Annotated in this window: 59 protein-coding genes (2 of these 59 cut by a window edge); 38 read left to right on the top strand and 21 right to left on the bottom strand. The window is 69.9% G+C overall.

Features of this window, described 5'->3' with window-relative positions:
• On the top strand, positions 1-45 hold the 3' end of the coding sequence (locus LOZ83_RS17340) for an SDR family NAD(P)-dependent oxidoreductase (protein ID WP_236791806.1). 873 nt of this gene lie to the left of the window's left edge; 45 of the gene's 918 nt are visible here — the last part of the coding sequence; its start codon lies beyond the left edge, outside the window; the stop codon is at positions 43-45.
• Positions 46-101: 56 nt separating this feature from the next.
• On the opposite strand, the gene LOZ83_RS17335 is transcribed toward LOZ83_RS17340, so the two are convergent.
• On the bottom strand, positions 102-1136 hold the full coding sequence (locus LOZ83_RS17335) for an alpha/beta hydrolase (RefSeq protein WP_236791805.1): 1035 nt from the start codon (positions 1134-1136) through the stop codon (positions 102-104).
• Positions 1137-1280: 144 nt separating this feature from the next.
• Here LOZ83_RS17335 and LOZ83_RS17330 point away from each other — a divergent pair, with 144 nt between their 5' ends.
• Both LOZ83_RS17330 and LOZ83_RS17325 read left to right on the top strand, forming a co-directional pair.
• Complete coding sequence (locus LOZ83_RS17330) at positions 1281-2150, top strand: PaaX family transcriptional regulator C-terminal domain-containing protein (RefSeq protein WP_236791804.1); 870 nt, start codon at positions 1281-1283, stop codon at positions 2148-2150.
• Between the two features lie 174 nt (positions 2151-2324).
• Positions 2325-3887, top strand: coding sequence for an MFS transporter (locus LOZ83_RS17325; protein ID WP_236791803.1), 1563 nt, complete (start codon positions 2325-2327; stop codon positions 3885-3887).
• Here the strand turns inward: LOZ83_RS17325 and LOZ83_RS17320 are convergent.
• Complete coding sequence (locus LOZ83_RS17320; protein WP_236791802.1) at positions 3877-4329, bottom strand: HPP family protein; 453 nt, start codon at positions 4327-4329, stop codon at positions 3877-3879. The two genes, LOZ83_RS17325 and LOZ83_RS17320, sit on opposite strands and share 11 nt — an antisense overlap.
• 16 nt (positions 4330-4345) lie before the next feature.
• Positions 4346-6517 (bottom strand): molybdopterin-dependent oxidoreductase, encoded by a 2172-nt coding sequence (locus LOZ83_RS17315; protein ID WP_236791801.1) that lies wholly within the window; start codon positions 6515-6517, stop codon positions 4346-4348.
• A gap of 257 nt (positions 6518-6774) precedes the next feature.
• Between LOZ83_RS17315 and LOZ83_RS17310 the strand changes: the two genes are divergently transcribed.
• The 4 genes from LOZ83_RS17310 to LOZ83_RS17295 all read left to right on the top strand — a co-directional run bounded on the left by LOZ83_RS17310 (position 6775) and on the right by LOZ83_RS17295 (position 11504).
• Entirely contained in the window at positions 6775-8085 is a 1311-nt protein-coding gene (locus LOZ83_RS17310) for an MFS transporter (protein ID WP_236791800.1), read from the top strand.
• Positions 8082-10271, top strand: coding sequence for a molybdopterin-dependent oxidoreductase (locus LOZ83_RS17305; protein WP_236791799.1), 2190 nt, complete (start codon positions 8082-8084; stop codon positions 10269-10271). The genes LOZ83_RS17310 and LOZ83_RS17305 overlap by 4 nt, the downstream gene beginning before the upstream one ends.
• Before the next feature lie 196 nt (positions 10272-10467).
• On the top strand, positions 10468-11058 hold the full coding sequence (locus LOZ83_RS17300) for a TetR/AcrR family transcriptional regulator (protein WP_236791798.1): 591 nt from the start codon (positions 10468-10470) through the stop codon (positions 11056-11058).
• Positions 11055-11504, top strand: coding sequence for a nuclear transport factor 2 family protein (locus tag LOZ83_RS17295; RefSeq protein WP_236791797.1), 450 nt, complete (start codon positions 11055-11057; stop codon positions 11502-11504). The genes LOZ83_RS17300 and LOZ83_RS17295 overlap by 4 nt, the downstream gene beginning before the upstream one ends.
• On the opposite strand, the gene tcuA is transcribed toward LOZ83_RS17295, so the two are convergent.
• Entirely contained in the window at positions 11501-12868 is a 1368-nt protein-coding gene (tcuA, locus tag LOZ83_RS17290) for an FAD-dependent tricarballylate dehydrogenase TcuA (protein WP_236791796.1), read from the bottom strand. The genes LOZ83_RS17295 and tcuA overlap by 4 nt on opposite strands.
• A gap of 14 nt (positions 12869-12882) precedes the next feature.
• Entirely contained in the window at positions 12883-14388 is a 1506-nt protein-coding gene (locus tag LOZ83_RS17285; protein WP_236791795.1) for an aldehyde dehydrogenase, read from the bottom strand.
• Positions 14389-14486: 98 nt separating this feature from the next.
• On the opposite strand from LOZ83_RS17285, the gene LOZ83_RS17280 reads away from it, so the two are divergent.
• The 13 genes from LOZ83_RS17280 (at position 14487) to LOZ83_RS17220 (ending at position 24742) form a co-directional block, all read left to right on the top strand.
• Positions 14487-15131, top strand: coding sequence for a GntR family transcriptional regulator (locus tag LOZ83_RS17280; protein WP_236791794.1), 645 nt, complete (start codon positions 14487-14489; stop codon positions 15129-15131).
• 105 nt (positions 15132-15236) lie between these two features.
• The gene (locus LOZ83_RS17275) at positions 15237-16094 is read left to right on the top strand and encodes an FAD:protein FMN transferase (protein WP_236791793.1); all 858 of its coding nucleotides are present in this window, start codon (positions 15237-15239) and stop codon (positions 16092-16094) included.
• 2 nt (positions 16095-16096) lie between these two features.
• On the top strand, positions 16097-16594 hold the full coding sequence (locus LOZ83_RS17270) for a flavin reductase family protein (RefSeq protein ID WP_236791792.1): 498 nt from the start codon (positions 16097-16099) through the stop codon (positions 16592-16594).
• 18 nt (positions 16595-16612) lie between these two features.
• Positions 16613-17662 (top strand): ABC transporter substrate-binding protein, encoded by a 1050-nt coding sequence (locus LOZ83_RS17265; RefSeq protein WP_236791791.1) that lies wholly within the window; start codon positions 16613-16615, stop codon positions 17660-17662.
• Between the two features lie 32 nt (positions 17663-17694).
• Positions 17695-18534, top strand: a complete 840-nt coding sequence (locus tag LOZ83_RS17260; protein ID WP_236791790.1) for an ABC transporter ATP-binding protein — start codon at positions 17695-17697, stop codon at positions 18532-18534.
• Complete coding sequence (locus tag LOZ83_RS17255) at positions 18534-19382, top strand: ABC transporter permease (protein WP_236791789.1); 849 nt, start codon at positions 18534-18536, stop codon at positions 19380-19382. The genes LOZ83_RS17260 and LOZ83_RS17255 overlap by 1 nt, the downstream gene beginning before the upstream one ends.
• Before the next feature lie 13 nt (positions 19383-19395).
• On the top strand, positions 19396-20235 hold the full coding sequence (locus LOZ83_RS17250) for an alpha/beta fold hydrolase (RefSeq protein WP_236791788.1): 840 nt from the start codon (positions 19396-19398) through the stop codon (positions 20233-20235).
• Between the two features lie 2 nt (positions 20236-20237).
• The gene (locus LOZ83_RS17245) at positions 20238-20801 is read left to right on the top strand and encodes a carboxymuconolactone decarboxylase family protein (RefSeq protein WP_236791787.1); all 564 of its coding nucleotides are present in this window, start codon (positions 20238-20240) and stop codon (positions 20799-20801) included.
• Positions 20798-21652, top strand: a complete 855-nt coding sequence (locus LOZ83_RS17240) for an SDR family NAD(P)-dependent oxidoreductase (protein ID WP_236791786.1) — start codon at positions 20798-20800, stop codon at positions 21650-21652. Before LOZ83_RS17245 ends, LOZ83_RS17240 begins: the two co-directional genes overlap by 4 nt.
• A gap of 21 nt (positions 21653-21673) precedes the next feature.
• Complete coding sequence (locus tag LOZ83_RS17235; protein WP_236791785.1) at positions 21674-22465, top strand: alpha/beta fold hydrolase; 792 nt, start codon at positions 21674-21676, stop codon at positions 22463-22465.
• Positions 22462-23673, top strand: a complete 1212-nt coding sequence (locus LOZ83_RS17230; protein ID WP_236791784.1) for an LLM class flavin-dependent oxidoreductase — start codon at positions 22462-22464, stop codon at positions 23671-23673. The genes LOZ83_RS17235 and LOZ83_RS17230 overlap by 4 nt, the downstream gene beginning before the upstream one ends.
• A 27-nt stretch (positions 23674-23700) precedes the next feature.
• Positions 23701-23901, top strand: coding sequence for a tautomerase family protein (locus LOZ83_RS17225; RefSeq protein WP_236791783.1), 201 nt, complete (start codon positions 23701-23703; stop codon positions 23899-23901).
• A gap of 25 nt (positions 23902-23926) precedes the next feature.
• Complete coding sequence (locus tag LOZ83_RS17220) at positions 23927-24742, top strand: SDR family NAD(P)-dependent oxidoreductase (protein ID WP_236791782.1); 816 nt, start codon at positions 23927-23929, stop codon at positions 24740-24742.
• Between the two features lie 10 nt (positions 24743-24752).
• On the opposite strand, the gene LOZ83_RS17215 is transcribed toward LOZ83_RS17220, so the two are convergent.
• Together LOZ83_RS17215 and LOZ83_RS17210 are read right to left on the bottom strand one after the other, a co-directional pair.
• Entirely contained in the window at positions 24753-25514 is a 762-nt protein-coding gene (locus LOZ83_RS17215) for a FadR/GntR family transcriptional regulator (RefSeq protein ID WP_236791781.1), read from the bottom strand.
• Positions 25515-25609: 95 nt separating this feature from the next.
• Positions 25610-26773: an acyl-CoA dehydrogenase family protein gene (locus LOZ83_RS17210; RefSeq protein WP_236791780.1), complete on the bottom strand. Its 1164-nt coding sequence runs from the start codon at positions 26771-26773 to the stop codon at positions 25610-25612.
• Between the two features lie 45 nt (positions 26774-26818).
• Between LOZ83_RS17210 and LOZ83_RS17205 the strand changes: the two genes are divergently transcribed.
• On the top strand, positions 26819-27832 hold the full coding sequence (locus LOZ83_RS17205) for an asparaginase (protein WP_236791779.1): 1014 nt from the start codon (positions 26819-26821) through the stop codon (positions 27830-27832).
• Here the strand turns inward: LOZ83_RS17205 and LOZ83_RS17200 are convergent.
• From LOZ83_RS17200 to LOZ83_RS17185, 4 genes are all read right to left on the bottom strand, one after another.
• On the bottom strand, positions 27802-28953 hold the full coding sequence (locus LOZ83_RS17200; protein WP_236791778.1) for a sulfotransferase: 1152 nt from the start codon (positions 28951-28953) through the stop codon (positions 27802-27804). The genes LOZ83_RS17205 and LOZ83_RS17200 overlap by 31 nt on opposite strands.
• Positions 28950-29726: an SDR family oxidoreductase gene (locus LOZ83_RS17195; RefSeq protein ID WP_236791777.1), complete on the bottom strand. Its 777-nt coding sequence runs from the start codon at positions 29724-29726 to the stop codon at positions 28950-28952. The genes LOZ83_RS17200 and LOZ83_RS17195 overlap by 4 nt, the downstream gene beginning before the upstream one ends.
• Complete coding sequence (locus LOZ83_RS17190) at positions 29726-30889, bottom strand: hypothetical protein (protein ID WP_236791776.1); 1164 nt, start codon at positions 30887-30889, stop codon at positions 29726-29728. Before LOZ83_RS17190 ends, LOZ83_RS17195 begins: the two co-directional genes overlap by 1 nt.
• Positions 30890-31093: 204 nt before the next feature.
• Positions 31094-31573 (bottom strand): nuclear transport factor 2 family protein, encoded by a 480-nt coding sequence (locus LOZ83_RS17185; RefSeq protein ID WP_236791775.1) that lies wholly within the window; start codon positions 31571-31573, stop codon positions 31094-31096.
• 58 nt (positions 31574-31631) lie between these two features.
• Here LOZ83_RS17185 and cysD point away from each other — a divergent pair, with 58 nt between their 5' ends.
• From cysD to LOZ83_RS17170, 3 genes are read left to right on the top strand one after another with little or no spacing between them, the layout of a single operon-like run.
• Entirely contained in the window at positions 31632-32543 is a 912-nt protein-coding gene (cysD, locus tag LOZ83_RS17180; RefSeq protein WP_236791774.1) for a sulfate adenylyltransferase subunit CysD, read from the top strand.
• 1 nt (position 32544) lies between these two features.
• Positions 32545-34374 (top strand): adenylyl-sulfate kinase, encoded by a 1830-nt coding sequence (gene cysC / locus LOZ83_RS17175; RefSeq protein WP_236791773.1) that lies wholly within the window; start codon positions 32545-32547, stop codon positions 34372-34374.
• Positions 34375-34376: 2 nt separating this feature from the next.
• Positions 34377-34877 (top strand): pyridoxamine 5'-phosphate oxidase family protein, encoded by a 501-nt coding sequence (locus tag LOZ83_RS17170; protein ID WP_236792113.1) that lies wholly within the window; start codon positions 34377-34379, stop codon positions 34875-34877.
• 3 nt (positions 34878-34880) lie between these two features.
• On the opposite strand, the gene LOZ83_RS17165 is transcribed toward LOZ83_RS17170, so the two are convergent.
• Both LOZ83_RS17165 and LOZ83_RS17160 read right to left on the bottom strand, forming a co-directional pair.
• Positions 34881-36359 (bottom strand): multicopper oxidase family protein, encoded by a 1479-nt coding sequence (locus LOZ83_RS17165; RefSeq protein ID WP_236791772.1) that lies wholly within the window; start codon positions 36357-36359, stop codon positions 34881-34883.
• Complete coding sequence (locus LOZ83_RS17160) at positions 36356-36736, bottom strand: hypothetical protein (protein ID WP_236791771.1); 381 nt, start codon at positions 36734-36736, stop codon at positions 36356-36358. The genes LOZ83_RS17165 and LOZ83_RS17160 overlap by 4 nt, the downstream gene beginning before the upstream one ends.
• Before the next feature lie 64 nt (positions 36737-36800).
• Between LOZ83_RS17160 and LOZ83_RS17155 the strand changes: the two genes are divergently transcribed.
• Positions 36801-37232, top strand: coding sequence for a MarR family winged helix-turn-helix transcriptional regulator (locus LOZ83_RS17155; RefSeq protein ID WP_236791770.1), 432 nt, complete (start codon positions 36801-36803; stop codon positions 37230-37232).
• A 134-nt stretch (positions 37233-37366) separates the two neighbouring features.
• Here LOZ83_RS17155 and LOZ83_RS17150 read toward each other — a convergent pair whose 3' ends face one another.
• A complete protein-coding gene (locus LOZ83_RS17150) occupies positions 37367-38131 on the bottom strand; it encodes a tyrosine-protein phosphatase (protein WP_236791769.1) in 765 nt (254 codons plus the stop codon).
• Between the two features lie 11 nt (positions 38132-38142).
• Positions 38143-38883: a rhomboid-like protein gene (locus LOZ83_RS17145; RefSeq protein WP_236791768.1), complete on the bottom strand. Its 741-nt coding sequence runs from the start codon at positions 38881-38883 to the stop codon at positions 38143-38145.
• An 82-nt stretch (positions 38884-38965) separates the two neighbouring features.
• Between LOZ83_RS17145 and LOZ83_RS17140 the strand changes: the two genes are divergently transcribed.
• From LOZ83_RS17140 to LOZ83_RS17130, 3 genes are read left to right on the top strand one after another with little or no spacing between them, the layout of a single operon-like run.
• A complete protein-coding gene (locus tag LOZ83_RS17140; protein WP_236791767.1) occupies positions 38966-39982 on the top strand; it encodes an aminotransferase class V-fold PLP-dependent enzyme in 1017 nt (338 codons plus the stop codon).
• A 49-nt stretch (positions 39983-40031) separates the two neighbouring features.
• On the top strand, positions 40032-40655 hold the full coding sequence (locus tag LOZ83_RS17135) for a hypothetical protein (RefSeq protein WP_236791766.1): 624 nt from the start codon (positions 40032-40034) through the stop codon (positions 40653-40655).
• A gap of 48 nt (positions 40656-40703) precedes the next feature.
• Positions 40704-40970: a GlsB/YeaQ/YmgE family stress response membrane protein gene (locus LOZ83_RS17130; protein WP_236791765.1), complete on the top strand. Its 267-nt coding sequence runs from the start codon at positions 40704-40706 to the stop codon at positions 40968-40970.
• A gap of 34 nt (positions 40971-41004) precedes the next feature.
• Here LOZ83_RS17130 and LOZ83_RS17125 read toward each other — a convergent pair whose 3' ends face one another.
• Positions 41005-41841, bottom strand: a complete 837-nt coding sequence (locus LOZ83_RS17125; protein ID WP_236791764.1) for a hypothetical protein — start codon at positions 41839-41841, stop codon at positions 41005-41007.
• 213 nt (positions 41842-42054) lie between these two features.
• Here LOZ83_RS17125 and LOZ83_RS17120 point away from each other — a divergent pair, with 213 nt between their 5' ends.
• Complete coding sequence (locus LOZ83_RS17120; RefSeq protein ID WP_236791763.1) at positions 42055-42354, top strand: hypothetical protein; 300 nt, start codon at positions 42055-42057, stop codon at positions 42352-42354.
• Here LOZ83_RS17120 and LOZ83_RS17115 read toward each other — a convergent pair.
• Positions 42351-43277 (bottom strand): ferritin-like domain-containing protein, encoded by a 927-nt coding sequence (locus tag LOZ83_RS17115; RefSeq protein ID WP_236791762.1) that lies wholly within the window; start codon positions 43275-43277, stop codon positions 42351-42353. The two genes, LOZ83_RS17120 and LOZ83_RS17115, sit on opposite strands and share 4 nt — an antisense overlap.
• 119 nt (positions 43278-43396) lie before the next feature.
• Here LOZ83_RS17115 and rimP point away from each other — a divergent pair, with 119 nt between their 5' ends.
• The 6 genes from rimP to rbfA all read left to right on the top strand — a co-directional run bounded on the left by rimP (position 43397) and on the right by rbfA (position 49280).
• The gene (gene rimP / locus LOZ83_RS17110; protein ID WP_236791761.1) at positions 43397-43933 is read left to right on the top strand and encodes a ribosome maturation factor RimP; all 537 of its coding nucleotides are present in this window, start codon (positions 43397-43399) and stop codon (positions 43931-43933) included.
• Positions 43930-44952: a transcription termination factor NusA gene (gene nusA / locus LOZ83_RS17105; RefSeq protein ID WP_236791760.1), complete on the top strand. Its 1023-nt coding sequence runs from the start codon at positions 43930-43932 to the stop codon at positions 44950-44952. Before rimP ends, nusA begins: the two co-directional genes overlap by 4 nt.
• Before the next feature lie 23 nt (positions 44953-44975).
• Positions 44976-45275 carry a YlxR family protein gene (locus LOZ83_RS17100; RefSeq protein WP_308190230.1) on the top strand — a complete coding sequence of 100 codons (300 nt, stop codon included), beginning with the start codon at positions 44976-44978 and terminating at the stop codon, positions 45273-45275.
• A gap of 154 nt (positions 45276-45429) precedes the next feature.
• The gene (gene infB, locus LOZ83_RS17095) at positions 45430-48441 is read left to right on the top strand and encodes a translation initiation factor IF-2 (protein ID WP_236791758.1); all 3012 of its coding nucleotides are present in this window, start codon (positions 45430-45432) and stop codon (positions 48439-48441) included.
• Positions 48442-48505: 64 nt separating this feature from the next.
• Positions 48506-48802 (top strand): DUF503 domain-containing protein, encoded by a 297-nt coding sequence (locus LOZ83_RS17090; protein ID WP_236791757.1) that lies wholly within the window; start codon positions 48506-48508, stop codon positions 48800-48802.
• Positions 48803-48824: 22 nt separating this feature from the next.
• Positions 48825-49280, top strand: coding sequence for a 30S ribosome-binding factor RbfA (gene rbfA, locus LOZ83_RS17085; RefSeq protein ID WP_236791756.1), 456 nt, complete (start codon positions 48825-48827; stop codon positions 49278-49280).
• Positions 49281-49299: 19 nt separating this feature from the next.
• Here the strand turns inward: rbfA and LOZ83_RS17080 are convergent, their stop codons facing one another.
• A complete protein-coding gene (locus tag LOZ83_RS17080; protein WP_236791755.1) occupies positions 49300-49884 on the bottom strand; it encodes a TetR/AcrR family transcriptional regulator in 585 nt (194 codons plus the stop codon).
• An 84-nt stretch (positions 49885-49968) separates the two neighbouring features.
• Here LOZ83_RS17080 and LOZ83_RS17075 point away from each other — a divergent pair, with 84 nt between their 5' ends.
• Complete coding sequence (locus tag LOZ83_RS17075; RefSeq protein ID WP_236791754.1) at positions 49969-50673, top strand: SDR family oxidoreductase; 705 nt, start codon at positions 49969-49971, stop codon at positions 50671-50673.
• A 26-nt stretch (positions 50674-50699) separates the two neighbouring features.
• Positions 50700-51392 (top strand): SDR family oxidoreductase, encoded by a 693-nt coding sequence (locus LOZ83_RS17070; protein WP_236791753.1) that lies wholly within the window; start codon positions 50700-50702, stop codon positions 51390-51392.
• Here LOZ83_RS17070 and LOZ83_RS17065 read toward each other — a convergent pair.
• The 3 genes from LOZ83_RS17065 to LOZ83_RS17055 form a co-directional block, all read right to left on the bottom strand.
• A complete protein-coding gene (locus tag LOZ83_RS17065; RefSeq protein ID WP_236791752.1) occupies positions 51377-52309 on the bottom strand; it encodes a sigma-70 family RNA polymerase sigma factor in 933 nt (310 codons plus the stop codon). The two genes, LOZ83_RS17070 and LOZ83_RS17065, sit on opposite strands and share 16 nt — an antisense overlap.
• The gene (locus tag LOZ83_RS17060) at positions 52306-53706 is read right to left on the bottom strand and encodes an MFS transporter (protein ID WP_236791751.1); all 1401 of its coding nucleotides are present in this window, start codon (positions 53704-53706) and stop codon (positions 52306-52308) included. Before LOZ83_RS17060 ends, LOZ83_RS17065 begins: the two co-directional genes overlap by 4 nt.
• Before the next feature lie 70 nt (positions 53707-53776).
• Positions 53777-54799, bottom strand: a complete 1023-nt coding sequence (locus LOZ83_RS17055) for a TRM11 family methyltransferase (RefSeq protein ID WP_236791750.1) — start codon at positions 54797-54799, stop codon at positions 53777-53779.
• A 24-nt stretch (positions 54800-54823) separates the two neighbouring features.
• Here LOZ83_RS17055 and LOZ83_RS17050 point away from each other — a divergent pair, with 24 nt between their 5' ends.
• Positions 54824-55485: the 5' portion of a bifunctional oligoribonuclease/PAP phosphatase NrnA gene (locus LOZ83_RS17050; RefSeq protein ID WP_236791749.1), read on the top strand. Its footprint extends 316 nt past the window's final position; the window shows 662 of its 978 coding nt (coding positions 1-662); it begins with the start codon at positions 54824-54826; its stop codon lies off the right edge, out of view.

Genomic DNA, 55485 nt, shown 5'->3' with positions numbered 1-55485 from the left:
ATCGTCGGCGAGGTCATCGGGACCGACGGGGGCGCGTCGCTGTAGTCCTGCCGTAACGAGCTGCGGGCCCGCCGTGTGGCGGGCCCGCAGCTCGTTACGGACTAGAGCAGGTTCGCGCGGAGGAACTCGTCGGTGAGGCGTTCGGTCTCCGGACCGACCTCGGGCAGCGCCGCGCCGTGGGCCTGGGGGAAGCGGCGCATCGTCACTGTGACCCCCTCGTCGATCAGGCGGCGGGCGTACGCGATGCCCTCGTCCCGCAGGGGGTCGTAGTCGCCGAGCAGGACCAGGGCGGGGGGCAGCCCGCTGAGGTCGGACGCGTGGACGGGCGAGGCGTACGGCTCGTACGCGTCGGCCTGCGAGGCCAGGTACATCTCCCACATCTCGAGGGCGTTCCGGCGGGTCATGACGTAGCCCTCGGCGAACAGGCGCATCGATTCCGTGCTGCAGCCGCTGTCGACGGCCGGGATGTTGAGCACCTGCCCGGCGATCGCCGGTCCACCGCGGTCCCGGCTCATCAGTGCGACGGCCGCCACCAGGGCGGCACCGGCGCTGCCGCCGCCGATGGCGATCTTGCTCGGGTCGACACCGAGCTCCCCGGCGTTCGACACCGCCCAGGACACCGCCGCGTAGCAGTCCTCGACCGGGAGCGGGAACTTGTGCTCCGGCGCCATCCGGTAGTCCACATCGATGACCACGACGCCGAGTTCCCGGGCCCGGGTGGCGTGCGGCGCGCCGGCGGCCCGCAGCACATCGCCGCCGCCGATCCAGAACCCGCCGCCGTGGAAGTGCAAGTAGACCGGCACGTCCACGGCGCCGGCCGGCCGGTACACGATCGCGTTGATCGACCCGGCCGTGCAGTCGGGGCACCCGGCCCAGCCGCAGGTTCCCGCCACCGGGATGCGGACCTCGGTCACGTCGACCCCGTCGACGGCCGGCGCCCCGGCGGTCGCGGCCCGGATCCGCTCCACCGTCCGGGCCTGCTGCGTCGCACGGCGCTGCGACACCTCGGCGAACCACGCGTCCCGCTCCAGCGGATCGGTGGGTGGCCGCCGGACGGTGGGCGCCTCGTTGCCCTCCAGCAAGGGAGTGATCTGCTCGATGATGTCGCGAAGTTGCGCCTCCGCCACCAGTTTCATGGCGACCGACGATAGTCCACTGTGTAGTGGGTGTCTATATCAGATATCGTATTCCATTCGATAACCGGTTGAAGTGTCTTGGTCGGCGCCCGTCCCGCCGGCGCGCTGCTAATGTGCTCGGCACACCTCTGTGGGGACGAGCGAATGACCACCCAGCACACCCCCGAGCCCGGCGCACGATGGGCCGTCGCTCACCCGAACAGCCTGTTCGCCGAGTTCCTCGCGCTGATCGTGCGGCCGGCGGGCGGCTGGGCGCCGGTGTCGGCGATCGTCGAGCTGATGGCCGAGCTGGGCTTCGACGAGGCGCTCGTCCGCGCGATGGTGTCCCGGCAGAAGCGACGGGGATGGCTGGAACCCGAGAAGCGCGGCCGGATGCGCGGATACCGGCTGAGCGAACTGGCTCTCACCAACATCGCCGAGAGCGACAAGATCGTCTGGCATCCGCGGGAAGAGGCCCGGATCGAGGACGGCTGGGTGCTCGTCACGTTCTCCGTGCCGGAGTCCGCCCGGACCCGGCGCCATCTCCTCCGGTCCCGGCTGGGCAGCCTCGGTTTCGGCGCGATCGGCCCTGGGACCCTCCTCGCGCCGGCCCGGATGGAGGGGCCGATGAACGCGGTCCTGCGCCAGTACGACCTGGGGCGGTTCGTCGACGTGTTCCACGCCAGCCTGCCCTCGGCAGCCGACCCGGCGGAGGTCATCGGGCGCGGCTGGGACCTCGCCGAGCTCAACGACGCCTACCTCGACTTCGTCGAGGTCTATCGGCCGGTGGCGGAGCTCTGGGCCGCGCGCGGTACCGCTGACGGCGGGCGCGACGCCGAGGCGTTCCGGGACTACGTGCTCGCCTTCAATCGGTGGCGACGGCTACCGCTGCGGGATCCGGGGCTGCCGTCGCACCTTCTCGGGGCCGAGTGGGCGGGCCAGGACGCGGGCCGGTTGTTCGAGGACCTCGTGGACATGCTCCGCGACCGTGCGATCGGCTTCGCACGCGGCCGCTGGGCCGCCGACATCCCCTGAGCCCGGCTCAGCTGTAGCGCTTCCTGATCGTCATCGATCCCCAGACCAGTGCCGGTTTCGTGATACGCTAGATATCATATATCGAAACGGGTCCATGCGACTTCGGATCCCCTCTGGGGTGCGCCGCTCGGTCGGCCACAAAGGAGCCGGCTGAGTGAGGAGCGCGGAGTAGCGATGGTGGCCGGATCCGGTTCCACCGAGCTGACGATGGACACCACACCTCAGCGCATGTCCCCACGGCGCCTGAGGGTGGCCTTGACGGGGCTGATGCTCGCACTGTTCGTCTCGATGTTGTCGAGCACGATCGTGTCCAACGCGCTCCCGCGCATCATCGGCGACCTCGGCGGGAACCAGACGGGCTACTCATGGGTCGTCGTCGCCACCCTCCTCGCCCTGACGGCGACGACGCCGATCTGGGGGAAGCTCGCCGATCTGTTCGACAAGCTGCTCCTGATCCAGGCGGCGATGCTGCTGTACGTCGCCGGGTCGCTGGTGGGCGCGTTCTCACACTCCATGACCGTCCTGCTGGTGGCCCGAGCCATCCAGGGCATCGGGGCGGGTGGCCTGTCGTCGCTCAGCCTGGTGATCGTGGGGTGGGTCGGGACGCCGAGAGAACGCGCGAGGTTCTCCGGCTACGTCGGGGCCGTGTACGCGGTCGCCACCCTCGCGGGCCCGCTCATCGGTGGGGTGATCGTGGATTCGCCCCTCGGCTGGCGTGGCTGCTTCTTCGCCAGCCTGCCGATCGCGGTCGTCGCGATGGTCCTGCTGCACCTGACCCTTCGCCTGCCGCGGGGCCGTAGCCCGGTCCGCATCGACCTCACCGGGTCGGCACTGGTCGTCACCTCGGTCGGCCTCCTCCTCGTCTGGACGAGCCTGGTCGGCCAGCAGTTCCCCTGGGTCTCGGTGAGTACGGCCTGGATGCTCGGGGGCGGCCTCCTGATCGGTGTCGTCGCGGTGGTCTTCGAGCTCCGGCACCCGGAACCGGTCCTGCCCCTGCGTCTCTTCCGCAACCGCAACGTCCTCCTGGCCACGCTCGCGTCGGGCCTGCTGGCGACCGCCGCGTTCGCCTCGACGCTCTATCCGGCCCAGTACTTCCAGCTCGCCCGCGGGATGAGCCCGCAGGCCGCGGGGCTGATGACGATGACGACCATCGGCGCGTTGGCTCTGGCGAGCGTTGTGTCGGGACGGAAGATCGGGGGGCGGCACTGGCGGGTATGGCTGGTGTCGGGCACGGCAGCCGTCGCACTGGGGCTGGCGCTCCTCGGGACGGTGGACGTCCACACCCACCTGGTGGTGGTGGGGGGCTACCTCGGCGTGCTGGGCCTCGGCCTCGGTCTGACGACGCAGAATCTGGTTGTCGCGGTTCAGAACAACGTCGAGTTGCGCGACCTGGGCGCGGGCAGTGCCATGGCGGGCTTCGCACGGTCGTTCGGTGGAGCGGTCGGCGTGTGCGTGATGGGCGCCGTCCTGTCCGCGAGGACCGCGACGAAGGTCGCCGACGGGTTGCCCGGGTTGGGCCGGACCTCCGGCCCGTTGCCCGAGCAAGGCCGGATCCCGATCCTCGACACGCTGAGTCCGCCGGTGCGCGAGCTGTACAGCAGTGCCTACGGGACGGCCTTCGGCGACGCGTTCCTGGTGATCACCCCGCTTGCCGCGCTCTCCATCGTGTGCGTTTTCCTGTTGCGGCCGGCGATCCGCTCAGAAGGGCCGCCGATGCCCCCCGAGATCACCGCCTAGGTGTCGAAGGGAACCGGTCTTGAGGCAGGGGAGCGGGAACCGTCCCGCCTCTCTCCTGCGCCCGGGCCCGCACGCCGTCGTCGTCGCAATAGCCGCGACGACTGCGCTTGAGGCACACGAGCCCCAGCAGACGGCCGTGGTCGTCGACGACGGCGAGCCGGCGACGGGTGCTGCCGAGGAGGCGGGCGATCGCGGTCACTGGGGTCGTCGCGGAGACCGTGCGGCCCTCCAGCCGGCCGCACGCGGACGCGAAGGACGAGTCGTCCAGTCCGGGGGTCAGGTCGGCGCGTTCGATGGCGGTGACGAGTCGTCCGTCGCGGTCGACGACGAGGACCAGGTGCACGTGGTCGTTTTCGAACTCGGCCCGCACGTGGGCGATGCGCGCGTCCGCCCCCAGTCTCTTGGGGACGGTCACCATGATGTGCCGCGCCTGCAGCGTCATCGGGCGGGCCCGGCGCTCACCCGGCCCCGCCGAGCGCCGTCACGCGGATCGGGATGTTGCTCATCCGGGGCTGACCCGAGTACGGATCGAATGCCACGTCGTCGGCGATCAGCCGCCCGATGCTGGTTCCGTGGCGCCACACGTCGTCGTCCTCGCCGGGCAGGTCACCGAAGGAATGGGTCATCGACACCGTACCCGGTCGCATCGTCGGATCCGAGTCGGCGACCGCGACGACGGCGGCCCGCGGCGAGCGGATCTCGACGAGGGTGCCCGCCGCGATGCCCAGCGCCGCGAGATCGCCGGGATGGAAGTTCGCCCGGTTGTGGGCCGGTTTGCCGGGTGGCGCCGCCAACGTGGGGGAGTTCATGACATACGGCAGCCGGCGCGAGAGCAGGCGAAGCGGAAAGGCTTCATCCTCCGGATCCCGCGCGCTCGTCAATGTCGCAGCGAGGTCGCCCATCATCGTCTCGTTCCCGACGTCCAGCCGTCCCGTCCAGCCGGCTTCCTTGGGTGCCACGAAGACGGCCGGCTCGGGGAAGAGCGCCCCTTGCGGATGCTTCCGAACCTCTTCGAGGGGGATCCGCGAGCCGGCGTGCACGATCTCCATCAGCGCGCCGGCGTCACCCGCGCCGTCCATGTCGAGGGGGGTCGGTTCGGACCCGTCGGGGACCAGGCCGTCGAAGGTGAGCTCGAGACCGAGGCGCTGGGCGAGGAGGTAGAAGAACCGCCACTGCTCGATCACGTCGGCTCCGGGCGGTGGCTCGACCACCGCGTCGGTGTACTGGCCGAACGGCTCGGGCAGCCCGGCGCCGACCGTGTACTCCGCCATCCGTTGCATGAAACCGTTCGTGCCGGGCATCTCGTACGGGAGCCGGGCGGCGATGACGTAGTCCGCGAGCCTGGCCGTCGGCGACATCTGGACATCGACCTGGACCAGCAGTTCCAGGGACCGGAGAGCGTCGACCACCTTGAGCTGATCCGGGATGCACTTGGCGGGATTGGCGCCGGTGCTGATCATCGCCCGGACCTGGCCCGCACCCGGGGTCAGGATCTCGTCGGCCAGCGCGCTCGTCGGCATCCCCGCCCGCGACGCGGTGAGCCCTCGCACGCGCAGCTTCTCGGGGTTCTCGACGTCCGGGAACGGCGGGCGAGCCTGCGCCCGCGGCTCGGCGGCACTGGTCAGGACGCTCGGGCTCGGGAGGCGCTCGCCGGCGCGCGTCCAGTGGCCGCGGATCGAACTCAGGCAGAGGACGAGGTACTCGACGAGAGGCCCGTGCCCGGACATGTTCGCCCCGGTGCCGGAAGCCCCGTACCCACGAGGAGCGCTGCCGATCAGCCGAGCCGCGGCGGTGAGATCGGCGGCATCGATCCCGGCCCGCCGAGCCACGTACTCGGGAGTGAAGGGAGCGACGGCCGCACGCAGCCGCTCGTAGCCGTCGACGTTCTCCGCGATGAACTCGTGGTCGGCCAGATCCTCGTCGATGATGACGCGGATCATCCCGGCCAGGACGGCCGCGTCCTCGCCGGGCTTGAGCTGGAGGTGGATCGAGGCGCGTTTGGCCGTCTCGGTTTTGCGCGGGTCGAGCACGATGAGGTGGCCGCCCCGCGCTTCGAGCTTCCTGATGGACGACATGGGGAAGCCCGCCGGGCCAACCAGGCTCACGAGCGGGTTGCTGCCCACGACGAGCGCCACATCGGGGTCGCTGAACGCCTGGCTGGGGGCCATCCACGCGCCGTGGAACGACTTGGCGATGGGCTTGCCCGGCTGGTCGATCGTCGACGTCGTGAACAACATCGGCGAGCCGACGGCCCGGATGAAGGACGCGACCATGCTCAGATTGATCGGGTTCTCGAACGGCACGTAGGTGCCCATGAAGAGCGCGAACGCCCGCGGGCCTTCGCGATCGATGACGGCACTGAGCCGGGTGGCGATCTCGTCGATGGCGTCGACGGTCGGGATCCTGGCGAACCGTCCGTCGGGCAGCTTCTTGAGGGAGTGGAGAACTCGCTCGGGGTGGTTGTAAAGGGCGACATGAGAGCGGCCCTTGACGCACGTGTAGCCGCGGTAGATTTCGTTGCCGGCCGCACCCGTGATGCGCTGCACGGCCCCGTCGGCGATGTGGACGTCGACCGGGCAGAAGTTCTGGCAGACCCGGCAGAAAGACGGTTTGCGCTCCACTGTGGCCATCTCGCTCTTTCCCTTGCTGCCGTTGAAAGTCGAGCCGGATCCCGCGCCATAGCATAGCAGTCTGTTGACGATCGCAACATGGACCGTCATACTGATGATTACATCGCGGCCACCCACTCGTACGCTCGCTTTCACCTCGGCGCGGCCAATAAGCCTGCGACGGGACGTTCGATCCGACCGAAGACCCACCGGCTTGGAGTTCGATTCCCCTACCTCAATTACGCAGCTGAACCAGCTACGCCTTAGGAGTGATGAGAATGAACTCGCCCGTTTCGGCCGCCACCGTGAGTAGAACGAAGGAACCGATCCCGCCCGTGGCGCGTCGCGCCGCCGTCGCCGGAGCCGTCGGTACGTTCGTCGAGTACTACGACTACGGCCTCTACGGTGTGTTGACCGTCTACCTCGCGCCGTTGTTCTTCCCGGCCGGTAACGCGGCGTCGTCCATCCTGGTCAGCCTGGGCGTTTTCGGACTGGGCTACGTCGCGCGCCCGATCGGCGGACTGGTCCTCGGCCGGCTGGGCGACAGTCGCGGGCGGCGGACGGCGCTGCTGGCCTCCGTCCTGCTGATGGGCCTGGCGACCAGCCTTGTCGGCGTGCTCCCCACCCACGCCACAGCGGGGATCGCGGCCTCGATCCTGCTGGTGTTCCTGCGGCTCGCCCAAGGCTTCTCCGCCGGGGCTGAGGTACTCGGGTCCGTCACCTATGTCCTCGAATCCGCGCCTCCATCCCGCCGTGGTTTCCTGGCCTCACTGACGCCGCTCGGCTCCACACTGGGCGGCGCGACGGGTGCTCTGATCGGTGCGCTGACCAGCCTGACCGTGTCCAAGGCGACGATGCTCGACTACGGCTGGCGGATCCCGTTCCTCGTCGCGATTCCGCTGAGCCTGCTCGCCTTCCTGGCCCGGCGCCGGATCGAGGATTCGCCCGAGTTCCTCGATCTGGTGGCCCGCAAGGAAACCTCGCGAACACCGCTGCGCACTCTCTTCAGCCAGCACCGCGGTCCGCTGCTGCTGGGATGCGGGCTGGCGCTCGGGGTCAACGCCGTCTCCGGGATGGCCGGCTGGCTGACCACCTACCTGGCGGCAACACGACAGTTGCCGGCGACTCCCATCATTTTCGTGTACGGGATCGCGACCCTGCTCGCCGCCGTGGGCTCTCCGATCGCCGGTCGCCTGATCGACCGCTTCGGCCATACGAGAGTCATGGTGGCCACGTTCGCGGCGTTCCTGGTGCTGTCGGTTCCCATTCTCTGGCTGCTCGGAACCGCGACGGCCCCGGGCATTCTGTTCATCGGAGTCGCCGTCTACCTCATGCTCGTAGCCTTTTTGACCGCGCCCGCGTACGCCTATCTCGCCGAGCTGTTCTCGACGGACGTGCGATTCTCCGGATCGAACTTCGCGCAGAACGTGGGTGTCTGTATCGCCGGTGGCACCACGCCGCTGATCGCCGGGGCGCTGGTGGTGGGGACGGGTTCCGCGCTCAGTCCGGCCATCTGGGTCGGCGCGGCTTGCCTGCTCGCGCTCGGCACGCTGTTCGCGGCCTCGAGGACGGCCAAGGCTCCCGCATGAGCACACACGTTTCCTATTGCCGGCTGTGTCCCGCGATCTGTGGCACGCTGGTCGATGTCACGGACGATAAAATCGTCCGCGTCCGAGCCGACACCACCAACGTTTCTTCGGCCGGTTACAGTTGCGTCAAGGGCCGTAATGCGCCGGCGGCCCATAATCACCAGGATCGAATTTTACACCATCTTCGCAGGCGGTCCGACGGCGAATTCGAAAGAATAAGCCTGCAAACCGCGATCGACGAGATCGGCGAGCGCCTGACGGCGATTTTGGCCGAAACCGGCCCCGAGTCGGTCGGCAGCTATTGGGGCACCTACTCGTGGCGAGCAACGGCGACCCTGCCCATCGCGAAGGCGTGGTGGGAGGCCATCGGGTCACACAAGACCTTCTCGCCGATCACCATCGATCAAGCCTCCAAGACTGTCTCTTATGGACGGACCGGCGCCTATGTGGGAGGTCCGCATCGTCTCGAGGACGCGGATGTGTGGATGGAGGTGGGGGGCAACCAGCTGGTTTCGCTGCAAAGCGCCGGGTGGAGCAACACGAACCCGACCGTCAACCTTCGAGATCAGCGGAAACGTGGTCTGCAGCTCATCGTTGTCGACCCGCGGAGAACGGAGCTGGCCAAGAGCGCCGATATCCATCTCCAGGTCCGGCCGGGCACCGATGCCGTATTGCTGTCCGCATTTCTGCACGTGATCTTCGCCGAAGGGCTTGACCGCCCCGAGTTCTGGGGACGGTACGCGCGAAACGTGGATGTCCTGCGCCGCTATGTCCAGGACATCACGCCCGCGGTCGCGGCAAAGATCTGTGATGTGCCCGAAGAGGCGATTTCCGCCGCCGCGATCATGTTCGGCAAAGGCCGGCGCGGTATGGCCAACGGGCACACGGGAACCGATATGGGACCGGGCGGGAACCCGTGTGAGCACCTGCTCGGCGCGATCAACATCATCTGCGGTCGCTTCGCGGTCGAGGGCGAGCAGGTCAACGCGGCTACGCTGACCGGGCAGGCTGCCGCGCCGCGTGCCCAGGTGATAGGACCTTTCCGGAAATGGGAGTCCGGTTGGCAGAGCCGTCTCGGGTACGGTTTGTTGCCCAGCCCGCATAGCCACTTCGGCGAGCTGCCGGCGACACTACTGGCCGAGGAAATCCTGGCGCCCGGCCAGGACCGCGTACGAGCGCTCTTCTCGATCGGCGGGAATCCGATCAACGCGATACCCGACACGCGCCGGCAGGTGGAGGCGATCGCGGCCCTCGAGCTGATGGTCACCATAGACCCGTTCATGACCGAGACGGCGCGCTTGGCGGATTACATCATCGCGCCCACGATGATGTATGAGCGCGCGGACTTCAATATTCTCAACGGCACGTTCGGTATCTATTCGGACCCGATCGTCCCAGCGCCGGGTGAAACGGTCGACGAATGGGAATTCTTCTGGCGTCTCGGGCGGGCTCAACGGCTCGACATGCGACTCGGTGAAGGCAAGAGCGACGGCATCGGCGCCTTCGCCGCGATTCCTCGTGGGCGGCCCGGTGAACTGAGTGGCGAGCCACCTTCGAGCGACGTTGTGCTCGAGCTGATCGCAGACGATGACCAGCTGCTCGAGCAGCTCAAGAAGCATCCCACCGGGTACGCGCCACCACCGCGGTCGGTCACCGTGCTCGGGCCACTCGATGCCGGCCGGCAAGACCACCTCGATCTCTTTCCGCCCGAGTTCCCCGAAGAAATGGGAGAGCTCAGGCGAATTCTCGACGACTCGGCTCGGCGTCAGTACCGGCTTGTCGTCCGCCGGGCCAAGGAAACGTTCAACGGTACGGGAAAGAACCTTGCCGAGTTGAACAAGGGGGGCACCAATCCGCTCCACATTCACCCCGGCGATTTGGCAGAGTTAGGTCTCGTGTCGGGGGACCGGGTGGCGATCTCGTCCGATCATGGCACGGTGAAGGCGGTGACGCGCTCCGATGACAGCCTCCGCCCAGGCGTCGTCGCCATGACGCACGGCTGGGGCGGACTGGCGGACGAAGACCCGTTCACCCCCGGCGTCGGGGCGAACGTCAACAACCTGACCAGCACGCGCGGCCCCTCGCAACAGGTACTCCGCATGCCGATCATGTCCGCCCTCCCGGTCGATATCGTCCCGATCGGGGACGCCTCCGATGCCCCGAGGGATGCTGCACCGAAGGCGTGAGCGTTTCCCGCGCTGGCGCATGACGAGGTCCGCCGGATCCGCGACACAACGGTGGGCCGGGCGTGCATACCGCCCTGCGCGTCCGCGGCCACCAAGTCCTCCGTCAACCTGTTCTCCACCACCTGCCCCGTCGCCATCCCGGCGACCACACGCGGCCCGCAGCGTACTTGATGGACATGTGTATGATAGTTGACATATGTCAGATAGAACTGTGCCAGGAGCTGGTGAGGCGGCGGTCGATCCGCGGGTAGTGCGGACGCACCGAGCCGTCGATGACGCGGTGCGCGCCTTGGTCGCGGAACGGCAGACGGCCGACATCCCGCTGGCCGACATCGCGCGGCGGGCGGGGTTGAGCCGGCAGACGCTGTACCTCAACTATTCCGACCGGGACTCCGTGATCGCGCACGCCGCGGTCCGCTCAGTGGAGACCGTCATCGGGCGGGGCCGGGCCGAGTGCGCGGAACGCCGGGAGTTGACCGAGACGATCCTGCGTCACCTTCGTGAGCAGGATCGCTTCTACATTCCCGTGTTCGAGCAGCGAAGCGGGCGGTTCTGCGGAGTCCTCGAAGAGTTTTTCGCTTCGCAGAGCCAAAAGAAGCTCGAAGCGGCCAGGGTCGTCGATGCCGCCGTCATCGCGTCCTTCGTGGCGGGCGGCAGTATCACCGTCATCCGGCAGTGGCTCACCGACGTCTCATTCACCGCGGCGTCTCCGGCCGAGATCGCCGGACGACTCGACACGATGATCACCCGGCTCACGGCACGAAACAACCCGAAGGACAGGACATGACGGAGCCAGCTGTGCGGCGGTTGCTCGACGAGCAGGGAATCCGGGACGCGTGCATGCGTTACTGGGCCGGAGTGGACCAGAAAGACGCGGACCTGTTCGGCGCCGCCTTCACCGCCGATGCCGAACTGTCGTTGTTCGGCGGCGAAAACGTCGTGAAGATCGCCGACATGATCGCCGGCGGGAGACTCAGCGGCGGCTACGCGCACACGTGCCATTCACTGGCCAACCAAACGGTGACCGTGACCGGTGATACCGCCACGGCCACCAGTTTCGTGGTCGCCCACCTGATCCCCGACGCGGGCCCGATCCTCGTTCGCGGCCTGCGGTACGAGGACCAGCTGGTGCGGCACGGATCCGGGTGGCGTATCGCACGGCGGGAACATCACACGCTCTGGCAGTACGACGCCGAGCGGGTCGTGCCCCACCTGGCGGGAGAACCGGCCTAGCCGCGCCCGGCGGCACGGCCCGCGACGCGGCCGAACACGATGCCGCGCAGGACCGACGTGCCGCCCGGGTACTTGTCGTGGTAGATGCCGGTGCATTCGCCTGCCGCGTACAGGCCCGGGATCGGGGTGTCCTGCTCGTCCACGACCCGGGCCGCGGCATCGGTTTCCAGGCCACCGAAGGTGAACACGATCGCGCAAGCCACCGGGTAGGCCAGGAACGGCGGTTCGTCCACCCGCAGCGCCCAGTTGGTCTTGGGTGGGGTGAGCCCGTCGGTGTGCTTGCCGTCCGGTACCCGCCAGTCGAACGGACCGTCTACAACGGACTCGTTGAAGGTCGTCACGGTCGCGGCGAGCTTTTCCGCGGGTAGGTCCAGCGCGGCGGCGAGTTCGTCGAGGTTGCCCGCGGAGACCGGTTTCGCGCTCGTCAACAGGCCGCGCTCGCGATCGGTGACCTGCTCGAACTTCCGGTCGGTCACGAAGTACGCGGTCCCGCCGGGCTGCGCCCAGACCTCCCGCGCGGTGCGCTCGTAGGTCTCGTCGACCGTGCCGCGACCCTCGTCCAGGAACCGTTCGGCGTGCTTGTTCACGAGGATCCCGTACGGGAACACCATCACGAGCGCTTCCGGCTGCCCGGACCGCGGATCGACCGGCTCGGCGTGGAAGCTGTCCCACTGGCCGCCGCGCTTCGCGCCGATCTCCAGCGCCATCCGGATACCCTCGCCCTTGTTGAACGGCACGCCGGGCGCGATGGGGATCAACGTGCTGACATCGCCGCCGAGTTCCTTGCCCAGCACGGTTTCGTCGCCCTCGAACCCGCCCGAGGCGATGACCGTCGCGCTCGCGGGGATCGTGTGCGTCCCTTCGGTGTCGCTCACGACCACGCCGGTGACCCGGCCGTTTCCGACCTCCAGCCGCTCGGCCGTGGTCTCGTACCGGAATTCGACGCCGAGCTTTTCCGCCGCCGCCCGCAGGTGGATCAGCAGGCCCTCGCCACCGCCCACCGGCTGGAGGCGGGGCCGGTTGCTGTTGATGAAGTAGGTCGGGAACTTGCGGAACCGCGCGCCGTGCCCCTGGATCCACTCCATGGTCTCCGGCAGCAGTTCGACGAGCGTCTTGCCGTACCAGTCCGGCGTGCGGCCGCCCGAGAACTCGCGCAGATCGTCCACAAAGGACTCACCTGCTTCGTAAACATCCTCCAGCCGCAGATACGCGGACGTCCATTTGCTGTTCCCGCCCGCATCCAGTGACCCGGCGCGGTCCACCACGACGACGTGCGCGCCCTCCTCCGCGGCGGAAACCGCGGCCGACAGGCCCGCGACTCCCGATCCGATCACGACAACCGTGTCCAGCGACGCTGCTGACATGTCCTTGCCCTCTCTCAGGCTCGCGGATTGAACGGGTCCTTGACGCCCTGGCCGGTATCGACCCACACGCTCTTCTCCTCGGTGTACTCGCGCAACGAGTCGGGGCCGTTCTCCCGGCCGAGACCGCTCTGCTTGTACCCGCCGAACGGTGTGGCGTAAGAGGTCTTGCGATAGTTGTTGATCCAGACCGTGCCCGCCCGCAGCCGCCCGGCGACCCGGTGCGCCCGCTGCACGTTCTGCGTCCAGATCCCGGCGGCGAGCCCGAATTCGGTGTCGTTGGCGATGCGTACGGCGTCGTCCTCGTCCCGGAATGGGATGACCGAGGCGATCGGGCCGAAGACCTCCTCGCGGGCGATCTTCATGTCGTTGCTGACGTCGGCGAACACCGTCGGCCGCACGAACAATCCGTCGGGGAAGCCGTCGACCTCTGCCGTCGTGCCGCCCGCGACCAGGCGCGCGCCCTCGGATTTGGCGAGATCCATGTAGTGGCGCACCTTGTCGAACTGCGGCCGGCAGGCGACGGTGCCCATCTCGCTCGCCGGATCGTGCGGGTCGCCCACCTTGATCGCGTCGGCGCGCTCGGCGAGTTCGGCCACCACCCGGTCGTAACTGTTCTCCTGCACGAGGATCCGGGAACCGGCCATGCAGGTCTGCCCGCTGGCGCCGAAGATCCCGGCGATGAGCCCGTTGATCGCGCTGGACACATCGGCGTCGTCGAAGACGATGTTCGGCGATTTCCCGCCGAGTTCGAGGGAGACCCGCTTGAGCGTCTTGCCCGCCTGCGAAGCGATGGCCTGGCCGGTCGCGGTCGAGCCGGTGAACGCGATCTTGTCCACGCCAGGGTGCCCGGTCAGCGCGGTCCCGGACGGGCTGCCGAGCCCGGTGACCACATTGAACACTCCCGGCGGGAGACCGGCCTCGGCGGCGAGTTCGGCGAACCGGATCGCCGACACCGGGGTGACCTCGGACGGTTTGGCGATCACGGTGTTGCCGGCCGCGAGCGCGGGGCCGAGTTTCCACAGCAGCAACAGCAACGGCGAGTTCCACGGCGTGATCGCCGCGACCACGCCGATCGGCTCGCGCACCGTGTAGCTCACCATGTCCTTGACGTGCAAGGGATTCGTCGTGCCGGTCGGCATCTGGGCGAGGCCCGCGTAGTAGTTCAGGTACTCCGGCATCAGCTTGGCCTGCCCGGCCATCTCCCGGATCAGCTTGCCGTTCTCGCGTACCTGCAGCGCCGCCAGTTCGTCGGCGTGGTCGGCGATCGCCTCGCCGAAGCGGATCAGGAACTTGGCGCGGTCGGCCGCGCGGTAGCCGGGCCAGTCGCCGTCCTCGAACGCGCGGCGCGCGGCCGAGACCGCGGTGTCGACGTCCTTCGCGCTCGCGTTCGGGACCTGCGCCCAGACGCGACCCGTCGCGGGGTCGACGACGTCGAGGTACTCGCCCTCGATCGGTGCTGTGCGCTGGTTGTCGATGAACAGGCCGTAGCGGGTGACTTCCGCGGCCGGCGTCGGGGACATGGTGCGCCTTTCGGTTCGGACGGCTACCCGGCCAACCTAGAAGATTGTCCCACAATCGGTCAACCACACAATGTGTGATCGGCGGGTATCCTGTGCGGGTGAAGGTCACCCACGTCGCGGCCCCGGTCCGCCTGCAGGCCGTCGAGGCCATCCGGGCGGAGATCATCAGCGGTGCCCTCGTACCGGGCCAGCGGCTGGTGGAACGCGAACTGTGCGAGCGGCTGGACGTCTCGCGCAACACCATCCGCGAGGCCTGCCGGCAGCTGGAGGCGGAGGGCTTCCTCGTCATCCCGCCGCACAAGGGGCCGGTCGTCGCGCGGCTGACCGACGACGAGGCGCGGGCGATCTACGAGGTGCGCGAGGCACTGGAGTGCTTCGCCGTCCGGCTGTTCGTCGAACGTGCCTCCGATGACGTGGTCGCCCGGCTCGAAGCGGTCCTCGCGAAGTTGCGGGCGGCGCACGAATCCGGCCGGGTCACGCGCATGCTCAGCTCCAAGAACCAGTTCTACGACGTGCTGTATTCGGGCGCGGGCAACGAAATCCTGCACGCGCAGGCGCGCCTGCTGCACGGGCGGCTGGCGCAGTTGCGCGCCCGCTCGCTCAGTCACGACGGCCGCCCCGGCGCGAGTATCGACGAGATCGCGGCCGTCGTCGCGAGGATCGCCGCCCGCGACGCCGACGGCGCGAGCGCCCTGTGGCGGGAACACATCCACAACGCCACCGCGACGGCACTGGCGCACTGATCATTTCGCGCCGTTTTTTCCGGGGTCATGATCGGCCTTGATAAATCGCATCATGAATGACATATTTAGGCCCGCAACGAAGCGACCAGGAAGGAGCTGGTGCATGTGCGCCCGCGTGCTCTTCCACAGGCCGGGCCCCGGGCCGGCACTTCGATCCACTCCTGCACGGTTTTCACGTGCGACATCACGCTCGTCTGCCAGGGCCCGCCCGCGGTCCCGTTCGCTGAGATCGAATGGCGGCTGCGCGAGCTCGACCGCCGGTTCACCCGGTTCACGGCCGACAGCGAGCTTTCGCGGCTCAACGCCGGCGCCGGGCGCTGGCACGACATTTCGCCCGAGCTGCACCGGCTGCTCGCCCACGCGCTGAACGTCGCGATGGCGAGCGACGGGCTGATCAACATCGCGGTCCTGCCGCGGCTGGTGGCCGCGGGCTATCCGGACTCATTGGACGGACCGGCGGTGCCCGCGGTCGATCCCGTGCCGGTGCCGCCGCTGACCTCGGTCCTCGAACTGCGGCGCCGGCAGGCCCGCCTGCAGCCCGGGCACGCCGTCGACCTCGGCGGGCTCGCGAAAGGAGTCTGGGCCGACGACGTCGTTTCGTGGCTCGGTCCCGATTCCGCGGCGAGCCTCGGCGGGGACGTCTCCTGCCGCGGACCGGGACCGCGGGGTGAAGGCTGGCCGGTGGAAACCCCGTCGGGCCAGGTCGTGGTCGTGCGGGACGGCGCGGTCGCCACGAGCGGCACGGCGAAACGCCGCTGGGGCGAAGGGTTGCACCACCTGATCGATCCGCGCACCGGCTGCCCGTCGATGTCCGATGTGGACGAAGCGACCGTCGTGGCCTCGACGGGAGCGTGCGCGGACTGGGTCGCCACGGCGGCCGTGGTCGGTGGAACCGCTGCCGCGCAACGGCTTTCCGCCCGGACCGACGTCCTCGACATCTCGCTACGACCGGTGAAGGAGTGATGATGCGAACTCAGGACCGCGCCGTCGAAGCGGTGCGTTTCCGGCACGCCTTCCGGCAGGTTCCCGCGCCCGTCGCGGTCGTGCTCGTCCGGACCGCCGAGGGCGGGGTAGTGGGCATCACCTGTACCTCCGCGTCGTCGCTCTCGGCGGATCCGCCGATGGCGATGGTGGCGGTCGACGACAAGACCGGCGTCATGCCCCGGATCGAGCAGGCCGGCCGGTTCAGCATCAACTACCTCGCCGCCGACCGGGCGGCGTGGTCGCGGGCGTTCGCGGGGCGGGGCCAGGACATGGCCGCGCTGGCGCACGTCATCGTGCCGGGCCGCACCCCGGTCCCCACACTGGCCACCGGCACGGTGGCGGTGCTCGAATGCGGGCTCGCCGCGGTGCACGACGGGGGCGACCACTCGATTCTGACCGCGCACGTCCTCGAAGCCCGCTTCCAGGCCGACGCGGAACCGCTGATCTACCGGGCGGGCCGGTACGGCACCTTCGGCTAGCAGGGCAAAGGAATCCCTATGAAGAAAATCATCTCCGTCTGCCTGACGGCGCTCACCGTGATCGCACTGGTCGCGGGCTGCGGCGCCGGGCAGCGGGCGGGCGAATCGGGTGGGCTCACCACGATTCGCGTCGGCACCGAAAAGGTCACCTCGGACGCCGGGATCTTCCTGGCCGATCGGCTCGGCTATTTCAAGGAAGCCGGTATCCAGATCGACTACCAGCGCCTCAACGACGCGCCGAGTATCACCAACGCGCTGGCGACCGGGCATCTGGAGGTGGCGGGCGCGTCACTGGCTCCCGGTGTCTTCTCGGCGCTGAACCGGGACATCGAGATCCGCGTCGTCGGGGACAAGCAGAGTTCCCGCCCCGGCGTGTCCGCGACACAGTTCGCCGTGCGATCCGAGTACGCCAGGCCGACCCTCGACGCGACCCTGCAGGCGCTGCGCGGCAAGAAGATCGCCGTCCACAGTAAACTGTCCATTCAGGTCTTCATGCTGAGTAATTTCCTGCAACGGCACGGGATGTCGCTGTCGGACTTCCAGGTGACCCCGGTCCTGTCACCGGACCAGATCGGCGCGCTCAAGGGAAATTCGGTCGACGCCGCGGTCATGCTCGAGCCGTACCTCACCGAGGCCGTCGAGGCGGGCATCGTCAAACCGGCGAGCGACCTGACCGAGGCGGCGCCGCCGGACGGCGAGGTGCTGACCGGGTTGCTCTACGGCAAGGAACTGCTGGAGAACCGTCAGCTGGGCACCGCGTTCATGGTCGCCTACATGCGCGGGGTGCGCGCCTACAACGACGCGATGTTCCACGACAAGAACAAGCAGCAGGCCGAGCAGATCATCGCGGACGAGTCGAACACCCCGCTGGACCTGGTGCAGAAGACCAACCCGAGCGGGCTCGACCCGGAGCAGCGGCTCGACCCGGCCTATCTCGACCGGCTGCAGCAGTTCTATGTGCAGCAAGGAACCCTGACGAAAGCCGTCAAGTCCACCGACGTGATCGACACGTCCTACGCCGACGCCGCCCGCACGCAACTCGGCCCGTACAAGCCCCCGGCGCCCTGACAGCGCCCGTCCCGAATCGCAAGGAGGACAGGATGATGGACCGCAACGCCGCGCCGGCCGTCCGGATCCGGAATCTGACGAAGGTGTTCCTGAGCCGCAAGAACGAGGCGGTGCACGCGCTCGACGGCATCGAACTCGACGTGCACCAGGGCGAGGTCGTCGCGATCATCGGGCCGAGCGGGTGCGGGAAGAGTTCGTTCCTGCGCATCCTCGCCGGCCTCGACCGGACCTACGACGGCGAGGTGGACTGGCAGCTGACCGCCGGCGCCCGGAAGGAGGGGCGGCTCACCAGCGCCACGGTGTTCCAGACCGACTCGACGCTGCCCTGGCTGACGGTCGAGGAGAACGTCCACATCGGACTCAGCAAGCTGCGGCTGGCCCGCCGTGAGATCGACGAGCGCACCGCCGACGTGCTCCGGCTCGTCGGGCTGGCCGAGTTCCCGAAGGCGTTCCCGCACGAGCTGTCCGGTGGCATGCGGCAACGTGTCGCGATCGCCCGCGCGCTGGCCACCCGCCCGCACCTGCTGCTGATGGACGAGCCGCTCGCCGCGCTGGACGCCCAGACCCGGCTGGTGATGCAGCAGGAACTGCTGACGATCTGGCGGCAGACCAATTCGACCGTCTTCTACGTGACGCACGACATCGAGGAGGCGGTCACCGTCGCGGACCGGGTCGTGGTGCTTTCCGCGCGCCCGGGCCGGATCCGGATGACCCGCGAGGTCGCCACCACGAAGTCGAGCGTCACGGAGCTGCGCCGCGAAACGGCGTTCGGCGATCTCGTCGTCGAACTGTGGGACGTGATCGCGAACGAGGTCGGCGTCTCGCTGTCGCCGGCGGATACCGCCGAACCGACGAAGGTGGGGGCCGCGTGATGACCACCCAGAGCATGTCGCGGATGGTGGCCTCCGCCGACGTGACCGAATCCGCCGACCGGTTGCGCCGCGGCCAGGCGCGGGAGCGGGCCAAGCGCCGGGCCTGGGCCATCCTGACCCCGCTCGTGCTGTTGTGCCTGTGGGAACTGGCCAGCCGGACCGGCCTCTTGGACGAGCGGTTCTTCCCGTCCCCGACGGGCATCCTGGCCGACGCCGCGCGGTTGCTGATCCAGCCGGACCGGCGGGCGGACCTGCTGACGAACCTCGGCGAGTCTGGTATCCGGCTCGGTATCGGGTTCGTGATCGGGGCGGTGACCGGGCTCGCGGCGGGCCTCGCGACCGGGCTGCACGCGGTGACCCGGTACGCGCTCAGCGCACTGATCAACGGGATCTACCCGCTGCCCAAGCTCGCGCTGTTCCCGTTGATGCTGATCTTCTTCGGGATCGGCGACACCAGCATCATCGCGCTGGTCGCGCTGGGCGTGTTCTTCATGGTGTGCATCAACACCGCCGCCGGGGTGATCTACTCGAACCCGGTGTACCGCGACGTCGCCACCGCGTTCGAACTGCCGCGGCTGGTGCGGTTGCGGAAGATCATCCTGCCCGCCGCGATCCCGTCGGTCGTCAGCGGCCTGCGGCTCGGGTTCGGGCAGGCGCTGATCATCGTCGTGTCGACGGAGTTCGTCTCCGGCGACGGCGGGATCGGTTATCTCATCTGGAATTCCTGGCAGATACTCGACGTGTCGGTGATGTTCGTCGGCCTGGCCATCGTGGGGCTGACGGGCTGGCTCGCGTCGGCGGCGATCAGCAGGCTGGGCCGGATGCTCGCCCCGTGGCAAGCGGACTGAGGAAGGACAACCCTTGCGGGACAACACGATTCAGGCAGGTTCGGTCGAGACCCACTACTGGGAGGTGACGCCGGAGCACCCGGAGGCGACCGTGGTGCTGGTGCACGACGGCGCGTTCGGTTCGGACGCGTACACGAGCTGGCACGAGATCATGGCGCGCCTCGGCGGCCGATACCGCGTGCTCGCACCGGATCTGCTCGGCTTCGGCGACACCGACAAGGTCGTCTACACCGACCGCTCGCCCTACGCGTTCCGGACCGCGCACCTCGCCGCGTTCTGCGCGGCGCTCGACATCAACGGCGCGCACTTCGTCGGCCATTCCTTCGGTGGTTCGCTGGTGCTGCGCGCGCTCGCCGCGTCGACGCTGCCCGTGCTGAGCGCGACGAGCATCTCCGGCAGCGGGGGACCGTGGCGGGTCAAGGAAGCGGTCGCCGAACTGGGCCGGTTCGACGGCACCGAGCAGGACCTGCGGCGGCTCACAGCGCTGATGGTCGACGACTATCCCGGGCTCGACGAGGTGCTGAAACTGCGCTATGCCAACACACTCAAGCCGGGACACGTGGAAGCGGTCCTGGCCGGGAAGCTCAAGCATCCCACCCGGACACCGCAACCGGCGCCGGATTCCTGGCCGGAGGCACTGAAATCCGTGTCCGTGCCTGTGCTGGTCATCGCCGGGGACCGTGACCCGCTGATGGCCGCGGGGTGGACGGAGCACCTCGCCGGGCTGTCCCCGGCGATCACCGTGCACCGCCTCGATGCCAAGCACGCGCCCAACATGGACCAGCCGGACACCGTGGCGGCGTTGCTGCTCAGCCATCTCGCGCGCACGCGCGAGCCGTCGGCGCGGAGTTGACGGTGGACGGTGCTCGACTGCCCCGGCTGGCTCCCGCTGACCTGGAGCCGGCGCAGGCGGAGCTGTATCAGACCATCGTCGGCGGGCCACGGCAGCAGCAGGCCCGGTTCTTCCCCGTCGCGGACGGCGACGGAGTCCTCAGTGGACCGTACCGGGCGATGTTGCTCAGCCCGGCGGTCGGCGCCGCGCTGGAACGGACCGGGGTCGCGGTGCGCTACCACTGCGCGCTCCCGGCGGTGGTGCGTGAACTGGCGATCCTGACCGTGGCCGTGCATACCGACTGCGCGACCGAGTGGCGTGCCCACGAAAACCTGGCCCGTGACTCTGGGGTGCCGGAAGAAACCATAGCCAGTCTGAAGACCGGAAAACCCGTGCTGCCGGACGAAACCGCTGAGGTGACGCACGCGTTCACGAGCGACCTGCTCACCGGAAACCGTGTCCCTGAGCCGGTTTTCGCGCGGGCCACCGAACTGTGGTCCCGCTCGGGCGTGTTCGAACTGGTGGCGACGATCGGCTACTACCAGACCATCGCGCATATCAACAACGCGTTCGAGGTCGGGGCATGAGCCGGTACCTCGACGGCCGGGCGATCATCGTCACGGGCGCGGGCCGCGGGCTCGGCCGTGCCTACGCCCGGCATGTGGCGGAATCCGGTGCCGCCGTGGTGGTCAACGACATCGACGCCGCGGCCGCCGAATCAGTGGTGGCCGAGATCGTGGCAGCTGGTGGGACCGCCGAGCCCGACACGCATTCGGTCACCGATCCCGCGGGCGCGGCCGAACTGGTCGAACGCTGCGTCTCCCGGTTCGGCACCCTGGACGGGCTGGTCAACAACGCCGGGCTCTTCCATCAGGCCATGCCCTGGGCCGAAGATCTCGCCCGCATCCACGCGCTGATCGAGGTGAACCTCCTCGGCACAGTCCACTGTGGACTGGCCGCGATCGCCCGGCTTCGGGAGCTGGGCAAGACGGGTGCGATCGTCAACGTGACCTCGGGGACCCACCTCGGGCATCCCGGCACGGCCGTGTACGGCGCCACCAAGGGCGCCGTCGCGTCGCTGACCTACGGCTGGGCGCTGGACCTGGCGCCGCTCGGCATCCGGGTCAACGCGATCTCCCCGCTCGCCGTCACGGACATGAAGTTGCCGCCCCACGACGGCCACGCCCAGCCGGCCGAGGTCGCGGCGGTGGTGACCTTTCTGCTCAGTGACGCCGCGCAGGGGATCACCGGGCAGATCGTGCGCCGGGCGCGCCGCGGCCTCGGCCTGCTGAACCACCCGGCCATCGGCGGCATGCTCGAGGCCGAACGCTGGGAGGTCGCCGATATCGAACGGGTCTTCCGCGCCGACCTGGGCCCGCTCGAACCCATCGGCTACGGCGAGCACCGGATGACGCCGGAGGCCTTGCCCGTTAAATAGGATTATGTTTAGTATGTTTAGGTGAGCGAGGGAGGAACCAACGTGACCGACCCGGACCGAGCCCGGCTCCTGTTCCTGCACGACGCGGATGTACTCCCCGGACCTGTCGGCGCGTTGGCCGGGCTGGCCGACTCGGTCGATCTCGAGGTGCCGCGCCACCCCGGTTTCGGTGAGCACGACGAACTGGCGCAAGACTGGGATTCGATCGCCGACGTCGCCCAGTACTACCTGCACGAACTCGAACTCCGCGGCGGACCGGCGCCGCATCTCGCCGGCGCGGGCCTCGGTGGCTGGATCGCCCTCGAGATGGCGGTGCGCGACCAGGCGCGGTTCGCGTCGCTGACCCTCGTCGCGCCCTACGGGGTCAAGCTGTTCGGCCGGATGGACCGGGAGTTCGCCGACATCCTGCTGCTCGACCCGGCGGAGGTGGTGGCGCTGGGCTGGGCGAATCCCGCCGCCTGCCACGGTTTGCGCATGCCGGGACTGCCCAAGGGGCTCGACGACGGCGAGTACGAGCGGGCATTCGAGGACCGCGCGACGATCGCGCGGCTGGCGTGGAAACCGTTCCTGCACGACCCGCGGTTGCGGCGCTGGCTGCACGTGCTCGACCTGCCGACGCTCGTCATCGCGGGCAGCCACGACCGGCTCGTCAAGCCGGAGCACAGCCGGGAGCTGGCCGGGCTGCTGCGGGGCGCGCGGTACGTGGAGTTTCCCGGCAGCGGGCACTATCCGTACCTCGAAACCCCGGACGAGTTCGCCGAAGCCGTCCTGTCCTTTGTGTCCGGACGGCAGACGATCGGAGCGACGCAGTGAAGCTGTTCCACTTCACCGAAATGCCGTATCCCTATGTGCCGCCGGAGGCCGAGGAAGCGCACCGGGGCCTGAAGTACTTCATTCCCAACAGGTTCTACGACCCGGTCCGCGGATACGAGCTGTACCAGCGCTATCTGGACGAGTACGAACTGGCCGACGAGCTCGGCTTCGACCTGATGGTCAACGAGCACCACCAGTCCGCCTCGACGCTGCACGTGTCCGCGACGCTGAGCGCGGCGACGGTGCTCAGCCGCACCCGCAACGGCCGGGTGCTCGTGCTCGGCACCCCGTTGCCACACCGGGAAAGCCCGGTCCGGGTCGCCGAGGAGATCGCGTTCCTCGACGCGATGAGCGCGGGCCGGATCAACTGCGGTTTCGTGCGCGGCGTGCAGGGCGAGACGTTCCCGTCCAACCAGAATCCCGTGCACAACATGGAGATGTTCACCGAGGCGCACGACCTCATCGTCGAGGCCTGGACCAATCACGATCTCTTTTCCTGGGAAGGCCGCCACTACCACTACCGGTACGTGGCGGTGTGGCCGCGGCCCTACCAGCAGCCGCACCCGCCGATCTGGGTCAGCGGCACCACCCGGCAACTGGTCGAGTGGACCGCGGCGCACGGCTACACGTTGTGCAACCTGCTCGGTACCTACCCCGACACCGCGAAGTCCTTCCGGCTGTACCGGCAGACCGCGATCGCGGCCGGGCAGCCGGAACCGGGGCCGGACAAGTTCGCCTACCTGGCGCTGTGTCACGTGGCGTCCTCCGAGGAGGAGGCGCGGCGGGTCGGCGAGCAGCTGACCTGGTACCTCAAGCAGGGCAGGCTGCGGCTCGGCGCCGCGAACCCGCCGGGCTACTCCTCGACCGCGGCCGCGGTGGCAGCGCTGCGCGGCAAGCTCGGCGAGGTGCGCCGGTACAGCTTCGAACGGCTCGTCGAGGAGGGCATCCTGCTCGTCGGCACGCCGGACACGGTCACCGCGCAACTGCGGCGGCTCTACGACGAAACCGGCGTGGGCAACGTGATCCTGATGAACCAGGCCGGTGAGATGACCAGCAACCAGGTGCGCGACAGCCTGAGCCTGCTGGCCCGCGAGGTGCTGCCGGCGGTCGCGCCGCTCGGGCGGCAGTGGCAGGACGAGGACACCCGCTGGCGGGTCGACCGCGACACCCAGCCGGTGGAGACGGTGCTCGCGAGCGCCCTTTCCTGAAAACCGTCAATCGAAGGGATGTGTGTGATGCCGAGGATCATCGTGCAGGCGATCGAAGGCCGGTCGGTGGAGCAGAAGCGGCACCTGGTGCGCGCGATCACCGACGGGGTGGTGGAAGCGTTCTCCGTCGCGCCCGAGACCGTGACCGTGGTCATCGAGGAGATCCGGCGGGAGAACATGGGCAAGGCCGGGGTACTGGCCGCTGACAAGGAAACCGCGTCCGCCTGACCTCGACCGTCCAGAAAGGACAGAAATGACCGACGACGTGGCTACCGCCGTCCAGACCGACGCGCTGGACCCGGGACTGCGTGGCGCCCGGGCCCTCGTGGTCGGGGTCGGACCGGGGATCGGGCTGGAATGCGCCCGGCTGCTGGGCGCGCTGGGCGCCCATGTCGGGTGTGTGGACCAGGACCCGGACCGGGCCGCGACCGCGGCCGCGGAACTGGCGCACCACCCGGGCGAGGCGGCGGCTCTGGTCGGTGACGTGCGCCGGCCGGACGAAGTCAGGCGGCTGGTCGGCGCGGCGCTCGACGCGTTCGGCGGGCTCGATGTCGTGATCAACGTGGTCGGTCACGGAGGCCCGGCGGCGACGGTGGCCGAGATGCCGGACGAGGTCTGGCACCAGATGCTGGACATCAACCTGCAGCAGCAGTTCCTCGTCGCGCGCGAAGTCCTGAAGCCGATGATGGCGCAGCGGCGGGGGAGCCTGGTGTTCATCTCCTCCGTCAACGGGCTGGGTTCGTCGCCGGTGCGGGCCGCCTACGGGGTGGCCAAGGCCGGTCTGGTGTCGCTGGCGCGGAGCCTGGCCATCGAGGGCGCGGAGTACGGGGTGCGGGTCAACACGGTGGCGCCCGGCCCGACGCGCACCCCGCGGCGGCAGCATCTCGCCGAGGGAGCGCTGGCGGAGCTGTACCGCGCGGAGATCCCGTTGGGGCGCTTGGCCGAACCTTACGAGGTGGCCCGCGCGGCGGCGTTCCTCGCGTCGGATCTGGCGGGCTACATCACCGGGCAGACCCTGGTGATCGACGGCGGCGCCAGCGTGAAGTACCCCGTGCCGGCCGGGAACTGACGCCGCGGCGTCACCACGCGCCGATGATCTCGGTGCGCAGTGCCGCGTAGCTGCGCTCGAAACCGGCCTTGAGCTCCACCATGTGCGCGCGCATCAGTTCCTCGGCGCGCGCCCCGTCCCCGTCGAAGATCGCTTGGGCGACGGCCTCGTGCTCCTTGCGGACCTCGCCCCAGCGAGCGGGCGGCTTCTCGGCCGCGATGACGCGCTCGGTGTAGATCTCCTTCAGCGCCCGGCCGAACAGGTCGAGCACGCCGTTGCCGGACATACCCGCGACCACGCCGTGGAAGTTCTGCACCACTTCGAGGTAGCGGGCCTGGTCGTGGGTCTCCAGGCCCTTGTGCTCGCCCATGCTCTTGGCGAGTTCGGCGAGCCGTTCCTCGTCACGCCGCTCGGCCGCGAGCCGCGCCATTATCGGTTCCATGATCAGCCGGGCCTCCACCAGTTCGGTGAACTCGGTGCGGCCCATCTGCAGGAACAACGTCATGGTCCGGCCGAAGTTGTACGCGTCCGCCGAGCCCACCGTGGCGCCGCCGCCACGCCCGGGCCGCACCCGCACGAGCCCGTTGTATTCGAGGATGCGCAGTGCTTCCCGGAGCGTCCCGCGCGCGACGCCGTACATCTGGAGCATCGGCACCTCGCTCGGCAGGCTCGCGCCGGCGGGCAGCCGCTGTGCGACGATGTCCTCGACAATCTGCCGGGCGACCAGCTCGGCCATCTTGGCCGACCGCTGGCGGAACCGGGGCGTGGCCCGCTGAGCACCGGTGTCGGACATCCCGTTTCCCCTTCGCCGACGACGTCATGCGCGCCGTGGAGCCAATTTTATGAGTATGTTTGGCCGCTTTAGCCACGATAGCAGCCGGGGCCGGGTCAGGACTTCCGCTGCCCCCGGAGCAGCCCGCCGCCGATGATGAGGCGCTGGATTTCGCTGGTGCCTTCATAGAGCCGGAGCAGGCGGACGTCGCGGTAGATGCGTTCGACGGGGACTTCGCGCATGTACCCGGTGCCGCCGTGCACCTGCACCGCCAGGTCGGCGACGCGGCCGGCCATCTCGGTGCAGAACAGCTTGGCCGCGGACGGGGCGATGCGCCGGTCGGCACCGGTGTCGTAGGCCGCGGCGGCGTAGCGCACGAGGGCGCGCCCGGCGGCGACACCGGTGTACTGGTCGGCGAGCATGGCCTGCACGAGCTGGTGGTCGCCGATCGGGACGCCGCCCTGGGTGTTCGCGGCGGCGTAGGCGACCGACTCGTCGAGCGCGCGCTGCGCGGACCCCACGGCCAGGGCGGCGATGTGCACGCGGCCGCGTGCGAGTGACGACATCGCGGCCCGGTAGCCGACCTCTTCGGCGCCGCCCACCAGCGCGGACGCCGGTACCCGCACGTCGTCGAAGTGCACGTCGGCCGTCCAGGCGCCTTCCTGCCCCATCTTCGCGTCCTTCGGCCCGACACCGACGCCCGCGGCGTCGGCGGGCACGAGGAACACGGCGATACCAGGGCTGTCTGTGGCGGCGTCGCGGGTGCGGGCGAACGCGATGAACAGGTCCGCGACCGGGGCGTTGGTGATGAAGCGTTTCTGCCCGTCGAGGACCCAGCCGTCGCCGTCCCGCCGGGCGCGAGTGCGCAGCCCGGCGGGATTCGACCCCGCGCCGGGTTCGGTCAGCGCGAACGAGGCCACCACGTCACCGGAGGCGATGCGCTCGAGCCACTGCTTCTTCTGTTCGTCGGTGCCGTAGTTGACCAGCACCTGCCCGGCGATGCCGTTGTTGGTGCCGAACATCGACCGCAGCGCCAGGGTGGTGTAGCCGAACTCCATCGCCAGTTCGACGTCTTGACGCAGGTCGAGCCCCAGCCCGCCCCACTCGGCCGGGATGGCGTACCCGAACAGCCCCATCTCCGCCGCGGCGGCGCGCAGATCGTCCGGGATCCGGTCCGCGGCCATGATCTCGTTCTCGCGCGGCACCACGTCGTCCCGGATGAAGCGCCGGACCTGGGCGAGGATGTCCGCGAAGTCGTCGTCACCGACCCGTTCACTCATGGCCACCGATCTTCGACCTTATGCTGACACGTGTCCAACGCACCGATGACGAAGGGACGCCTGGTGGGCAAGGTCGTGGTGCTGTCGACGGGCGGCACGATCGCCTCGCGCGCGAACGAGCGGGGCGCGAGTGTCGCCAGCGACGAGGTGAGTGCGCTGCTGCGGCGCCTGCCGTTCGAGGCCGGCGTGCCGGTCGAGGGCCGCGACGTGCTGCGGCTCGGCAGCTACCTGCTCACCCCGGCCGACATGGCGGGCATCGCCCGGGAGATCCGCCGCGCCCTCGACGACCCGGACGTGCTCGGCGTCGCCGTCACGCACGGCACCGACACCATGGAAGAAAGCGCTTTCCTGGCCGATCTCGTCCACGACGACCCGCGCCCGGTCGTGTTCACCGGCGCGCAACGCCCGGCCGACGCGACCGACACCGACGGCCCCCGCAACCTCGCCGACGCCATCACCGTGGCGGCCGATGAGCGCGCCCACGGCCGGGGCGTGCTCATCGTGTTCGACGGTGCGGTGTTCGCCGCTCGCGGCACCCGTAAGACGCAAACCCTTGCCGCGGCGGCGTTTTCCAGCCCGGACCACGGTCCGATCGGCCAGGTTCGGGAGGGCAGCCTCGTCTTCACCGGCGCACCCGAGCGGCCGCCGCGGATCGAACTGTCCGAAATGGACGCCCGGGTGGACATCGTCGCGCTGTACCCGGGCGCGGACACCACCGCGCTGGACGCCGTCGTCGTGGCCGGCGCCGCCGGGATCGTCCTGGAGGCCACCGGCGCCGGGAACGCCAACCCGCCGATCCGGGACGCCGTCGCCCGGCTCACCGAGGCCGGGATCGTCTTCGCCCTGTCCACCCGCGTGCACGCCGGGCCCGTCGCCGGTCTCTACGGCAACGGCGGCGGCCGGGATCTCGTCGAGGCGGGCGCCATCCCGGCCGGGCTGCTGCGCCCCTCACAGGCCCGCATCCTGCTGACCGCGCTGCTGTCGGCCGATCCGGTGAGCGCCCCCGAGGAGTTCGCCCGGCACACCGGTCACGCCACCCGAGTGTGGGCTTCCCGGTAGCGCGCGAACCGTTCGTCGACCTGCTCGGCGACCAGACCGAAGTCTTCCAGCGCATACCGGTGGCCGGGCCGGGAAGCGCTTTCACGGCTCAGTGCCGTCATCGCGGAGCGGGCCTCGTCGCCCAGCGGCAGGCCGAAATGCCGGTAGATCGACTCGACCGTGCCGATCGGGTCGGCGACGAAACCCTCGTAGTACACGTCGCAGAACTGTGCCTGGTCGTACCGAGCGCGATCGGCAAGGAACGTTTCCGCGCCGCGTGCCCACAACTCCAGCTGCGCCCGACCCACCACCGAACCCCGGAATGCCGTGGACCAGCCCTCCGATGCCTGCTCGTTCAGGCTGCACACCGACGCGATGATCGTCCGCGGCGCGCGATGGGTCTGGATCACCAGCGCGTCCGGGTAGACCGCCAGCAACGCGTCGAGCGCGAACAGGTGGCTCGGATTTTTCAGCACCCACCGCTTGTCCTTGTCCGGCAAGCCGATCAGCCGCAGGTTGCGCCGGTGCCGGGCGTAGGCGTCCGTCCAGTCCTGCCGGCTCAGCCAGGCCGAATACGTTGGCAGGTGAGCAAGGCATTCGTACGAGATCGACTTCACCGTCTGCCGCAACAGCTGCCAGCACTCTTCGACCTGGTCCGCCGACATCTCGTGCGCGCCCAGGAACTCCGGGTGCGCCACGTGATGCTGCTCGTACCCGGCCTGGATCCGTTGGAACACCGGGTTTTCCGCCCAGGTCGCGCGCGGCGGGCGCGGCTGCGGCACCTCGGTGAGCCACACTTCCAGCCCCTGATGTGCGGGGTCCGCCGTGAGCAGCCGGTGCAACGCCGTGGTGCCGGTGCGCGGGAGCCCGGTGACGAAGATCGGACGCTCGATCGGCACGTCGGCGTACTCGGGATGCTGCTTCCACGACGCTTCGCTGAGCAGCCGGGCGACCAGCGCGCCGCGCAGGAACGCGCGCTTGACGCGGCGCCCGTACGGCGTCAGCGCGGCATCCCGCTCGTAGGACTCCAACAGCACGGCCAGGCCCTCGCGGTAGTCCTCCGCGCCGAAGTCGTCCAGACCGGTGAACCGGGTGGCGGACTCGTGCAGATCCTGGACCGTACCAACGTTTTCCCGTGTCATGTGTGGTACTCCCCGCAGTTGACGTCCAGGCAGTGCCCGGTGATCGCGCGCGCCAGGTCCGAGAGCAGGAACACCACGGCATCGGCGATCTCGTCCGGCTCCGGCAGCTTCCGCAGGTCGATCGTCGCTGCCGTCTCCTCGTAGACCTGTTCCGGCGTGATATCCCGTTTCCGCGCCAGATAAGCGAAGTAGAACTTCAGGTTGTCGCCCCAGATGTAGCCGGGCGCGACCGAGTTGACGCGGATCCCGCGCGGGCCCAGCTCGGTCGAAAGCACCTGGGTGGCCGCGAGCAGGCTCGCCTTGGTCATCTTGTACGGACCGAACCCGCGCCGCGAATGCCGCAGCACCGCGGAGTTGATCATTACCGCCGAACCGCGGGTCTTCTCCAGTTCTCCGGCGAACAACCGGGCCAGCCGGATCGCCGCGTACACATTGGTCTCGAACGACTCGCGCACCGGATCGAGGTCCACTTTGGTCAGCTCGGAGATCGGCGGCATCGCGAACGCGTTGTTCACCACGGCGTCGACCCGCCCAAAGGCGTCCACAGTGGAACTGACGAGTGCGGCGGCCGCGTCCTCGTCGGTGACGTCGGTCGGTACGGCGACCGCCCGGCGGCCCAGTTCCGCGATCTCCTTCGTGACCTCGGTGAGCCGCGCCTCGGTGCGGGCGGCCAGCACGACATCGGCACCCGCACGGGCGCACTGTAGGGCGATCGCGCGGCCGAGGCCGCTGCCGATGCCCGACACCACGACGACCTTGTCCCGGAGCAGCATCAGCCGAGCATCCTTGTGGCTACGGCGGCCTGGCGGCCCGCGATCCGGTCGGCGAACTCGCCCGGCGTGATCTTCGCGTTGTCATAGAACGGAAGTTTCCCAGCGAGATCGTCCACTTTGATCACTTCGAACTCGGGTCCGTCGGCGGGGGTGAGGTCCCGTGACAGCTGCTGCCAGCGCAGTTGGATGTACCCGCGAGTGTGCCCGGTGCGCTCCAGCCAGTTCGCGACACCGGGGTCGCGCTCGCTGATCACGAACCGGATCTTGCCGTCCGGGTCGGTGCGCGCCTGGTCGGCGGTGAGGCTGGTCTGGTGGTTGAGGTAGTCCAGCGAGATGTACCACCTGCTGCCGAGCTGGATGCCCTGGTACGGCGCGTCGGACTTCGGCACGGTCACCACCATCGCCTCGTCGTCCGCCAGGTCGTAGTGGCCGGCCGAGGAGAACTGGGTGCTCAGACCGCCGGGCGTGGCCCGCGGCTCGGTCAGCGTGTTCACCGGCAGGTCCAGGTAGAACCATTTCGGGAAGGCGAGGAAGGTCCGTAGCCGCGAAAGCAGGATCTTGCCCGCGACGCCGTACCGTTTCTCCATCAGGTCACGGGTCGGCGGGGGTGGCGCTTGCCCGGAGCCGTCCGCGCGCCGGATCCGGATCGTCCCGCGCTGCTCGCGTGCCCAGTCGCTGTACACCTCGCGCACGACGAGCATCGCCGAGCCCGCGCCGAGCGTGAAGTAGCCCGGGCGGGAGTTCCCTGGCCCGAACCGGATCTCGTAGCTGCCGTCGTCCGCGATGTCGATCTGCCGGTCGTCGAACGCGGTGAGGCTGTCGGGCACGTCGACGGGGGAGTAGTCGCCGTTGAGGACCTGGAAGCTCAGGTCGCGCGTGGTGCCTCGGGTGCCGGTGACGACGTACTCGGCGTCCTCGCGCAGGTACGAGTGGAAATACAGGGTGTCGGGATTGTCGAGCCCCATCTTCGTGTACGGCCCGGTCGCCTGCACGAAGAACGGAAAGTCGCGCTCGTACGCCCACGCCATCTGCAGCGATGCGCGGATGCTGCCGGCGAGATAGTCGTAACCCTCGACGAGATCGAGTTCGCTCTGTATGTGCGGGGCCCCGGTGATGATCTTCTCGGCCTCGCCGACCGCCGCGGCGAACTTGTCGGTGAGCATCGCGCCCTTCCTACAGGTGTTCTTCGAAGCGGCGGAGCCGCTTGCCGTGGACCGTCAGCTTGCGTCGCCGCGGGCTCTGAGGTGGTTCCTCGCGAGGACAGCGCCGACGTAGTGAATTGGCATTCATGAGGAGGCGATCCCGGAGCGAGGGGCCGCCTCAGGTTCCGCCACCCGCACCGCCACGCAAATCACCCTCAATCTGTGTTAGAACGCGTTCTCGGCCCAGCGGTTCGCGGTGAACCGGAGGCTCGGCAGGTCCTTGAGTGGCAGCATGAACTCGTACGTGCGGGTGTAGCCGGTGTGGGTGATGCGCCAGCGCCCGTCCTCGCAGCGGCGGTAGCGGTCTTCGTACACCGCGGCGCCTTTGATCACGACCTGGTGCTCGGTGGCGATGACGGTGTCCTCGAACGGCCAGGTCCCGGTCGCGGTGTCACCGTCGATGTCGATCTCGGGCTGTACCGCGAAATGTGTGGTGATGATGGCGCCGCCGAGCTTGTCGCGCAGGAAGTCGGTGATCGCTTCGCGGCCGTCGAGCGTGATGGGCTCGCCGTAGGTCGGGGTGCCGTAACTGGCGGTGGCCTCCGGCGCGAGCGTGTCCGCGACCTCGTCCCAGCGCTTGAGGTCGACGCAGCGGAGATACCGGTGCTTCACCCGTTTGATGTCTTCGAGCGCGACGAGGTCCATGCAGCTCAGCATGGACCGGGGATTGACCGAAAGCAAGAACGTGTTCTAATTTTTCCGCATGACCAGCACGTACGAGCTGTCTCACCTCGACGCCCTCGAGGCCGAGTCGGTGCACGTGTTCCGCGAGGTGGCGGCGACGTTCGAGCGGCCCGTGCTGCTGTTCTCCGGCGGCAAGGACTCGGTCGTCCTGCTGCACCTGGCGATCAAGGCGTTCTGGCCGGCGCCGCCGCCGTTCGGAGTGTCGCATGTGGACACCGGGCACAACTTCGACGAGGTGCTCGAATTCCGGGACCGGACGGTGGAAAAGCTCGGGGTGCGGCTGCTGGTCGGCCGCGTGCAGGACGATATCGACGCCGGACGGGTCGTCGAAGAGACCGGGCCGCGCGCCTCGCGCAACCGGCTGCAGACTGCCACGCTCCTGAGAGTCATCCGGGAAAACGCTTTCGACGCGGTTTTCGGCGGTGCCCGGCGCGACGAGGAAAAAGCGCGGGCTAAGGAACGGGTCTTCAGTTTCCGTGACGAGTTCGGGCAATGGGACCCGCGTAACCAGCGGCCGGAACTGTGGAATCTCTACAACGGCCGGCACCGCAAAGGCGAGCATATCCGCGTGTTCCCGTTGTCGAACTGGACCGAGCTGGACGTCTGGTCGTATATCGCGGCCGAGGAAATCGAGCTGCCTTCGATCTACTACGCGCACCGGCGTGAGGTCGTGCAGCGGGACGGGATGCTGCTCGCCCGCACCCGGCACCTGACCCTGCTGGACGGCGAACATCCTTACGAGGCAACGGTTCGTTTCCGCACCGTCGGTGACGCGACCTGCACCGGTTGCGTCGAGTCGACGGCGGCCACCCCCGCCGAGGTGGTCGCCGAGATCGCCGCGACCCGGATCACCGAGCGCGGCGCGACCCGGGCCGACGACCGGATCTCCGAGGCGGGCATGGAAGACCGCAAGAAGGAAGGCTATTTCTGAAATGGCCCAGGAACTGCTCCGGCTCGCCACGGCGGGCAGCGTCGACGACGGCAAGTCCACCCTGATCGGCCGCCTTCTCTTCGATTCCAAGACGTTGTTCACCGACCAGCTCGCCGCCGTGGAACGTGCCAGCCGCGACCGCGGCGAGGAATATCCCAATCTCGCCTTGCTCACCGACGGGCTGCGCGCGGAACGCGAACAGGGCATCACCATCGACGTCGCGCACCGGTATTTCGCCACCCCGCGCCGGAAATTCATCATCGCCGACACGCCCGGCCATATCCAGTACACCCGCAATATGGTTACCGGTGCCTCGACGGCCGATCTCGCGCTCGTGCTCGTCGACGCTCGCAAAGGTGTGCTCGAACAATCGCGCCGGCACGCCTTTCTCGCGAGCCTGCTGCGCATTCCGCACCTCGTATTGTGCGTGAACAAGATGGACCTCGTCGACTGGTCGCGGGAACGGTTCGAGGAGATCCGCGAGGACTTCCGCCGGTTCGCGATGAAACTCGACGTGCCGGACCTGACGTTCGTGCCGGTTTCCGCGCTGCACGGCGACAACGTCGTGCACCGCGGCGCGAGCATGCCGTGGTACGAAGGCGCGCCGTTGCTGCACCATCTCGAAGAGGTGCATGTCGCCTCCGACCGCAACCTGATCGACGCCCGGTTCCCGGTGCAGTACGTGATCCGCCAACAAAACCGGGACTTCCGCGGTTACGCGGGCACGGTTTCCGGTGGCGTGTTCAAGCCCGGCGACGAGGTTCTCGTGCTGCCGTCCGGATTCCGTTCGAGTGTCCGGGCGATCTGGGGCCCCGGCGGGAAAGCGATCACCGAGGCGTTCGCCCCGCAGGCGGTCACGGTCGAGCTGGCCGACGAACTCGACGTCGCGCGCGGGGACCTGATCTGCCGACCGGGCAACCGCCCGCACACCGGCCAGGACCTCGACGCGATGGTCTGCTGGTTCGCCGACCGCTCGGCGCTCAGCCCCGGCGCGACCTACACGATGCGGCACACCACGCGCGCGACCACGGTCGAGGTCCGCTCGCTCGAATACCGGCTCGACGTCACTACGCTGCACCGCGACGAGTCCGCGAACTCCCTGGCGCTCAACGAGATCGGCCGGGTCCAGCTGCGCACCCGGCAGCCGGTGCTGTTCGACCCGTACCGCCGCAACCGCGCGACCGGCGGCTTCGTCCTCGTCGACGACACCACGAACAACACCGTCGCGGCCGGGATGATCACCGGCGCGGCGACGCGCGTCGTCTGGCACGCCGCCACCGTGACGCGCGACGAGCGGCCGACGCGCGGGCTGACGGTGTGGCTGACCGGGCTCTCGGCCTCGGGCAAGTCGACCGTCGCCGCCGAGCTGGAACGCCTGCTCATCACCGCCGGGCGGCCCGCGTACCTGCTCGACGGGGACAACCTGCGGCACGGGCTCAACGCCGACCTCGGGTTCAGGCCTGAGGACCGGGCCGAGAACGTGCGCCGGGTGGCGGCCGTCGCCCAGCTGTTTGCCGACGCCGGGACCGTGGCGATAGTGTCGTTGATCAGTCCCTATCGCGCGGACCGGGCGAAGGCCAGGGCCGCGCATTCCGACGCCGGACTGTCCTTTGTGGAGGTTTTCGTGGACACCCCGCTGGCGGTGTGCGAGGCGCGTGACCCGAAGGGCATGTACGCGCGCGCCCGGGCCGGCGAGATCCGCGGCTTCACGGGGATCGACGACCCGTACGAGGCGCCCGCCGCGCCGGAAGTCGTGCTCCGCCCCGGCGACGGCGACCCCGCCACGATGGCCGCGACGATCCTGGCCATCCTGAACCTCCTGGACCGGTGACCATGGGTGAGAACCAGCGCGCGCAGATCCGCATGACCGACGACGAGATCGCGCGGTTCGTGACGCGCAGCCGGGTCGCGACGATGGCGACCCTCGGGCCGGACGGGATGCCGCATCTCGTCGCGATGTGGTACGCCGTGGTGGACGGGCAGATCTGGTTCGAGACGAAGGCCAAGTCGCAGAAGGCGGTCAACCTCCGCCGCGACGACCGGATCACCGTGCTGATCGAGGACGGGCAAACCTACGACAAGCTGCGCGGGGTCTCGATCGAGGGCCAGGCGGTGATCAGCGACGATCCCGGCGAGACCTGGCGCGTCGGCGTCAGCGTGTGGGAGCGCTACACCGGCCCGTACACCGACGAGGTGAAGCCGGCCGTCGAGGCGATGATGAACAAGCGCGTCGCGATCCGCGTCGACCCGAAGCGGGTGCGCTCGTGGGACCACCGGAAGCTCGGCCTGCCCGAGATCCCGCTCGCCGGCACGACCGCGGAGTTCCTCGGCTGAGGCTCACACGACCTCGAAGTTCGCCATCATCATCATGTCCTCGTGTTCGAGGTTGTGGCAGTGGAACACGTACTTGCCGCGGTAGCCGTCGAACCGCACGGCGATCGCCGCCTCCTCCGCCGGGCGCAGGTCGATCGTGTCCTTCCAGCCCGCGTCGAACTCGCCCGGGCCGGTGATCCCGCGGGAGAGCACCTGGAACGGGTTCAGGTGCAGGTGCACCGGATGGTGGAAGTCGGTCATCAGCCGCCACACCTCGGTCGTGCCGAGCGCGGGACGCGCCGCGATCACGTCCGTGCCGAACCCCTGGCCGTTGATCGTCCAGCCGCGGCTCGCACCCTCGTACGCGAAGCGCATCGTCCGGGTCACCACCGGCGGGCCGAGCGGTTCGATGGCCGAGAGCCGGTCCGGCAGCCGGAACCGGTCCGGCGCGCGCTCGCCGACGCGGAACCGCAGCACCTCGCCCATCCGTCCCGCGCCGAAGTCGTTGACCAGCGTGACTTCCGTGCCCGGCCGGTAGGCGGAGAAGTCCACGATCGCGTCGAGACGTTGCGCGGGCGCCAGTTCGAAGTGGTCGTGGTGCACCGGGGTGGCGAGCAGGCCACCGTCGGTGCCGATCTGGGTCAGTGAGCCGCCGGGGTCGAGCCGCAGGTCGAGGCGGCGCGCGTTGCAGGCATTGAGGACCCGCAGCCGGTACTGCGCGCCGTCGACGTCCGCGAGCGGCCATGGCGCGCCGTTGACCAGCATGACGTCGCCGAGCACGCCCGCCATGTACGGGGCGGTGACACCGGGCGTCATCGTCAGCGTCGGGTCGAGACTCGGGTACCGCAGCGAACCGTCCGCGGCGAAACTGCGGTCGGTGAGCATCAGCGGTAGCTCCCGCGCACCGGCTGGGAGCCCGAGCGCGTCCTCCTCGTCGTCCCGGATCAGGTGGAAACCCGCCAGCCCGCGCCACACGCCCGGGCCGGTGAAGTCCATCCGGTGGTCGTGGTACCAGAGTGCCGCGGCGCGCTGGTCGAGCGGATACGTGTAGTCCGTTGTGGACAGCGGCGGGTGGAGGTCCATCGGGTAGCCGTCGCTGTCATGCGGGGTCCGGCCGCCGTGCAGGTGCACCACGGTGGGCACCGGCAGCAGGTTCCGGTGCCGGACCACGGTCGTCCGGCCGCGGCGGCTGACGATCGTGGGACCGGGGAAAATCCCGTTGTAGCCCCAGATTTCCGTGCGCACGCCCGGCAGGAGCGACACCATCGCGCGGGCCTGCGTGATCTCGAAGTGGTCGGTGCTCGCGTCGCGGCGCACCGGTGCCAGCACCGGCGGGACCGGGAGCGGCCGGGTGAACGCGGTCGGCAACGGCAGCCCGCTGCGCAGGACGGTGCCGGTGCTGGCCGAACCGCTCGCGCCGAGGCCGAGCGGGACGCCGATGCCCAGTCCCACCCCGGCGGCCAGCCCGGCGCGGACGAACGCGCGACGGCTCAGCCCGCTCACCGGCGCCACGCCCGGACGGCCAGCGCGGCGGCGAGCAGGATCGTCGCGACCCCCAGCGGCACGTGCACGGTCAGCAGTCGCGCGAAACCCAGCACGATCTGCAGCGCGACCATCGCGAAGATGCCCAGGCACCCCAGCAGCGGCCACCACGGCCCCCGGCCGGGCCACCGCACCAGCACCCCGGCGACCGCCGAGACGAGCACCGAGATGCCCGCGTAGGTCGCGTTGTCCCGGTGGACCTGCAGCGAACCGAAGCTGCCGGACAGGAACTGGCCGGCGAAGACGGCCTGGTCGAACAGCATCACCGCGCTCACGACCGAGGTCACCCGGAAGACGTGCAGCGGCCAGCGTGGCGGCGCGATTTCCGTCGCAGTCAAGGAGTCCCCCTCCAGGTAGATTCAAATGAATCGGTTTCAAATGAATCTAACATAGGATGGGCCGATGCCGACACCACGTCCGCCGATCCGGCTCGGCCTGCTGCTGCGCCAGTCGCACCGGCGTGCCGCGAGCGCGCTGAACGACGCCCTCGCGCCGCTCGGGCTGACGGGCAAGCACTTCGGGGTGCTGCTGCTGATCGAGCGCGACGGCGTCTCGACCCAGCGCGACCTGATCGCCGAGACCGGCAGCGACAAGGCCGGCATGGTGCGCACGGTCGAGGACCTGGAGCAGCTCGGCTACCTGACGCGCACGCGATCCAGGACCGACAAGCGCGTGGCGGAGCTGACGCTCACGCGGGCGGGGGAGGACGCCTTCGCCACCGCCCACCAGCTGGCGGGCAAGGCGGCCCGCGAGCTGTTCCGCGAGTTCAGCGCCGACGACTTGGACACCCTCGAAGCCCTACTGGCCCGCTTCGTCGACGCGGGCCCCGACTAGCGCCCCCGCCCCGGCGTGTTTGCCCGTCACGTCGGCGTGTTTGCCGCTCACGTCGGTGACTTTGCTCGTGGCGAGCCAAATCACCGACGTGGGGCGCCAACACGCCCGCGCGGGGCGCCAACACGCCGGGAGGGTCAGGCGACCAGCTTGGTGCGGAGGCGGGTGACTTCGGGCTCGCCGAAGCCGTGGTCGCCGAGCCAGGGGAGCACGCCGCCGTAGCGGCGGTCGACCTCGCTGAGGAACGCGTCCATCGTCTCCGCGAGGGGGCGGTGGATGTCGTCCCCGCCACCGCGCCGCGCCAGATCCGGCGCGTACGTGGGCGAAGCCCGCAGCCGCGCGAGCACACCGGCGATCCGGGTGCCGCTCGCGGCGTAGTCCTCGACCACGACCTCACGCGCCACGCCGGCGATGGTCAGCGAAAGCGCGACCACCACGCCGGTCCGGTCCTTGCCCGCGGCGCAGTGCACGAGCGCGGCGCTCGGCGACTCGCTGATCGTGCGCAGCGCGGCGACCACGTTCTCCGGGCGGTCCTCCAGATAACCCAGGTACAGCGCGCACATCGGGTCGTCGGGATAGCGCGCCAGCGCCCGCTCGCGCCGCGCGAAGAGCGCTTCCTCCGAGGTCTGCTGTTCGAGCAGCATCGACAGGTGCACGTGCCGCACCGTGCTGACCGCCCGCAGCGGCCCCGGCCCTTCGGCCTCGACCTCATGGCTGCTGCGCAGGTCCACGACCGTGCTCAGGCCGAGATCCTCGACGAGGAGCTTGATGTCGCTGGGAGTCAGGCCCTGGAGGTTGTCGGCGCGCAGCAGCGTGCGTTCCGCGATCGTCCGGCCGTCGGCTGTGGGCAGCCCGCCCACGTCACGGGCGTTCGCCGCCCCTTCGAGTTCAAGCCACCGCATACCGACATCGTCTATCGCGCGGCCGATCCGGCCAAGGGAGCGTCCGGGCGAACCCCGTCTTCCGCGGCCGCCCGGTGCGGCGGCCGGAACCGCAACGTGCCCACCAATCCGCGCCGCCGCAACCACGGCAACCAGCCCAGCATGCCGATATGCGCGGCGATCGCGTGCCCCGCGACGGTCACGATCGACAGCAGCGAACCCGGCTCGTCCGTGAGGTAGATCACCACGATGAGCAGCTCGATCAGCAGCACCGCGGCGACCCGCGCCCGCTTGCCGAGGATCGGCACCAACGCTCCGGCCGTCGCGAAGAACCCGTAGCTGACCCCGATGTCGAGCCAGCGCGCGTCGGCCGCGGGCAGCCAGCCGTGCTGCAGCGCGATCATCACCGGCAGTTCCGTCGCGAGCGTCGCGAGGACGTGCCCGCTCGCGAACACCGCGAACGTCCAGCCCGCGCCGATCCGGCGCTCCAGCGGGGCGACCGCGAGCGCGAAGATCAGCACGTACACCAGCCAGCCGCCGTCATCGATCCACAGCGCGCTGCTGATCAGGCTCGCGATCGGCCGGTGCCACAGGTTGTGCGCGTCCGTGCTGGCACCGGCGAGCAGCTTCGCCGAGACCGACTCGCCGACGGCGCGCTGCAGGATCGTCGTCACCAGGAGCAGGGCGAGGTACCAGAAGGTGAACGGGGTCGCCGACGGGCTGGGCAGCAGCACGGCGGCGCGCGTGGTCCAGCGCGGACGATCTTGGCGCACGACACCAGTTTGCGGGCTCACCCTGACAAGCGAACCATCCAGCGGCTGTGAGTTGGCTTAGAGTCCGGGCAGAGTGGACCGTATGCGCATCGCTTTCGGAGCCAAGTTCGACATCCGCGACGGCTACCTCAACACCCCCAGCATCGGTGTCCCGCCCGCACACGTGGCCGACGAACTCGCCGCGTCGGTCGAGAGCTGGCGGCGCGGCGCGGCGGTGCCGGGCGACTTCGACGAGCCGGTCGCGCTCGCCCGCCAGGGCATCGCGGACGTGCTGGGCGTGCCGGTGGACCGGATCGCGGTGGGTGCCTCGGCTTCGCAGCTGCTGAGCGTGGTCGCGGCCGGGCTCCCCGCGGGCGCGCGCGTGCTCGTCGCGGCGGGGGAGTTCACCAGCGTCACCTTCCCGTTCGCGGCCGTACCCGGCGTGACCGTCACCGAAGTACCGCTGGCGGACCTGCCATCCTCGGTGGAGGGACACGACCTCGTCGCGGTGAGCGTCGTGCAGTCGGCCGACGGCGCCATGGTCGACCTGGACGCGCTGCGGGCAGCGAGCGAGGCCGCGAACGTGCCCGTCCTGCTCGACGCGAGCCAGGCGGCGGGCTGGCTGCCGCTGCGGCTGGACTGGGCCGACTGGGTGGTGGCCGTCGGCTACAAGTGGCTGATGTCGCCGCGCGGCTCGGCGTGGCTCGCGGTGCACCCGCGGGCGCTCGAACGCGGCCGGCCGGTCAGCGCGGGCTGGTACGCGGGGGAGGACCCGTGGCAGTCGCTGTACGGCCTCCCGCTGCGGCTGGCCGCCGGCGCCCGCCGGTACGACCTGTCGCCGGTGTGGATGGCCCATGTCGGCGCCGCGGTCGCGTTGCCGTACGTGGCTTCGCTGGACCTGGACGCCGTGCGGGCGCACTGCGTCCAGCTCGCCGACGCGTTCCTGGCCGGGCTCGGCCTGCCGGCCCGCGGCTCGGCGATCGTGTCCGTCGACGCCGACACCGAACGGCTGCGGGCGGCCGGGGTCATCGCGAGCGCCCGCGCGGGGAAGGCACGGGTCGGATTCCACCTGTACAACACGCTCGGTGACGTGGAGCAGGTGCTGCGCGCAGTGACATGATCCCCATTCGGGGCACGGGACCCGGGGCGGCCGGGTACGGTGCTTCCTCGTGGTTGCTCCGCAGTACCCGCCGGCCCACGGCGGCACCGCACCGTTGCCCCGGATCCCGGCGGATCCCGTGCGCGGCCGGTCCCGGCTGTTCAAGGCGCTCGGCCTGGTCGCCGTCGCGGTGGTGGCCGGGCTCGTCTGGTGGCTGATCCGCCACGAGCCCGCCGCACCCGTCGCGCAGGCACCGGCCAAGGAGTTCGCCTTCACCGCGGCCGAAGGGCCGGTCGCCGCCACCGACTGCACAGCGAAGTCCACCGGCGAGGTCAAGAAGTGGCTCGGCGCGCACCCGTGCCTCGGCCTGTCCCGCGCGCTGTACACGACCACCGCCGGCGGCACGAAGGTGCTCGTGTCGGTCGTGGTGGTGAAGACTTCCACGTCGGACGAGGCGAAGGAGCTCAAGGCGATCGCGGACCGCGACGGCACCGGCAACATCAACGACCTCGTCACCGACGGCACCGCGAAGATCTCCGGCGCGCCCAAGCTCTTGGACGGCAAGTACGCCGCACGGGCCGAGGGCAACCGGCTGGCGATCGTGCTGTCCGCGTTCTTCGGCGGCAAGCAGGACCAGACCACGCTGACCCGCGTCGACACCGAAGCCCTCGCCCTCGCCCCACAGGTCGGCTAGCGATCTGTCATCCTGTGCGGCCAGTGACCGCCAACGGAAGGACAGTTTGTGGGCATCATCAGCTGGATCGTGCTCGGCCTGATCGCCGGTCTCATCGCCAAGGCACTCATGCCGGGAAAGGACCCTGGTGGCTGCATCATCACGATCCTGCTCGGCATCGGCGGCGCGTTCGTCGGCGGCTGGGTCGGCAAGACCCTCTTCCACGTCGAACTCGGCCGGTTCTTCGACCTGCGTACCTGGGGGCTGGCGATCCTCGGCTCGCTGATCATCCTGCTCGTGTACCGGATGCTCATCGGGCGGCGCAGCCGCGACTGACGGCTAGCAGGCGTCGATCAGTCGCCGAACGGCGTCAAACGCGGGTTTGGGTGTGTAGTCGTCGTGGAGGAGCCCGAATCCGTTCTGCCAGTTGCCGTCGCTGATGCCGTCGCGGAGTGAGAAGAACTCGTAAACGCTCACCTCGCCGGTCGCCAGTACGGCTTCCGCGACGGACCGCAGGACGCGTGCGCGCGGAGATCCCGGCTTCGAGGGTGACCGAGCGCAGAGTCCGGACGAGGAATTGGGCGCCCCCGGCGACTTTGTCTTCCGGGATCGGACGGAAGACATCGGGGAACATGCCGAGGCCGATGAAGTCGAGCCGGCTCGCGGAGCCCGGGCCCAGGGCGCGGACCATCCTGGCCCAGAACGCCGGGTCGGCCACGCCGGCGCCGTTCACGCCGATGCCGATGCTTGCCCCGAGCCGGTCGCGTTCATCGAGGCCGGCGGCCACGCCCGCGGCGACCGCCTCGAAGCAGCCCGGGAAACCGCCGTCCAGTGGGGCCGGCACGTTGAGCTCCTCCCCGACCTGCACCTTCCCGCCACCCCAGGCGGCTACGTCGCGGACGGCTTGCCGGACGAATTCGGCGTACCCAACCGGATCGGGTGTCGTGGCCCGGTAGCACGCCACGAGGTCGATGAGCCGCCCCCGCCCGAGGTACTGCCCTGGATCGGCCGGCGCGGCAGCCACCCCGGGCTCCGGTGCTCCCGCTCCCCGGAAGTGCCGGTAGCAGCGGATGGCGAACTCCGCGGCATCACCCTGCAAACGAGCCAACGCGTCGCGGGTGCGCGCCACGTCCTCCGGCGGCGTCTCCAGTGGGGTCAGCTCCACCAGGTCAGCCGCGACGACACCCGGCCACACTCCGAACACCATCGCGAACTCCTCACCGACCAACGCGCTCGCCAACCCGCTCGTGCTGCCGATCCTCGGACTGCTCGCCGAGCGTCCCCGGCACGCCTACGCGCTCTTCAGCGACCTGCGCGAGCGCTACCCCTACCTCGGGGTCCGGAACGCCCCGGGTCACGCGGCGCGGCCCGGCAGGAATTCCTCCTTACCGCCGCGGGCCAGCGCGCTCTCGCGGACCGTGTGGACCATGAGCTCCAGAAGGGCGACCTGGCCGACCGGACCGCGTTCATGACGGCCATCGCCTACCTCGGCATCCTCGCGCCCGCCGCGGCCGCGACCGCACTGCACACCAGGGCCGACCGCGTCCAGCATGAGGAAGCTCGCCTCACCCAGGCCCTCGACGCGGCCGCAGACCTCCCCGAACTGCACATGATCGAGACGCACTACTACCTCGATCAACTCGGGCACGAACGCGCCTGGCTGGACGCCACGATTAACCGCATCCGATCCGGCGCGCTGGCGTGGCCGGCAACGAGCTAGGTGGCCGGCATCCCGATGAGAGCCAGGACCGCCGGCGACTCGCCGGCCGCCTGGCGCCAGCGGGTGCCGCGGCGGGCCGAGCCCAGCATGGCGGTCAGCGCGACCGTCCGCAGTGCCGTGTCGTCGGTGCCGGTGAGCACGCCCGCCCAGGCTGTCGCCGCGTCGGACTCCGCGGTCGCCACGACGCTCTTCGCCGAAGTCCCGTCCGTGACCGGTTTCGGTGTCACGTAAGCGGGTTGCGGCCCGTCCGGGGTCGCCCCGGCGGCGTCGAGCATTCGCACGCACGCGTCGCGGCGATCCTGGTGCTCGTGCGCCCCGTCCGCGACGCCGGCGTTGTAGTTCGCCGGCAGGAACGCGCTGACCAGCCCGTACACCCACACCGCGGCGTGCTCGGCGTCGAGCGCCTTCTGCAGCGGGCCGACCGCTTCGGCCGGCACGGACGGGATCGGCGTGACGGGCCCCGGCTCGGCACCCGGCCCGATCCGGTCGTCCAGCTGCTGCAGTCCCGCGCAGCCGGCGGCGACCGCGGCGACCAGGCCCGCCCGGTACCGCTCCAGCCCGGGCACCAGCTGCTCGGCCTGGGTACGCGCGGTCGCGAGCCGCTGCTTGAGCGCGGTGAGCCCGCTGCCGCCGGGGTTCACGACCTGCACAGCGGTCTTCGGCCGGTTCAGCCGGTCCACCTCCGCTTGCAGTGCCTGCGCGTGCTGCGCCCGGGCCGCCGCGACCTGCCGGGCGAGACCGGCCTCCATGGACGATCCGGACGCCATCGCGTTCGCCGCGGCCGCGTCGGCGGTCGCCTGCTCGGCGAGCGGCACCAGCGGGTCGGGCTCGTTCGAGTAGCCGGATTTGCACGCGGCGAGCGGGACGGCCATGGCCGCCAGCGCGCTCAGCCGCAGGACGTCGCGACGGGTACGGGGGCTCACGTCGCGCCATCCTGCCAGGGCTGCGATGACCACGGGCGGTGACGGGGGTTGGCAAGTTAAGCTGGACCCTCAGTGACAATCACGCTGACCGACGATCCAACAGGAGAGAGAGCGCCAAGGTGCCAGGAGAACTCGCCGGCAAACTCGAGCCGATCGTGGCCGAGGCGGTGGCCGGTGCTGGTTTCGACCTCGACGCGCTCGAAGTGCAGCAGGCGGGGCGGCGCAAGCTGGTGAAGGTCGTCGTGGACGCCGACGACGGCATCGGGCTCGACGAGGTGGCGGAGTGCAGCCGCGCCGTGTCGGCCGTGCTGGACTCCCACGACCATCTGGTCGAGGGCGCCTACACCCTCGAAGTGACCTCGCCGGGGGTGGAACGCCCGCTCACCCTGGCGCGGCACTGGCGGCGCGCGAAGTTCCGGCTGGTCCGGATCAGCCCGCACGAGGGCGGCGGCTTCCTCGGCCGGGTCGGATACGCCGGCCCGGACGCGGCGCGCGTGCTCGTCGAGGGCGAGATCCGCGACGTACGCTACCGCGACGTGGCCAGGGCGGTCATCGAGATCGAGTTCAAGCAACCGCCGACGGAGGACCTGAAACTGCTGGAGCAAGACGCCTCGGGGATGATCAACTCCACCGGGACGGAGGAGGAGCCGAAGTGAACGTGGACATCGCCGCGCTGCGCGCGATCGAGCGGGACAAGGACATCCCCTTCGATACCGTCATCGAGGCCATCGAGACCGCGCTGCTGACCGCCTACAAGCACACCGAAGGCCACCAGCCGCACGCCCGGATCGACGTGGACCGCAAGACCGGGTACGTGCGCGTCCTCGCGCACACCCTGACCGAAGAGGGCGAGGTGGACGAGGAGTGGGACGACACGCCCGAGGGCTTCGGGCGGATCGCCGCCACCACCGCCCGCCAGGTCATCCTGCAGCGCCTGCGCGACGCCGAGCACGAGAAGACCTACGGCGAGTTCTCGGCCAAGGAAGGCGAGATCGTCGCCGGGGTCATCCAGCGTGACGCCCGCGCCAACGCGCGCGGCATGGTGATCGTCCAGGTCGGCGACATCGAAGGCGTGCTGCCCTCGGCCGAGCAGGTGCCCGGCGAGTCCTACCAGCACGGCAGCCGGATCAAGGCGTACGTGGTGACGGTGTCCCGCGGCAGCCGCGGCCCGTCGATCACGTTGTCCCGCACGCATCCCAACCTGGTGCGCAAGCTGTTCGCGCTGGAGGTGCCCGAGATCGCCGACGGCACCGTGGAGATCGCGGCGGTCGCGCGCGAGGCCGGGCACCGGTCCAAGATCGCGGTGCGTTCCACCGTGCCGGGCGTCAATGCCAAGGGTGCCTGCATCGGGCCGGTCGGCGCGCGGGTGCGCAACGTGATGAGCGAGCTGGCCGGGGAGAAGATCGACATCATCGACTACTCCGAGGATCCGGCCCGTTTCGTAGGGAATGCGCTGTCGCCGGCGAAGGTTGTATCGGTGACCGTGGTGGACGAGCGGGCGAAGACGGCCCGCGTCGTGGTGCCCGATTTCCAGCTGTCACTGGCGATCGGCAAGGAGGGCCAGAACGCCCGCCTCGCCGCCCGCCTCACCGGCTGGCGGATCGACATCCGCAGCGACGCGGCCGGTGAGTCCGACACGACACCACGGCCTGCGACAACCGGTTCGGCTGAGTGACAGGCCAGGAGCTAGACTCGACGATGGTCGGAAGCCCGCATCGGGCAGGCACACGCGAAGGACATCGGGAGGCTCCGGTCCGGATGTGCGTGGGCTGCCGGAAGCGGGCTTCGGTCGGTGAGTTGCTGCGAGTGGTCGCAACGGATGGGCAGGTGGTCGTCGACGAGCGTCGGCGGCTTCCGGGCCGGGGTGCCTGGTTGCATCCCGAACCCGGCTGCCTCACCAAGGCCGAACGGCGCCGGGCGTTTCCCAGAGCGTTACGAAGCTCTGGGACACTCGACGTGACGGTCGTGCGCCGCTACCTCGGGCGCACCGCCGATTGAACGGGCGGGGGACGGACCCCCTCCCGGGACGAAACGAAGGAAGCAGGTCGACCCGTCATGAGTCAGCCGTGAAGCTGAAGCCATGAACGCGCGACGATAGGACGAGGTCAGCGGGTCCCTTACCGCCGGCTGGCCTCACCAGTTGAGGAGAGCAGTGGCAGGCAAGGCCCGCGTGCACGAGCTCGCGAAAGAGCTCGGTGTCACCAGTAAGGAAGTTCTCGCCAAGCTCAAGGAGCAGGGCGAGTTCGTCAAATCCGCGTCATCCACCGTCGAGGCACCCGTTGCCCGGCGGCTGCGTGACGCGTTCACCGCCGGCGGCAAGCCCGGTGGGAAATCCGGCGGCCGCAAACCGGTCCCCGGCCCGTCGAACGGCAACGGTGGCGCCCCGGCGCCTTCGCGCACCGCGGACAGCTCCAAGGACCGGCCGCGCCCTGGCGCGATGCCCGGCCCGCGTCCCGGCCCGCGGCCGGCTCCGGCCCCGGCCCCGGCGCCGCAGCAGGAGCGGCCCCGTCCGCAGCAGCAACCGCAGCCGCAGCAACAACAACAGCCGCAGCAGCCGCAGGTGCCGGCCGCCAAGGCAGGCCCGGACGCACAGCCGAAGAAGCCCCAGCCGCAGACCCCGCGGCCCGCTCCGGCGGCGCCGCAGTCCGGCGGCGGTTCCGTCGTGCCCCCGAAACCGCAGGGCCCCAAGCCCGGCGGCCCCAAGCCCGGTCCGCGCACCCCGCGGGTCGGCAACAACCCGTTCGGTGTCGGCTCGGGTGCGCCCGCGCCGCGTCCTGGCGCGCCGCGTCCCGGCGGCGGCCCCGGCAGCGACCGTGGCCCCCGTCCCGGTGGTGAGCGGCCCGGTGGCGAGCGCTCCGGCGGCGACCGGCCGTCCGCGCCGCGTCCCGGTGGCGGCAGCAGGCCGAACCCCGGCAACATGCCGCCGCGCCCGAACCCGGGCATGATGCCCGGCCGCACGCAGCGTCCCTCCGGTCCCGGTGGTGGCCGCGGTGGTCCCGGCGGCGGCGGTGGCCGCGGTGGTGCCGGTGCCGGTGCGGGCCGTGGTGGTCCCGGTGGCGCCGGTCGTGGCGGTCCCGGTGGTGGCGGCGGCGGTGGTTACCGCGGCGGCGGCCCCGGTGGCGGTGGCGGCGGCGGTGGTTACCGTGGCGGCCCCGGTGGTGGCGGCGGTGGCGCGCCCGCCGGTGGCGGCGGTTTCCGTGGTGGCGGCGGTGGCCCGCGTGGCGGCGGTGGCCGCGGCGGCACGGCCGGTGCCTTCGGCCGTCCCGGTGGTCCCTCGCGCAAGGGCCGCAAGTCGAAGCGGCAGAAGCGCCAGGAGTACATGGACAACATGCAGGCGCCCAGCGTCGGCGGTGTCCGGCTGCCCAAGGGCAGCGGCGAGACGATCCGCCTGCCGCGTGGTGCCTCGCTGACCGACTTCGCGGAGAAGATCGACGCGAACCCGGCTTCGCTGGTGCAGGTGCTGTTCCACCTCGGTGAGATGGTGACGGCCACCCAGTCGGTGTCCGACGAGATCCTCGAGCTGCTCGGCTCGGAGATGAACTACACCGTGCAGGTGGTCAGCCCCGAGGAGGAGGACCGCGAGCTGCTGGAGACCTTCGACATCACCTACGGCGAGGACGCCGGTGACGAGGAGGACCTGCAGGTCCGGCCGCCCGTCGTGACCGTCATGGGTCACGTCGACCACGGTAAGACCCGCCTGCTGGACACCATCCGCAAGACGAAGGTGCGCGAGAACGAGGCGGGTGGCATCACCCAGCACATCGGCGCGTACCAGGTCGAGACCGCGCTCGACGGCACGGAGCGGCTGATCACGTTCATCGACACCCCGGGTCACGAGTCGTTCACCGCGATGCGTGCCCGTGGTGCGCAGTCCAGTGACATCGCGGTGCTGGTGGTCGCCGCCGACGACGGCGTGATGCCGCAGACGGTGGAGGCGATCAACCACGCCCAGGCGGCGGGCGCGCCGATCGTGGTGGCGGTCAACAAGATCGACAAGGAAGGCGCCAACCCGCAGAAGATCCGGCAGCAGCTCACCGAGTACGGGCTGGTGGCCGAGGAGTACGGCGGCGACACCATGTTCGTCGACATCTCCGCGCGGGAGAACATCAACATCGACGGGCTGCTCGAAGCGATCCTGCTGACCGCGGACGCGGCGCTGGACCTGCGGGCCAACCCGGCGATGGAGGCCCAGGGCGTCGCGATCGAGGCACACCTGGACCGCGGCCGCGGCCCGGTGGCCACGGTGCTGGTGCAGCGCGGCACGCTGCGCGTCGGTGACTCGGTGGTCGCCGGGGACGCGTACGGCCGTGTGCGGCGGATGGTCGACGAGTACAACCAGGACGTCACGGAGGCGCTGCCCTCACGTCCGGTGCAGGTCATCGGGTTCACCTCGGTGCCAGGCGCCGGGGACACGTTCCTGGTCGTCGAGGAGGACCGGGTCGCCCGGCAGATCGCCGAGCGGCGCCAGGCCCGGATCCGCAACGCCCAGAACGCGGCGCGGCGGAAGAGGGTCAGCCTGGAGGACCTGGACTCCGCGCTGAAGGAGACCTCGACCCTCAACCTGATCATCAAGGGCGACAACTCGGGTACCGTCGAGGCACTCGAAGCGTCCTTGCTGCAGCTGGACGTGGGCGACGAGGTCGAGCTCAACGTGGTGCACCGCGGTGTCGGTGGGGTGACCGAGTCGGACATCGACCTGGCCACCGCGTCCGACGCGATCGTGCTCGGGTTCAACGTGCGGGCCCAGGGCAAGGCGACCGAGCGGGCCAACCGCGAGGGCGTCGACGTCCGGTACTACACGGTGATCTACCAGGCGATCGAGGAGATCGAGCAGGCGCTCAAGGGCATGCTCAAGCCGGAGTACGAAGAGGTCGAACTCGGCAAGGCGGATGTCCGCGAGGTCTTCAAGTCCTCGAAGTTCGGCACCATCGCCGGTTGCCTGGTCACCTCGGGCGAGATCCGGCGCAACGCCAAGGCCCGGCTCCTGCGCGACGACGTGGTCGTCGCCGAGAACCTGCCGGTCAGTTCGCTGCGGCGGTTCAAGGACGACGTGGTCGAGGTCCGCGAGGGCTACGAGTGCGGTCTGACCTTGGGCTCCTACAGCGACATCAAGGTCGGCGACGTGGTCGAGACGTACGAGCAGCGCGAAAAGCCGCGTGCGTAGGTAGAGGATCACCCGGGGCCGGTCCAGTCGGATCGGCCCCGGGTTTCGCCTGAGGGAACGTCATTTGTTCATTGGAGCGCTCGAATTCGACCTGCTGCTCGGCGACGTCCGGTCGCTGAAGCAGAAGCGTTCGATCGTCCGGCCACTGGTCGCCGAGCTGCGCAAGCGGTTCGAGGTGGCGGTCGCCGAGGCTGGGCACCTGGATCTGCACCGGCGGGCCCTGCTCGGAGTCGCGGCGGTCGCCGCCGACGGCGAGCATGTCCGTGACGTGCTCGACGAGTGCGAGCGGTTCGTCGCCGGCAGGCCCGAGCTGGAGCTGCTGTCGGCGCACCGCCGCCTCCTCGGGCCCGAGGATGACTAGTACGACGAGAAAGTAGGAGATGATGGCCGATCCGGCGCGTGCGCGGAGGCTGTCCAAGCGGATCTCGCAGATCGTGGCTTCGGCCATCGAGCACGAGATCAAGGACCCGCGGCTCGACAATGTCACGATCACCGACACCAGGGTGACGGCGGATCTGCACGACGCGACCGTGTACTACACGGTGCTGGGGGAGAACCTGGAGTCCACTCCGGACTTCGCGGGCGCCGCGGCGGCTCTCGATTCGGCGCGCGGGGTGCTGCGCAGCAAGGTCGGGGCGGGCACCGGGGTTCGCTTCACCCCGACGCTGACGTTCGTCGCGGACAAGATTCCCGAGACGGCGCAACAGATCGAGGAGCTGTTGGCGAAGGCCCGCGAGGCCGACGCCGAGGTGGCCCGCCGGTCGGCGGGTGCCCAGCACGCCGGCGACCCCGACCCCTATCGCGCCCCGCGCGAGGACGACGAAGAAGACGAAGACTGAGCATTCCGCACGAGGCGGGTCACCTGCGGGTGGCCCGCCTTTTGTCTGCGCGCAGCCCGTCCAGCACGTAGCGGATGTGGCGCCGCCAGCGGTCCGGATCGGACTCCAGCTCCGCGATCCGGCTGGCCGCCACGACGGCCATCGGCAGGTCGCTCGGCTCGGCGTCCGCGCGTAGCACGCCCGCGTCCTTGGCGCGGGCGACCAGGCGCACCAGCACGTCCCACGACCGCAGTTTCGCGGCTTCGATGCCGGGCGCGTCCGGGTATGACTCCGTGCAGACCTGGGTCAGGCCGCGGTCGATCGAATGCAGCTCGCACGAGCGCACGACGTACTGCACGATGCCGTCCCACGGATCCGGCTCGGCCAGCGCCTCCTCGCCGATCGTCACCCAGCGCCCGACCGGCTCGGCGAACGTGGCGTCGATCAGCTCGGCGCGCGTCGGGAACCGGTTGTACAGCGTGCCGATCGCGACCCCGGCCCGGCGCGCGATCTCGTCCAGCGGCGCCTCGAGCCCCTTGGCGCCGAACACCTCCCGCGCGGCCGCGAGTAGTAGCTCGCGGTTGCGCTGGGCGTCCCGGCGCAGCGGGCGTGATTCGACCGGCATGACTCCAGTATAGAAAACTTGAGCATCTCCTCAACTTAGGGTAGAACTTGAGGGAAAGCTCAACTTACTGGGAAGGGGCACGTCATGCCGACACTCGCGATCTTCGGCGCGGGACCCGGGCGAGGCCTCGCCACGGCTCGCCGCTTCGGCCGGGAAGGGTTCGACATCGCCCTCGTGGCAAGGAGTCCTGACCGATTGGAGTCCTTTGTGGACGAACTCGTGGCCGACGGGATCAAGGCGGAGGGCCTGGCCGCGGACCTGAGCGACCGGAGCGGGCACGCGGAACTCGTCGACCAGATCGGCCCGGTCGACGTCGCCGTCGTCAACGCCTACGTCGGCCACGAGTCGATCCGGCCCGTCCAGGACATCGACGTGGAGAGCATGCGCCGGGGGCTCGACGGGACGGTGCTGGCACCACTGTCGCTGACCCGCCTGCTCCTGCCGCACATGCGGGCCCAGGGCAACGGCGCGGTGATCTACGGGCTGGGCGCGCCGGCGCGCCACCCCGTCGCGTCGCTGGCCGGATCGGGCGCCGCGCAGGCGAGCCTGCGCAACTACGCGCTCGCCCTCAACCAGGAGCTGGCCGGCCAGGGCGTCTACATCGGAGTGCTCACCATCGGTGCGCTGGTCAGGCACAGCGACGCCGAGAAGGTGTTCGACACGGACCCCGCCGCGAGGCGCGGGTTCGAGCCCGAACGGGTCGAACCCGCCTACCTCGCCGACGAGACCTGGGCGATGTACACCCGCCGCGAGGCCGCCGAGCACACCGTCGGTCAGCTCGCCGCCTGAACTCAACCTACCGAAAGGAACACATCATGCCGACACTCGCGATCTTCGGTGCGGGACCGGGGATGAGCCTGGCCACAGCCCGCCGCTTCGGCCGGGAAGGCTTCGACATCGCACTCGTGGCAAGGAATAGCGGCAGGCTGAAGTCCTTTGTGGACGATCTGGCGGCCCAGGGGGTCAAGGCGACCGGGATCACGGCGGACCTGGCCGACCTGAACGGGCACGCCGATCTGATCCAGCGGATCGGCCCGGTCGACGTCGCCGTGCTCAACGGGTTCCTCGACATGGACGGGATCCGGTCCGTCGGGGACGTCGACGTGGACACCATGCGCGCCACGCTCGAACGGATCACCCTCGCCCCGCTGTCGCTGACCCTGAAGGTGCTGCCGCACATGCGGGCGCAGGGCAACGGCGCGGTGATCTACGGGCTGGGCTCGTCCTCGCGCAACCCGATGCCGCGCCTGGGCGGGGCGGGGGCCGCCCAGGCGAGCCTGCGCAACTACGCGCTCAGCCTGCACCAGGAGCTGGCCGGTGAGGGTGTCTACATCGGCGCGATCACCATCGGCGCGCTGATCAGGGAAAGCGACGCCGAGAAGATCTTCGACAGCCAGGGCGGGCCCGAGCCCGAACGCGTCGAGCCGGGCTACCTCGCCGACGAGATCTGGGCGATGTACACCGGCCGCGAGACTCCCGAGCGGACCATCGGTCAGCTCGCAGCCTGAGGCAGCCCGAACGTCCCGAACAGTGCGGGTTCCTGGAACGCGCAGATCGCCGCGATACCCGTCTTGGTGATCGTCAGCGTGTGCAGCGCGTGCGCCCGGTAGACGCCGTCGCGCAGCACATATCCTGCCATCCCGGGTTCGCCGTTGACCAGCACCTGCTGTGCGCGCCAGCGGCCGGGACGCACTCGCGGTTCCAGGAACCTTCGTACGGCATCGATGCCGGAGAACCACATCGGGTACGGCGGCATCTCCATCGTGACGTCGTCACGCAGGAGCGCCGCCAGCCCGGCCACGTCGCCGTCGATGAACGCGGCGACGTACCGCTCGAGTACCGCCCGGCGTTCCGCCTCGGGTGGTTCCGCCACCTCGGCGGGGGTGAGCTCGGCGAGCTGCGTGCGGGCACGTTGCAGCGCGCTGTTCACCCCCGCCGTCGTGGTGTCGAGCAACGCCGCGACCTCCGCCGCCCGCCACGCCAGCACGTCCCGCAGGATCAGCACCGCGCGCTGCCGGGCCGGCAGGTGCTGCAGGGCCGCGACGAACGCGATCCGGATGCTCTCGCGGGACTCGGCGAGCGTCGCCGGATCGCCCGGAAACGGTTGCAGCCACGGGGTTTCCGCGTCCCAGTCCAGCTGCTCGCCGACCGCGGAGACCGGGCCGGCGAGCCCCGAGGGCAGGGGCCGGCGGCCCCGGCCCTCGAGCGCGGTCAGGCAGGCGTTGGTCGCGATCCGGTACAGCCAGGTCCGCAGCGAGGCGCGCCGCTCGTCGAAGTCCGAATGCGCGCGCCAGGCCCGCAGGTAGGTCTCCTGCACCAGATCCTCGGCGTCGTGGATCGAGCCGAGCAGGCGGTAGCAGTAGGCCAGGAGCTCCCGGCGGTACGGGTCGGCGCGCTCGGCGAAGTCCGTGGGCGGCACTGTCATCGGGAAACCTCCAGAACCGGCTCGGCCACTTCACTCTTCTCCCGCCGCCCCGGCAACCACAACCCCGCGACCGCCGCCGCGAGCGAGAACGCCGCCGCGGTCCCGAGCACCGGGCCGAACCCCGCGCTGAACAGCTCGGGCGAAGCGTAGCCGCCGGTCGCGGTGAACACCCCGGCCACGATCGCCACGCCGAACGTGCCGCCCAGCTGGCGGACCGTGTTGAACGCGCCCGACGCCTTCCCGATCTCCGCCGGCGCGACCGAGTTGATCACCGCGTGCTGCGCCGCCGGCATCGCCATCGACACCCCGGCGCCGGCGAGCACCAGCGGCGGCACGAACAACACGTACGCCGTCGCCGGGCTCGCGATCAGTGCGATCCAGGTGAACCCGGCCGCCTGCAGCAGCAGGCCACCCGCGAGCAGCGGCCGCTCGCCGAACCGGGCGATCCGCGCCGCGGCGAACGGGGCCACCAGCGACAGCGTGATGGTCCACGGCACCAGCGCCAGCCCGGCCCGCAACGGTCCGAAGTGGAGCGCCACCTGGAAGAACTGCGGCAGGAAGAACGCCGCGGCGAGAATCGAGCCGTACAGCAGGAAACCGCTCGCGTTGCCCGCGGAGAACGCCCGCGAGCGGAACAGCCGCATCGGCAGCATCGGGGCCGGCGAACGCCGTTCCCACCAGACGAAGCCGATCGCGAGGGCGATCCCGCCCGCGAGCGGGCCGAGCACGTCGAGCCGGTCCCAGCCGTGGCCGTTGCCGTGCACCAGCGCCCACACGACGCCCAGGGCCGCCCCGCTCACCAGCGCGAGACCGGGGAAGTCCAGGCGTGCGGGTGCCCCCGTGCTCTCCGGCACGCGGGCGCGCACGAGCGGGATCACCACCAGGCCGAGCGGCACGTTGAGCCAGAAGATCCACTGCCAGCTCAGCCCCTGCACGATCGCACCGCCGACGAGCGGCCCGCCGAGCGTCGCGAGCCCGGTCACCGCGCTGAAGAGCCCGAGTGCCTTCGCCCGTTGTGCCGGCGGGAAAGCGGCCGAGAGCAGGGAAAACGCCAGCGGCATGATCATCGCCGAGCCGACGCCCTGCACCGCGCGCGCCGCGACCAGCCCGCCGATACCCGGCGCGAGGGCGCACGCGGCCGACGCGACCGTGAACACCGCCAGCCCGGCGACGAACAGCCGGCGCCGGCCGAACCGGTCACCCAGCGCCGACGCGGTCATCAGGAACACCGCGAAGCTGAGCGTGTAGGCGTTCACCGTCCATTCCAGGCCGGTGATGCTCGCGCCGAGGGTGCGGCGGATCGCGTCGAGCGCGGTGGTCACCACCAGCATGTCGAGCATGACCATGAGTGCCGCGACCGAGGTCAGCGTGAGCACCCAGCGTTGTCTGTTGTCCATCGAGGCCTCCGAGGTCCGGTTGTTCGCCGGTACCTACCGGCAGGCCTGCCGGAACTCATCGGTGCCCAGGTCAGGGCTTGCGCGCCACCACCAGGTCACGCAGGATCGCCTGGTCCACCCGGTGCGCGAAGTCGCCGAGTTCCCGGACTTCGAGCCCGGCGGCGGTGAGGATCTCGGTGATCTCCTCGCGCTTGGTGACGTGCGTGTTCCACGACATGCCGAGCGCGCCGCCGGAACGCAGCGTGCGCACCCAGGCCGGGACCGCCGCGGCCAGCAGGTCGCGCGGGCTGCGCGACAACTCGCCGGTGCGGTGGCTGCCGTGCTGCACCCCGTACGGCGCGTCGGTGACGATCACGTCCACCGAGCCGCCCTTGAGCAGCCCGGCGCCGGCCACCGTGTCGCAGTTGTAGAACGTGATGTGCCGGACCTCGCCCGCCTTGTACTGTTCCTTGGTCAGCCCGAAACCGAGTTCGAGCCGGCGGCCCAGCATTGTCTTGTTGCGCCGCAGCTGCCCGGAATCCGCGGTGTGCTTGACCCGCTTCGTGCGCAGCCAGGTCTTGATGAAATGCTCGTAGGCCTCGAAATCGCGCTTGTCCAGCTCGATGCCGGTCGAGTCGAGCCCGTAGTCCATCGCCTGGTTGAGCGTGGTTCCCCGGCCACACAAGGGATCCAGCACGTGCAGCGGCCGGATGAGGAACGCTGTGGGGTCCGAAGTGGACAGTAGCGTGACGTTGAGCAGGAGCTTGGTGAACAGCTCGTTGGTCTTGCCGGAGTACTTCTGGATCGTCAGCAGATCCGTGCCGAACCGGTCCAGCGGCGACAGCTCGACCGGGCGCAGCAGGTCGCCGGTCAGCTCGAACAGGGCGTAGAGCGCGGAGAGGTTCGACAGGAGCGTGACGTCGTCCGTGGACAGTCGCTCGGCCGTCGAGAAGGTCACATAGGTGACGCCGCCGAGACGGCGCTCGCCGATGTCCTCGAGGGTGGCGCCCAGCGCCTCGCCGAACACGGCGAGCTCGGCCCGCAACAGGGCGGCCGACGAGTCGGTGTAAACCCGATTGGCCGATGGGTAAAGGAGTATCGCGTAGTGGAACATCGCAGGACAGAGTAGCTTGCGGCCATGACCTCCTCGGCGCTCGACCTCCTGCGCAACGCCACCGACGTCACCCTGCTCGCCCACGTCCGGCCCGACGCCGACGCGCTCGGCAGCGCGCTGGCCCTCGGCCGCGCGCTGCACCAGCGCGGCGCGACCGTGCGGGTGTCGTTCGCGATCCCCGACGAGGTCCCGGAAAGCCTGCGCGGGCTGGACCCGGGCAATCTCGTGGTGCCCGCCGCGGACGTGCCGGCCGCGAGCCCGCTGGTCATCTGCTGCGACACCCCGGTGCCGGGGCGGCTCGGGTCCCTCGCCGACCGGGTCGAGGCGACGAAGGCCGCGGGCGGGGCGGTCCTGGTGATCGACCACCACGCGTCGAACACCCGCTACGGCACGCACCACATCGTCGACGACACCGCCGAGGCGACCGCGGTGCTGGTGCTGAACGTGCTCGACGAGCTGGGCGCGCCGCTGGACGAGCCGATCGCGCGATGCGTCTACGCCGGGCTGGTGACCGATACCAGCGGTTTCCGGCGTGCCAAGCCGTCGACGCACCAGGCCGCGGCCCGGTTGCTCGAAGCGGGCGTGGATCCCGACCGGCTCGCGCGGGAGGTCATCGACGATCACCCGTTCGCGTGGTTGCCGATGCTGTCGGCGGCGCTGGGCACCGCGCGGCTGGAGCCGGAGGC

Source organism: Amycolatopsis sp. GM8 (assembly GCF_021653975.1).
Taxonomy (GTDB): domain Bacteria; phylum Actinomycetota; class Actinomycetes; order Mycobacteriales; family Pseudonocardiaceae; genus Amycolatopsis_E.
This window is presented reverse-complemented; position numbering and strand designations above follow the sequence as displayed.

Bases quoted from the DNA above. Each gene is read 5' to 3' on its own strand.
- LOZ83_RS17320 (WP_236791802.1), bottom strand. From the start codon at position 4,329: ATGACGCTGCAGGCGCGGCACATCATGGTGACCGTCCCCAAGAGACTG.
- LOZ83_RS17170 (WP_236792113.1), top strand. From the start codon at position 34,377: ATGGGTGAGAACCAGCGCGCGCAGATCCGCATGACCGACGACGAGATC.
- cysC (WP_236791773.1), top strand. From the start codon at position 32,545: ATGGCCCAGGAACTGCTCCGGCTCGCCACGGCGGGCAGCGTCGACGAC.
- LOZ83_RS17195 (WP_236791777.1), bottom strand. From the start codon at position 29,726: ATGCTGCTCCGGGACAAGGTCGTCGTGGTGTCGGGCATCGGCAGCGGC.
- LOZ83_RS17205 (WP_236791779.1), top strand. From the start codon at position 26,819: ATGACGAAGGGACGCCTGGTGGGCAAGGTCGTGGTGCTGTCGACGGGC.
- LOZ83_RS17260 (WP_236791790.1), top strand. From the start codon at position 17,695: ATGATGGACCGCAACGCCGCGCCGGCCGTCCGGATCCGGAATCTGACG.
- tcuA (WP_236791796.1), bottom strand. From the start codon at position 12,868: ATGTCAGCAGCGTCGCTGGACACGGTTGTCGTGATCGGATCGGGAGTC.
- LOZ83_RS17190 (WP_236791776.1), bottom strand. From the start codon at position 30,889: ATGCTCACCGACAAGTTCGCCGCGGCGGTCGGCGAGGCCGAGAAGATC.
- LOZ83_RS17100 (WP_308190230.1), top strand. From the start codon at position 44,976: ATGGTCGGAAGCCCGCATCGGGCAGGCACACGCGAAGGACATCGGGAG.
- LOZ83_RS17225 (WP_236791783.1), top strand. From the start codon at position 23,701: ATGCCGAGGATCATCGTGCAGGCGATCGAAGGCCGGTCGGTGGAGCAG.
- LOZ83_RS17325 (WP_236791803.1), top strand. From the start codon at position 2,325: ATGGTGGCCGGATCCGGTTCCACCGAGCTGACGATGGACACCACACCT.
- LOZ83_RS17055 (WP_236791750.1), bottom strand. From the start codon at position 54,799: ATGTTCCACTACGCGATACTCCTTTACCCATCGGCCAATCGGGTTTAC.
- LOZ83_RS17285 (WP_236791795.1), bottom strand. From the start codon at position 14,388: ATGTCCCCGACGCCGGCCGCGGAAGTCACCCGCTACGGCCTGTTCATC.
- LOZ83_RS17295 (WP_236791797.1), top strand. From the start codon at position 11,055: ATGACGGAGCCAGCTGTGCGGCGGTTGCTCGACGAGCAGGGAATCCGG.
- LOZ83_RS17065 (WP_236791752.1), bottom strand. From the start codon at position 52,309: ATGACAGTGCCGCCCACGGACTTCGCCGAGCGCGCCGACCCGTACCGC.
- LOZ83_RS17305 (WP_236791799.1), top strand. From the start codon at position 8,082: ATGAGCACACACGTTTCCTATTGCCGGCTGTGTCCCGCGATCTGTGGC.
- cysD (WP_236791774.1), top strand. From the start codon at position 31,632: ATGACCAGCACGTACGAGCTGTCTCACCTCGACGCCCTCGAGGCCGAG.
- LOZ83_RS17155 (WP_236791770.1), top strand. From the start codon at position 36,801: ATGCCGACACCACGTCCGCCGATCCGGCTCGGCCTGCTGCTGCGCCAG.
- LOZ83_RS17125 (WP_236791764.1), bottom strand. From the start codon at position 41,841: ATGGTGTTCGGAGTGTGGCCGGGTGTCGTCGCGGCTGACCTGGTGGAG.
- LOZ83_RS17240 (WP_236791786.1), top strand. From the start codon at position 20,798: ATGAGCCGGTACCTCGACGGCCGGGCGATCATCGTCACGGGCGCGGGC.
- LOZ83_RS17200 (WP_236791778.1), bottom strand. From the start codon at position 28,953: ATGACACGGGAAAACGTTGGTACGGTCCAGGATCTGCACGAGTCCGCC.
- LOZ83_RS17220 (WP_236791782.1), top strand. From the start codon at position 23,927: ATGACCGACGACGTGGCTACCGCCGTCCAGACCGACGCGCTGGACCCG.
- LOZ83_RS17300 (WP_236791798.1), top strand. From the start codon at position 10,468: ATGTCAGATAGAACTGTGCCAGGAGCTGGTGAGGCGGCGGTCGATCCG.
- LOZ83_RS17070 (WP_236791753.1), top strand. From the start codon at position 50,700: ATGCCGACACTCGCGATCTTCGGTGCGGGACCGGGGATGAGCCTGGCC.
- LOZ83_RS17265 (WP_236791791.1), top strand. From the start codon at position 16,613: ATGAAGAAAATCATCTCCGTCTGCCTGACGGCGCTCACCGTGATCGCA.
- LOZ83_RS17185 (WP_236791775.1), bottom strand. From the start codon at position 31,573: ATGGACCTCGTCGCGCTCGAAGACATCAAACGGGTGAAGCACCGGTAT.
- LOZ83_RS17255 (WP_236791789.1), top strand. From the start codon at position 18,534: ATGACCACCCAGAGCATGTCGCGGATGGTGGCCTCCGCCGACGTGACC.
- LOZ83_RS17080 (WP_236791755.1), bottom strand. From the start codon at position 49,884: ATGCCGGTCGAATCACGCCCGCTGCGCCGGGACGCCCAGCGCAACCGC.
- LOZ83_RS17315 (WP_236791801.1), bottom strand. From the start codon at position 6,517: ATGGCCACAGTGGAGCGCAAACCGTCTTTCTGCCGGGTCTGCCAGAAC.
- rbfA (WP_236791756.1), top strand. From the start codon at position 48,825: ATGGCCGATCCGGCGCGTGCGCGGAGGCTGTCCAAGCGGATCTCGCAG.
- LOZ83_RS17270 (WP_236791792.1), top strand. From the start codon at position 16,097: ATGCGAACTCAGGACCGCGCCGTCGAAGCGGTGCGTTTCCGGCACGCC.
- LOZ83_RS17210 (WP_236791780.1), bottom strand. From the start codon at position 26,773: ATGAGTGAACGGGTCGGTGACGACGACTTCGCGGACATCCTCGCCCAG.
- LOZ83_RS17310 (WP_236791800.1), top strand. From the start codon at position 6,775: ATGAACTCGCCCGTTTCGGCCGCCACCGTGAGTAGAACGAAGGAACCG.
- LOZ83_RS17140 (WP_236791767.1), top strand. From the start codon at position 38,966: ATGCGCATCGCTTTCGGAGCCAAGTTCGACATCCGCGACGGCTACCTC.
- LOZ83_RS17335 (WP_236791805.1), bottom strand. From the start codon at position 1,136: ATGAAACTGGTGGCGGAGGCGCAACTTCGCGACATCATCGAGCAGATC.
- LOZ83_RS17330 (WP_236791804.1), top strand. From the start codon at position 1,281: ATGACCACCCAGCACACCCCCGAGCCCGGCGCACGATGGGCCGTCGCT.
- LOZ83_RS17060 (WP_236791751.1), bottom strand. From the start codon at position 53,706: ATGGACAACAGACAACGCTGGGTGCTCACGCTGACCTCGGTCGCGGCA.
- LOZ83_RS17215 (WP_236791781.1), bottom strand. From the start codon at position 25,514: ATGTCCGACACCGGTGCTCAGCGGGCCACGCCCCGGTTCCGCCAGCGG.
- LOZ83_RS17075 (WP_236791754.1), top strand. From the start codon at position 49,969: ATGCCGACACTCGCGATCTTCGGCGCGGGACCCGGGCGAGGCCTCGCC.
- LOZ83_RS17150 (WP_236791769.1), bottom strand. From the start codon at position 38,131: ATGCGGTGGCTTGAACTCGAAGGGGCGGCGAACGCCCGTGACGTGGGC.